53 protein-coding genes (2 of these 53 cut by a window edge) are annotated in these 57,671 nt (G+C 44.3%); 24 read left to right on the forward strand and 29 right to left on the reverse strand.

Annotated features, from left to right (window positions below; genetic code table 11):
- A protein-coding gene (locus R7M92_RS02150) for a TDT family transporter (protein WP_005373475.1) crosses the window boundary here: on the forward strand, positions 1 to 194 show its end. The gene continues 754 nt to the left of window position 1, outside the view; the window shows 194 of its 948 coding nt (coding positions 755-948); the start codon falls outside the window, past its left edge; its stop codon occupies positions 192 to 194.
- A gap of 44 nt (positions 195 to 238) precedes the next feature.
- On the opposite strand, the gene folE is transcribed toward R7M92_RS02150, so the two are convergent.
- Positions 239 to 892: a GTP cyclohydrolase I FolE gene (gene folE / locus R7M92_RS02155; protein ID WP_005373478.1), complete on the reverse strand. Its 654-nt coding sequence runs from the start codon at positions 890 to 892 to the stop codon at positions 239 to 241.
- Positions 893 to 1,179: 287 nt separating this feature from the next.
- Here folE and moeA point away from each other — a divergent pair, with 287 nt between their 5' ends.
- The 5 genes from moeA (at position 1,180) to R7M92_RS02180 (ending at position 6,929) form a co-directional block, all read left to right on the forward strand.
- The gene (gene moeA / locus R7M92_RS02160; protein ID WP_017635208.1) at positions 1,180 to 2,415 is read left to right on the forward strand and encodes a molybdopterin molybdotransferase MoeA; all 1,236 of its coding nucleotides are present in this window, start codon (positions 1,180 to 1,182) and stop codon (positions 2,413 to 2,415) included.
- 9 nt (positions 2,416 to 2,424) lie between these two features.
- Complete coding sequence (moeB, locus tag R7M92_RS02165) at positions 2,425 to 3,174, forward strand: molybdopterin-synthase adenylyltransferase MoeB (RefSeq protein ID WP_172563737.1); 750 nt, start codon at positions 2,425 to 2,427, stop codon at positions 3,172 to 3,174.
- A gap of 176 nt (positions 3,175 to 3,350) precedes the next feature.
- Complete coding sequence (locus R7M92_RS02170) at positions 3,351 to 5,456, forward strand: LruC domain-containing protein (protein WP_318116673.1); 2,106 nt, start codon at positions 3,351 to 3,353, stop codon at positions 5,454 to 5,456.
- A gap of 12 nt (positions 5,457 to 5,468) precedes the next feature.
- Complete coding sequence (locus R7M92_RS02175) at positions 5,469 to 5,969, forward strand: hypothetical protein (RefSeq protein ID WP_137282758.1); 501 nt, start codon at positions 5,469 to 5,471, stop codon at positions 5,967 to 5,969.
- Between the two features lie 129 nt (positions 5,970 to 6,098).
- Positions 6,099 to 6,929, forward strand: coding sequence for a sulfurtransferase (locus tag R7M92_RS02180; RefSeq protein ID WP_318132592.1), 831 nt, complete (start codon positions 6,099 to 6,101; stop codon positions 6,927 to 6,929).
- A gap of 165 nt (positions 6,930 to 7,094) precedes the next feature.
- Here the strand turns inward: R7M92_RS02180 and R7M92_RS02185 are convergent, their stop codons facing one another.
- Positions 7,095 to 8,096, reverse strand: a complete 1,002-nt coding sequence (locus tag R7M92_RS02185) for a sugar-binding transcriptional regulator (RefSeq protein ID WP_318132594.1) — start codon at positions 8,094 to 8,096, stop codon at positions 7,095 to 7,097.
- 466 nt (positions 8,097 to 8,562) lie between these two features.
- On the opposite strand from R7M92_RS02185, the gene tal reads away from it, so the two are divergent.
- Positions 8,563 to 9,513: a transaldolase gene (gene tal / locus R7M92_RS02190; protein ID WP_005373488.1), complete on the forward strand. Its 951-nt coding sequence runs from the start codon at positions 8,563 to 8,565 to the stop codon at positions 9,511 to 9,513.
- 125 nt (positions 9,514 to 9,638) lie between these two features.
- The gene (tkt, locus tag R7M92_RS02195; protein ID WP_042522667.1) at positions 9,639 to 11,630 is read left to right on the forward strand and encodes a transketolase; all 1,992 of its coding nucleotides are present in this window, start codon (positions 9,639 to 9,641) and stop codon (positions 11,628 to 11,630) included.
- Positions 11,631 to 11,771: 141 nt separating this feature from the next.
- On the opposite strand, the gene R7M92_RS02200 is transcribed toward tkt, so the two are convergent.
- The 3 genes from R7M92_RS02200 to aroG all read right to left on the reverse strand — a co-directional run bounded on the left by R7M92_RS02200 (position 11,772) and on the right by aroG (position 15,928).
- Positions 11,772 to 13,334: a methyl-accepting chemotaxis protein gene (locus R7M92_RS02200; RefSeq protein WP_005389027.1), complete on the reverse strand. Its 1,563-nt coding sequence runs from the start codon at positions 13,332 to 13,334 to the stop codon at positions 11,772 to 11,774.
- 209 nt (positions 13,335 to 13,543) lie between these two features.
- Positions 13,544 to 14,716 (reverse strand): MFS transporter, encoded by a 1,173-nt coding sequence (locus tag R7M92_RS02205; protein WP_021035943.1) that lies wholly within the window; start codon positions 14,714 to 14,716, stop codon positions 13,544 to 13,546.
- A 159-nt stretch (positions 14,717 to 14,875) separates the two neighbouring features.
- Positions 14,876 to 15,928: a 3-deoxy-7-phosphoheptulonate synthase AroG gene (gene aroG / locus R7M92_RS02210; protein ID WP_017635200.1), complete on the reverse strand. Its 1,053-nt coding sequence runs from the start codon at positions 15,926 to 15,928 to the stop codon at positions 14,876 to 14,878.
- Positions 15,929 to 16,387: 459 nt separating this feature from the next.
- Here aroG and R7M92_RS02215 point away from each other — a divergent pair, with 459 nt between their 5' ends.
- A complete protein-coding gene (locus R7M92_RS02215; protein WP_042522668.1) occupies positions 16,388 to 17,380 on the forward strand; it encodes an OmpA family protein in 993 nt (330 codons plus the stop codon).
- A gap of 88 nt (positions 17,381 to 17,468) precedes the next feature.
- Here the strand turns inward: R7M92_RS02215 and R7M92_RS02220 are convergent, their stop codons facing one another.
- On the reverse strand, positions 17,469 to 18,071 hold the full coding sequence (locus R7M92_RS02220; protein ID WP_005389034.1) for a beta-phosphoglucomutase family hydrolase: 603 nt from the start codon (positions 18,069 to 18,071) through the stop codon (positions 17,469 to 17,471).
- Between the two features lie 76 nt (positions 18,072 to 18,147).
- Here R7M92_RS02220 and arfB point away from each other — a divergent pair, with 76 nt between their 5' ends.
- Complete coding sequence (gene arfB, locus R7M92_RS02225; protein ID WP_005389036.1) at positions 18,148 to 18,561, forward strand: alternative ribosome rescue aminoacyl-tRNA hydrolase ArfB; 414 nt, start codon at positions 18,148 to 18,150, stop codon at positions 18,559 to 18,561.
- 100 nt (positions 18,562 to 18,661) lie between these two features.
- The gene (locus R7M92_RS02230) at positions 18,662 to 20,431 is read left to right on the forward strand and encodes a methyl-accepting chemotaxis protein (RefSeq protein ID WP_149192119.1); all 1,770 of its coding nucleotides are present in this window, start codon (positions 18,662 to 18,664) and stop codon (positions 20,429 to 20,431) included.
- An 89-nt stretch (positions 20,432 to 20,520) separates the two neighbouring features.
- On the opposite strand, the gene vmeZ is transcribed toward R7M92_RS02230, so the two are convergent.
- Together vmeZ and vmeY are read right to left on the reverse strand one after the other, a co-directional pair.
- Positions 20,521 to 23,673 carry a multidrug efflux RND transporter permease subunit VmeZ gene (vmeZ, locus tag R7M92_RS02235; protein ID WP_017635194.1) on the reverse strand — a complete coding sequence of 1,051 codons (3,153 nt, stop codon included), beginning with the start codon at positions 23,671 to 23,673 and terminating at the stop codon, positions 20,521 to 20,523.
- An 8-nt stretch (positions 23,674 to 23,681) separates the two neighbouring features.
- Positions 23,682 to 24,809 carry a multidrug efflux RND transporter periplasmic adaptor subunit VmeY gene (gene vmeY, locus R7M92_RS02240; RefSeq protein WP_017635193.1) on the reverse strand — a complete coding sequence of 376 codons (1,128 nt, stop codon included), beginning with the start codon at positions 24,807 to 24,809 and terminating at the stop codon, positions 23,682 to 23,684.
- A gap of 419 nt (positions 24,810 to 25,228) precedes the next feature.
- On the opposite strand from vmeY, the gene R7M92_RS02245 reads away from it, so the two are divergent.
- Positions 25,229 to 25,693, forward strand: coding sequence for a dCMP deaminase family protein (locus tag R7M92_RS02245; RefSeq protein WP_005373515.1), 465 nt, complete (start codon positions 25,229 to 25,231; stop codon positions 25,691 to 25,693).
- A gap of 82 nt (positions 25,694 to 25,775) precedes the next feature.
- Here R7M92_RS02245 and pepT read toward each other — a convergent pair whose 3' ends face one another.
- A complete protein-coding gene (pepT, locus tag R7M92_RS02250; RefSeq protein WP_318132597.1) occupies positions 25,776 to 27,005 on the reverse strand; it encodes a peptidase T in 1,230 nt (409 codons plus the stop codon).
- Between the two features lie 170 nt (positions 27,006 to 27,175).
- Positions 27,176 to 28,039, reverse strand: coding sequence for a DUF6279 family lipoprotein (locus R7M92_RS02255; RefSeq protein WP_005389049.1), 864 nt, complete (start codon positions 28,037 to 28,039; stop codon positions 27,176 to 27,178).
- A gap of 261 nt (positions 28,040 to 28,300) precedes the next feature.
- On the opposite strand from R7M92_RS02255, the gene R7M92_RS02260 reads away from it, so the two are divergent.
- Positions 28,301 to 28,474 (forward strand): hypothetical protein, encoded by a 174-nt coding sequence (locus tag R7M92_RS02260; protein WP_005373524.1) that lies wholly within the window; start codon positions 28,301 to 28,303, stop codon positions 28,472 to 28,474.
- A 90-nt stretch (positions 28,475 to 28,564) separates the two neighbouring features.
- Here the strand turns inward: R7M92_RS02260 and R7M92_RS02265 are convergent, their stop codons facing one another.
- Together R7M92_RS02265 and narQ are read right to left on the reverse strand one after the other, a co-directional pair.
- A complete protein-coding gene (locus R7M92_RS02265) occupies positions 28,565 to 29,179 on the reverse strand; it encodes a response regulator (RefSeq protein WP_031777156.1) in 615 nt (204 codons plus the stop codon).
- Between the two features lie 4 nt (positions 29,180 to 29,183).
- Positions 29,184 to 30,920, reverse strand: coding sequence for a nitrate/nitrite two-component system sensor histidine kinase NarQ (narQ, locus tag R7M92_RS02270; RefSeq protein WP_025767926.1), 1,737 nt, complete (start codon positions 30,918 to 30,920; stop codon positions 29,184 to 29,186).
- Positions 30,921 to 31,167: 247 nt separating this feature from the next.
- On the opposite strand from narQ, the gene napF reads away from it, so the two are divergent.
- The 6 genes from napF to R7M92_RS02300 all read left to right on the forward strand — a co-directional run bounded on the left by napF (position 31,168) and on the right by R7M92_RS02300 (position 35,782).
- On the forward strand, positions 31,168 to 31,653 hold the full coding sequence (gene napF / locus R7M92_RS02275) for a ferredoxin-type protein NapF (RefSeq protein WP_080276949.1): 486 nt from the start codon (positions 31,168 to 31,170) through the stop codon (positions 31,651 to 31,653).
- Between the two features lie 47 nt (positions 31,654 to 31,700).
- Positions 31,701 to 32,009 (forward strand): chaperone NapD, encoded by a 309-nt coding sequence (locus R7M92_RS02280; protein ID WP_005373535.1) that lies wholly within the window; start codon positions 31,701 to 31,703, stop codon positions 32,007 to 32,009.
- Positions 32,006 to 34,495, forward strand: a complete 2,490-nt coding sequence (gene napA / locus R7M92_RS02285) for a periplasmic nitrate reductase subunit alpha (protein WP_318132599.1) — start codon at positions 32,006 to 32,008, stop codon at positions 34,493 to 34,495. Before R7M92_RS02280 ends, napA begins: the two co-directional genes overlap by 4 nt.
- Before the next feature lie 78 nt (positions 34,496 to 34,573).
- The gene (locus tag R7M92_RS02290) at positions 34,574 to 35,029 is read left to right on the forward strand and encodes a nitrate reductase cytochrome c-type subunit (RefSeq protein WP_005389061.1); all 456 of its coding nucleotides are present in this window, start codon (positions 34,574 to 34,576) and stop codon (positions 35,027 to 35,029) included.
- A gap of 28 nt (positions 35,030 to 35,057) precedes the next feature.
- Entirely contained in the window at positions 35,058 to 35,636 is a 579-nt protein-coding gene (locus R7M92_RS02295; protein ID WP_005373542.1) for a NapC/NirT family cytochrome c, read from the forward strand.
- 11 nt (positions 35,637 to 35,647) lie between these two features.
- Entirely contained in the window at positions 35,648 to 35,782 is a 135-nt protein-coding gene (locus R7M92_RS02300) for a TIGR02808 family protein (protein ID WP_005373546.1), read from the forward strand.
- A gap of 173 nt (positions 35,783 to 35,955) precedes the next feature.
- Here R7M92_RS02300 and phaC read toward each other — a convergent pair whose 3' ends face one another.
- The 4 genes from phaC to R7M92_RS02320 form a co-directional block, all read right to left on the reverse strand.
- Complete coding sequence (gene phaC, locus R7M92_RS02305) at positions 35,956 to 37,731, reverse strand: class I poly(R)-hydroxyalkanoic acid synthase (RefSeq protein WP_132937182.1); 1,776 nt, start codon at positions 37,729 to 37,731, stop codon at positions 35,956 to 35,958.
- Between the two features lie 66 nt (positions 37,732 to 37,797).
- The gene (locus R7M92_RS02310; RefSeq protein WP_005373550.1) at positions 37,798 to 38,145 is read right to left on the reverse strand and encodes a phasin family protein; all 348 of its coding nucleotides are present in this window, start codon (positions 38,143 to 38,145) and stop codon (positions 37,798 to 37,800) included.
- A gap of 44 nt (positions 38,146 to 38,189) precedes the next feature.
- Entirely contained in the window at positions 38,190 to 39,398 is a 1,209-nt protein-coding gene (locus tag R7M92_RS02315) for an acetyl-CoA C-acetyltransferase (RefSeq protein ID WP_064354871.1), read from the reverse strand.
- A 12-nt stretch (positions 39,399 to 39,410) separates the two neighbouring features.
- A complete protein-coding gene (locus R7M92_RS02320; protein WP_005373555.1) occupies positions 39,411 to 40,151 on the reverse strand; it encodes an SDR family oxidoreductase in 741 nt (246 codons plus the stop codon).
- A gap of 739 nt (positions 40,152 to 40,890) precedes the next feature.
- On the opposite strand from R7M92_RS02320, the gene R7M92_RS02325 reads away from it, so the two are divergent.
- Both R7M92_RS02325 and R7M92_RS02330 read left to right on the forward strand, forming a co-directional pair.
- Positions 40,891 to 41,511: a LysE family translocator gene (locus tag R7M92_RS02325; protein ID WP_021035942.1), complete on the forward strand. Its 621-nt coding sequence runs from the start codon at positions 40,891 to 40,893 to the stop codon at positions 41,509 to 41,511.
- Positions 41,512 to 41,526: 15 nt separating this feature from the next.
- Positions 41,527 to 41,793 (forward strand): hypothetical protein, encoded by a 267-nt coding sequence (locus R7M92_RS02330; RefSeq protein ID WP_318132601.1) that lies wholly within the window; start codon positions 41,527 to 41,529, stop codon positions 41,791 to 41,793.
- 61 nt (positions 41,794 to 41,854) lie between these two features.
- Here R7M92_RS02330 and secF read toward each other — a convergent pair whose 3' ends face one another.
- The 4 genes from secF to R7M92_RS02350 all read right to left on the reverse strand — a co-directional run bounded on the left by secF (position 41,855) and on the right by R7M92_RS02350 (position 46,079).
- A complete protein-coding gene (gene secF, locus R7M92_RS02335) occupies positions 41,855 to 42,757 on the reverse strand; it encodes a protein translocase subunit SecF (protein ID WP_054577769.1) in 903 nt (300 codons plus the stop codon).
- 2 nt (positions 42,758 to 42,759) lie between these two features.
- Complete coding sequence (gene secD, locus R7M92_RS02340) at positions 42,760 to 44,598, reverse strand: protein translocase subunit SecD (protein ID WP_154204239.1); 1,839 nt, start codon at positions 44,596 to 44,598, stop codon at positions 42,760 to 42,762.
- Positions 44,599 to 44,762: 164 nt separating this feature from the next.
- Positions 44,763 to 45,242: a hypothetical protein gene (locus tag R7M92_RS02345; protein WP_318132603.1), complete on the reverse strand. Its 480-nt coding sequence runs from the start codon at positions 45,240 to 45,242 to the stop codon at positions 44,763 to 44,765.
- A gap of 168 nt (positions 45,243 to 45,410) precedes the next feature.
- Entirely contained in the window at positions 45,411 to 46,079 is a 669-nt protein-coding gene (locus tag R7M92_RS02350) for an SH3 domain-containing protein (RefSeq protein WP_318132604.1), read from the reverse strand.
- Positions 46,080 to 46,182: 103 nt separating this feature from the next.
- Between R7M92_RS02350 and R7M92_RS02355 the strand changes: the two genes are divergently transcribed.
- Positions 46,183 to 46,731 (forward strand): hypothetical protein, encoded by a 549-nt coding sequence (locus tag R7M92_RS02355; RefSeq protein ID WP_017635183.1) that lies wholly within the window; start codon positions 46,183 to 46,185, stop codon positions 46,729 to 46,731.
- 526 nt (positions 46,732 to 47,257) lie between these two features.
- On the opposite strand, the gene R7M92_RS02365 is transcribed toward R7M92_RS02355, so the two are convergent.
- Both R7M92_RS02365 and R7M92_RS02370 read right to left on the reverse strand, forming a co-directional pair.
- Complete coding sequence (locus tag R7M92_RS02365; protein ID WP_171346086.1) at positions 47,258 to 47,881, reverse strand: class I SAM-dependent methyltransferase; 624 nt, start codon at positions 47,879 to 47,881, stop codon at positions 47,258 to 47,260.
- A 5-nt stretch (positions 47,882 to 47,886) separates the two neighbouring features.
- On the reverse strand, positions 47,887 to 48,342 hold the full coding sequence (locus R7M92_RS02370) for an Lrp/AsnC family transcriptional regulator (RefSeq protein WP_005373581.1): 456 nt from the start codon (positions 48,340 to 48,342) through the stop codon (positions 47,887 to 47,889).
- Positions 48,343 to 48,490: 148 nt separating this feature from the next.
- Between R7M92_RS02370 and R7M92_RS02375 the strand changes: the two genes are divergently transcribed.
- Complete coding sequence (locus R7M92_RS02375; RefSeq protein WP_017635181.1) at positions 48,491 to 49,417, forward strand: DMT family transporter; 927 nt, start codon at positions 48,491 to 48,493, stop codon at positions 49,415 to 49,417.
- 94 nt (positions 49,418 to 49,511) lie between these two features.
- A complete protein-coding gene (locus R7M92_RS02380) occupies positions 49,512 to 50,174 on the forward strand; it encodes a flagellar brake protein (protein WP_054574593.1) in 663 nt (220 codons plus the stop codon).
- 2 nt (positions 50,175 to 50,176) lie between these two features.
- Here the strand turns inward: R7M92_RS02380 and R7M92_RS02385 are convergent, their stop codons facing one another.
- From R7M92_RS02385 to R7M92_RS02415, 7 genes are all read right to left on the reverse strand, one after another.
- Positions 50,177 to 51,214 (reverse strand): DUF2955 domain-containing protein, encoded by a 1,038-nt coding sequence (locus R7M92_RS02385; RefSeq protein WP_017635179.1) that lies wholly within the window; start codon positions 51,212 to 51,214, stop codon positions 50,177 to 50,179.
- A 12-nt stretch (positions 51,215 to 51,226) separates the two neighbouring features.
- A complete protein-coding gene (locus R7M92_RS02390; protein ID WP_005373588.1) occupies positions 51,227 to 52,285 on the reverse strand; it encodes an HlyD family secretion protein in 1,059 nt (352 codons plus the stop codon).
- Positions 52,286 to 52,320: 35 nt separating this feature from the next.
- The gene (slyA, locus tag R7M92_RS02395; protein ID WP_017635177.1) at positions 52,321 to 52,776 is read right to left on the reverse strand and encodes a transcriptional regulator SlyA; all 456 of its coding nucleotides are present in this window, start codon (positions 52,774 to 52,776) and stop codon (positions 52,321 to 52,323) included.
- A 295-nt stretch (positions 52,777 to 53,071) separates the two neighbouring features.
- Positions 53,072 to 55,648, reverse strand: a complete 2,577-nt coding sequence (gene luxQ, locus R7M92_RS02400) for a quorum-sensing autoinducer 2 sensor kinase/phosphatase LuxQ (RefSeq protein WP_262658243.1) — start codon at positions 55,646 to 55,648, stop codon at positions 53,072 to 53,074.
- Positions 55,648 to 56,745, reverse strand: a complete 1,098-nt coding sequence (locus R7M92_RS02405) for an autoinducer 2-binding periplasmic protein LuxP (RefSeq protein ID WP_130546375.1) — start codon at positions 56,743 to 56,745, stop codon at positions 55,648 to 55,650. Before R7M92_RS02405 ends, luxQ begins: the two co-directional genes overlap by 1 nt.
- Before the next feature lie 330 nt (positions 56,746 to 57,075).
- On the reverse strand, positions 57,076 to 57,393 hold the full coding sequence (locus R7M92_RS02410) for a GIY-YIG nuclease family protein (RefSeq protein WP_005373593.1): 318 nt from the start codon (positions 57,391 to 57,393) through the stop codon (positions 57,076 to 57,078).
- Positions 57,390 to 57,671, reverse strand: partial view of a YceH family protein gene (locus R7M92_RS02415; RefSeq protein ID WP_318132607.1) — the 3' portion only. It continues 369 nt past the right edge of the window; 282 of the gene's 651 nt are visible here — the last part of the coding sequence; its start codon lies off the right edge, out of view — the gene reads right to left on this strand; it ends in the stop codon at positions 57,390 to 57,392. Before R7M92_RS02415 ends, R7M92_RS02410 begins: the two co-directional genes overlap by 4 nt.

Raw genomic sequence — 57,671 nt, forward strand, 5'->3', positions numbered from 1 at the left:
CTTCCGTGATCAGCGCCATCGCAATGCATCGCTTAACCTCTTTTTTTGCCGAATCGCACCCTCACTGGCACTGGCTACACGACTTTGGTTTTCTAGAGCTCAGTATCGCGACTGTATTGGTTGTTTGGGTATCGGCAGGTTACGTCAAAATGTATTGGCCAGAAATCATGAAGTCATTTTCTAAACAAGCATAAAAAAGGATGGCGTTTGCCATCCTCTTAGAATAGTGCTTGGTTACCTAACGTAAACCGTGCAGAAACTCGGCACGCGTTGCTGGGTTGCTTTTGAAGATACCGCCCAATGCTGTTGTCGTGGTTTCGCTGGTTGCATCCATCACACCGCGAGATTTCACGCAGTAGTGTGTTGCGTCAATCGTCACTGCCACATCATCGGACTCAAGCAACGTTTGAAGTGCAACAAGAATTTGCTGAGTCATACGCTCTTGAACTTGTGGACGCTGGGCAAAGAAGCGAACGATACGGTTGATCTTTGATAGGCCAATGATCTTGCCACGTGGAATGTAAGCCACTGCAGCCTTGCCATCAATGGTCACAAGGTGGTGTTCACAAGTGCTGGTCACCGTGATGTCCTTCACGCGAACCATCTCGCTCACGTTCATCTTGTTCTCAATCACCGTGATTTTAGGAAAGTTGGAGTAATCCAGACCAGAGAAGATTTCGTCAACGTACATCTTAGCAATGCGGTGAGGGGTTTCTTCTAGGCTATCGTCAGTGAGGTCAAGTTGAAGCAGACCTAAGATCTCACGCATGTGGTGTTCGATCTTCTCTTTCTTCTCTTCACGACTTACGTTGTTTGGACGCATTGGCGTTTCCAAACCGCGTTGCTCTAGCGCTTCTTTTACTAACTTCGCTGACTCGCTAAGACCTGACATTCCACTTCCTCTTTTGTTTTACTTCAGCCTTCGTACAAACCCAATCAAAATTGCATTCATACTTTTCGCTTTGAGTTGCTCAGTTCGTGTCTTTACACCAAGTCACATCAGATGAAGGTACTGAGCTGATTTTCTTGAGCTCCGCAGGTTTTTTACCCCTTTTGGATGGCTGACAAGGATACTCGGATTTTTGAATAATTACACCCATATTTTATAGGTGGACATTCTTACTCAGTCCCCTTTTATGGTAAAGTTGCCACAAAACAAAAGAACACAGGATTTTCTCAATGGGCTGCTGCGACGCACCTGGCTTGATGCCAATTGAAGAAGCGATGGACAAAATGCTATCGCGAATCAAACCTATCCAAACAACGCTTTCTCTTCCACTTGCTGAAGCACTCGGTTTTGTACTGGCAGAAGACATCCTGTCTCCTATTCACGTACCGCCATTCGATAACTCAGCAATGGATGGCTACGCTATTCGCATTCAAGATCTTGAGTCATCTTCTGTATTGCCTCTGGCAGGTAAATCATTTGCAGGACAACCTTTTGAAGGTGAATGGCCTCAAGGTACCTGTGTTCGCATCATGACTGGCGCAAAAATCCCACAGGGTTGTGATGCCGTTATCATGCAAGAAAACACTGAAGTAACAGATGCTGGCATTCAGTTCAACCAAACCGACGTGAAGCCACAAAACAACATCCGCCCAACAGGTGACGACATCAAACAAGGTGACATCGTACTGGCAAAAGGCGCACGTTTAACACCTCGCGATATTCCGATGATTGCGTCTCTAGGTGTTAGCCACGTGACAGTAGTACGTAAACCAAAAGTTGCTTTCTTCTCTACAGGTGATGAACTTAAACCACTGGGCGAGCCGCTAGACGAAGGTCAGATCTACGACAGCAACCGTTACGGTATTAAACCGCTTATCGAGAACTTCGGTTGTGAAGCCGTTGATCTTGGCATCATTCCAGATTGCCCAGAGACTCTAAAAGCAACCTTTGAACAAGCGCAGACATTGGCAGATGTGGTTGTGACCTCAGGCGGTGTCAGTGTAGGCGAAGCGGATTACACCAAAGACATTCTTGAAGAACTTGGTGAAATCGGTTTCTGGAAGCTAGCAATCAAGCCGGGTAAACCTTTCGCATTTGGTAAGCTAAGTACAGCTTGGTTCTGTGGTCTGCCGGGTAACCCTGTTTCTGCAGTTCTTACTATGTACGTGCTTGTTCAACCAATGCTGGCAAAACTTGCAGGCCACACCGAATGGAAAGCACCCGAGTCTATTCCTGCAACAACCAAAACCGCCTTTAAGAAAGCGCCAGGTCGTACCGATTACCAACGTGGTATCTACACATTAGAAGATGGCAAGTTTGTGGTTGAAACAACGGGTAACCAAAGCTCTGGAGCATTCCGCTCAATGAGCCTAGCGAACTGTTTTGTTGTATTGGAACGTGAACGCGGCCGAGTTGAAGTGGGCGAAACGGTTCAGATTCAACTATTCAACTCAACCCTTTACTAGGAAGACGTTGTGGATATTCTTTCCGATCAGGAAATGCTGCGTTACAACCGCCAAATCATTCTTCGTCAGTTTGACTTTGAAGGGCAAGAAGCACTCAAACAAGCATCGGTATTAATGCTTGGTGCTGGCGGTTTAGGCTGCGCATCAAGCCAATATTTGGCAACGGCTGGTGTCGGTAAAATCACGCTGATTGATGATGATATCGTCGAGCTGTCTAACCTTCAGCGCCAAGTGCTACACCACGATGCGGATATTGGTCGTAAGAAGGTAGACTCGGCGGCCGATGCACTACGCGAACTTAACCCGCACATTATCGTAGATACCATCGCAAAACGTCTTGATGATACAACGTTAGAAAGCCTGATTAAGCAACACACTATTGTTGTCGATGCATCAGATAACGTCGATACGCGCAATCAACTTAACCGCCTATGTTTTGCCACCAAAACACCGCTAATTTCAGGCGCGGCCATTCGCATGGAAGGTCAAGTGAGTGTGTTTACTTATGATGACCCAGCGCAACCATGTTACCAGTGCTTAAGTGCCCTCTTCGGCAGCGGTGCGTTAAGTTGTGTCGAAGCCGGAGTCATGGCGCCTGTTGTAGGTATTGTTGGCGCGGTACAAGCGATGGAAGCGATCAAAGTGATTGCTGATTACGGTCAACCTAAGAAAGGTAAAATTCTGATTTTGGACGCGCTCAGTATGTCTTGGCGAGAAATGAATCTGATGAAAATGCCCACCTGCCCGGTTTGTAGTTAGCTCTAAACCTCTAATCATTCCCAAAAAGCCCAACTCGATGTTGGGCTTTTTTCTCATTTTGACAATCAGATTTAAAACCCTTCTTCTTACAAATATTAACTCCATAAAATTCAACAAGTTAAAAGTTGGCACATTCCTTTCATTGCATATATCACGAACCAATGAGAGGGCGAATTATGAAAAGGACATCACTACTACTTGGGTCTCTAATAGCGAGCGCTTACGCACAAGCGGCGGCATTTGATACGTGCCCAAGCCAAGCATACCTGTTCCAATCAACCCCGGTTCAAATCTATGGCGTCAATTTGGTTACAGGCTCTACGACTCTTTTAGAGGACGACACAGGTTTGGCTTCGGGCATCAACGGTGTAGGCTTTAACTTCACTGACCGTTATATCTACGGCTACGACACCACAAACAAAAAGATTGTTCGTCTTGGTCAAGACTTCCAAGCAGAGACACTTGATGTTTCGGGTCTTCCTACCGACCACACGTTTTACGTAGGTGACGTTTACAACCACGTCTACTACTTGTACCGCAAAGGCAAAGGACTTTTCTCCATTGACCTTTCTCCGCTCGATTCTGATCCAAATGCGACATTGAGCATCGTGAAAATCAGCTCAACAGCGACTGTGAACCTAACCGACTTTGCATTCCATCCAGGTGATGGCTCCCTTTACGGCATCGACAACAACTCTGGTGTGCTATATCAGTTCAACCCATCAAATGGTAGCGCAACTGCGATAGGTGACACAGGTGAGAAAGGCACATTTGGTGCTGGCTACTTCGATGTAAACGGCAACTACTACGTGTCACGTAACCAAGATGGCAAAATCTATCGCGTTGACCTTTCGGAAGGTAACGCAGCCAATATCGCAGCAGGTATCGTTCCTGCGGTTGAGTTTGTATCCAACGGTCCAAGCTCAAGCCAAAATGACGGTGCACGTTGTGCAAATGCTCCGGTGATTAACGAAGACGAGCCAATTGATTTTGGTGATGCTCCAGACAGCTACCACACCACGCTTGCGTCAAACGGTCCTCGCCACGAAGTGGACGGTGCAACTTGGCTTGGCTCTGTTGCTCCAGATGGTGATGCCGACGGACAGGCAAACGATAACTCTGTGGGCACAGCCGATGAAGATGGTGTTGGTTTTGTATCCGCACTTGATCCAGGCTTAAGCTCAATTGTGAATGTGACAGCTTCTACTTCTGGCTACCTATCAGCATGGTTTGACTGGAACCGCGATGGTGACTTTGATGATGAAGGTGAGCAAGTCTTTACCGACCAATTACTGTCTGCGGGTAATAATCCCCTACCGTTTGTAGTTTCAACCGCTGCAACGGAAGGGTCTAGCTGGAGCCGATTCCGCTTTAGCCAACAAACCGGATTAAACTACGATGGTGGTTCGACGTCTGGTGAGGTGGAAGATTACCCAATTACCATCACTGGTAATGGTTACTCAGTGGAGTATTTCCCGAGTGCAGAAGATTACGCCACCGTGGCTTACGAAGATAACTGGCCATACACCGCAGACTACGACATGAACGATGTGGTCGTGAAATTCCGCATCACTGAAACCAGTCTTGCTGGTCATGTTGAGAATATCCAGATTACAGGTGACCTAGCGGCCTACGGCGCAAGTTACAAAAATGGCTTCGCAATCCGACTACCGGGTGTATTGAGAAGCTCGATTGAAAACGGATTAACAACGCTATCCTTCAATGGTGTAGAACAAGCATCTAATGGTTTGGAAAGTATTTCTGATGAAGCAATTTTCATCATCAGTGAAGACTTAAGCACACACGCGGCTAGCAGCTGTAGCTACTTCCGTACCGAGTCTGGCTGTGATGATAACGTTTCACTCACCTTTACCTTGAATGTGTACTTCACCGAAGGCTCTGACCGTTCAGCCATTCAAGCCATGCCATACGACCCGTTCATCTTCGCAACGCCGGGGACTTACCATGGTGACGGGATTACCTTCCAACCAGGTCGTAAATGGGAGGTTCACTTAGCAGACCAAGCACCAACAGAACAGTTTGATGACCAAAACCTCTTCGGTGTCGGCGTCGATGCAAGTGACCCTGCACAAGGTGTGTACTTCAAAACAGCAAACAACTTACCTTGGGCACTGTTGATAGTAGAGGATTGGGATTGGCCGCTAGAGCGTGTAGACATGGTCGATGCATACCCTCAATTCCAAACTTGGGCTGAGTCTGGTGGCGAACTAAGCACAGATTGGCACACCACTCCAACACCTAACAAATGCTACATTCCATAGGGAGATAACATTATGAAAGCACTTATCACAATCATCATGGGATTAGCACTAACAGCTTGTGGCGGAGGCGGTGGCGGCGGAGGTGGTAACAGTACACCACCTCCACCAACCCAAACCACCGTGCCAGAGGAAGATACTACCCAGCAGGAAGAAACTACTGAAGAAGAGACAACGGTAACAGTGGAAGATGCAACCATGCAGGATCTAGTAGTACCAGATGGCTTTAGCTACAACCCAGTGACGGAAGGTACGCTCAATGTAGACATCAGTGGTTTCTCTTCACAACGAGCACACCTAAGCGTGTACAAAGAGTTTGTCGAGAACAGTTCAGGTAACTACGATGCAAAATACCCAAGCAAAGTCGCATCGGTTCCACTCAACAATGGTACAGCAAATGTCGACTTTAATGTTTCTGATAGCCAAGGTAGCCTACTTGTTGAAATTTGGTTCTATGACGGTAGTGACCCAATTCAGAAAGTGATTACTTCTGGAGACAACACTTGGACCATGTAACTGGGTAAATCGAAAGCTGTCTTTCAGAACAAATCTTCAATCTTTAACTTAAAAATCGCATCGTTCTTTTGAACATGCGATTTTTTTGTTGTAAAACAGTAAGATTATCCACCTAGCAAACTAAAGACAATGCAAGCACTGATTAGTACTGATGAACTCAATAGCCTTCTCGGCCAACCTAACGTCAAGCTCCTCGACGCTAGTATTGCGTTTCAAATCCCTTCTGAAGGTAAAAAGATTCAAGATAAGTGGATTCCAAATACTTTACGCTTTGATTACGACAATGACTTTTGCTTACCCGGCTCCTCCCTACCGCATATGATGCCAACAGAAGAAGGCTTCAACCAAAGTGCGCAACAACTCGGTTTGAACAACGAAGACTTGATTGTGGTTTATGACAACTCAGGCACTTTAGCGGCACCAAGAGCTTGGTGGATGTTCAAAGCCATGGGGCATGACAATGTCCGAGTCTTAAATGGCGGTCTTCCAGCTTGGATTGAAGCAGGACTCCCTGCCGAAAGTACCCTATCGCAACCAAGCGAAAGAGGTAACTTTGCGGGTAAGCTCAACCAAAATGCCTTTTTGAGTGCACAAGATGTTCTTGCTCATTCAACCAATAAAAGTGCCAACATCATCGATGCCAGAGCCAAAGCACGATTCCTTGGTGAAGTGCCTGAGCCACGAGAAGGTCTACGTAGTGGTCACATTCCAAATTCGGTTTGCTTACCGTTTCAAGAACTCTTGACCAACGGTCACATTAAACCAAACTCAGAGTTGCAACAGATATTTAGCGCACTAACGATAGATAGTGACAATTCGATTATTTTTAGTTGCGGTTCCGGTGTAACCGCATGCATTTTATTACTCGCGGCGTATCAAATTGGTCTAGACAATCTGTCGGTGTACGACGGTTCTTGGACCGAATGGGGTGCTGACCACTCTCTACCTATCGAGCGTTAAGACAAGTGTCTGTTTAACATAGTATCTTACGTTTATCTAAAGATGATGTGTTCCAATAAACTAAACGCAGCTTTTAAACCAAACTTGTCATTTCGAAATAGAAACTGGCTATGAGTGATTTGTCCCTCCTCATAGCCTGACTACATCAAAAGCCGACTATTTCCGTTAGCGTTCAGATGTCGCGTTGCCGTGCATTTGCTCATCTAAGTTGAGCACGGTTAATGCGTTGCTAACGCTCGTGGCGATCACGTCTATCGCTCCAGTTCTTAATGCTCCGAGTAGAGCGAGCGGCTTGCTGTTCTCTGCTGCGATCGCAATGACTTCCGAGATCGGCCGAAACTCTTCAATACCAAGTCCAATTACTCGGTCACTCATTACCGTGTTCGCTACATTACCGTGAATATCAAAGAAGTCATAACCTGCAAAATCCCCTACCACACCTTGTTGAAGTCTCGACTGAACCACTTCATCAGGCGTAAACCAACCTAAGTCGACCATGTAACTGTTTTCGCTCATGTCACCAATACCAACCAAAGCGACATCGGCTTTACGTGCTAGGTCGAGCGTTTGTTTCACGGTTGCATTTTGCATAAAGGCCAACTTCTGTTCTCTGTTTTCTGCGTAAGCCGGCGCATAAAGGGTTTCAGAGGTCCCCCCATATTTCTTCGCCAACTGACGACAAATATGGTCGGCGTTATACATACCGCCACGCGGATGAATACCACCAATGCCACACACAAATTTACAATCACGCGGCGTAATAACACCAATATGGTGAGCGACAGACGACACGTTGCGCCCTTGTCCGACCGTCACCACCATGCCGTTTTTGAGCGTGCTAGTGAGATAATTGGACACCAATCCCGCTACCTGTAGTCGTTGCGCTTCTTCATTCGGTTGATCAAGAGCAACAAGCGCGCGCTTAACGCCGAATCGCTCGATCAAACGTTGTTCGATCTTGGCGCTGAACACCGGATGGTATTTAACGGTAATTTCAACAATGCCTTCATCACGCGCCTGCTTGAGCATTCGCCCAACCTTTGCGCGTGATATGGCAAATTTTCTCGATATCTCTTCCTGAGTCGCACCGTCTTGATAATACGCGACGGAAATCTCTGTCAACAAATCCGTGTTTTCAATGGAAATATCTTGATTAGAACTGCTCATGGTTTCTCTCGCCCTTTAAGAGGATCGATATTGTATGCAATAAGTGAACATATGCTCATTGACTTAGCATATGTTCTTTATCAATTTAAACGCTACATTTGCTCATCGCAATAACATTTTCTCACTACAATTTTTTACCCTCTTGGACAACGCTCAAGCTTTGAACAATAAGGGCAAACGTTTATTTGGGTTAACCACTAAACACACAGTAAAAAAACGTTGATGAAGTTCACTATAAGTCCATTTCAGCGATTGACTTTCAGCATAGATAGGATAAATATGGACACATCATTTACTCAGCTATCGATCAAATGTTCATAGCATTTGTTCGGTAACGAAATTTTCCGTAGTTGGCTGAGCAGATGTCTCATTAAATGCGATGAGACGGTTAGCTAACTCGCTTGCAAATGCACAAGCTGTGATAACAAAAATCACGCTTAAGCCCATTTAAATAGGATGATCGATTATGAGCAACAAGTTAGAGCAACTTCGTAAACTAACGACTGTAGTAGCAGACACTGGCGAGATTGATGCAATTAAAAAGTATCAGCCAGAAGACGCAACAACTAACCCTTCTCTTATCCTTAAAGCCGCTCAAATCGCAGAGTACGCACCTCTAATCGATGCTTCAATCGAATACGCTAAAGCACAGAGCAACGACAAAGCTCAACAAGTTCAAGATACTTGTGACATGCTTGCAGTAAACATCGGTAAAGAAATCCTAAAAACTATCCCAGGTCGTATCTCTACAGAAGTAGACGCTCGTCTATCTTACGATATGGAAGGCAGCGTAGCGAAAGCTCGTCAACTAGTGAAAATGTACAACGATGCTGGCATCACTAACGACCGTATCCTTATCAAACTGGCTTCAACTTGGGAAGGCATTCGCGCAGCTGAGATCCTAGAAAAAGAAGGCATCAACTGTAACCTAACGCTTCTATTCTCGTTCGCTCAAGCACGTGCTTGTGCAGAAGCGGGTGTATTCCTAATCTCGCCATTCGTTGGTCGTATCATGGACTGGTACAAAGCGAAAGAAGGCCGTGACTTCGAAGCTCAAGAAGATCCAGGCGTACTATCTGTAACTAAGATCTACAACTACTACAAAGAATACGGCTACAAAACTGTAGTTATGGGCGCAAGCTTCCGTAATATCGGTGAGATCTTAGAACTAGCTGGTTGTGACCGTCTAACTATCGCTCCTGCTCTACTTGCAGAACTAGAAGCAGCTGAAGGTGAAGTAGTTGAGAAACTAGTTGATTCTAAAGGCGCAGCTGAGCGTCCAGCACCAATGACTCACGCTGAATTCCTATGGGAACATAACCAAGACCCAATGGCTGTTGAGAAGCTGGCTGAAGGTATCCGCAACTTCGCCGTTGACCAAGGCAAACTAGAAGCGATGATCGAAGCTAAGCTTTAATTGCTTACCAAAAGCGAGTAGCCCGTCTACTCGCTTTTACCATCAGCACTATTTTCAAAAAATTCTATTTGAACTTGTTTCGGCGAGTTCCCTCTATTTAAATCAAATATCGAGAAGTAATCACTATGGATCGTAAACATCTAGCAAATGCAATCCGTGCGCTAAGCATGGATGGTGTTCAACAAGCTAACTCTGGTCACCCAGGTGCACCTATGGGTATGGCTGACATCGCTGAAGTTCTTTGGCGCTCTCATCTAAACCACAACCCATCAAACCCTGAGTGGGCAGACCGCGACCGTTTCGTACTGTCTAACGGCCACGGCTCAATGCTGATTTACTCTCTACTGCACCTTGCAGGTTACGAGTTGTCTATCGACGATCTGAAAAACTTCCGTCAGCTTCACTCTAAAACTCCTGGTCACCCAGAGTACGGTTACGCGCCAGGTATCGAGACCACAACGGGTCCGCTAGGTCAAGGCATCACTAACGCGGTTGGTATGGCTCTAGCTGAAAAAGCGCTAGCAGCGCAATTCAACAAAGAAGGCCACGACATCGTTGACCACTTCACTTACGTGTTCATGGGCGACGGCTGTCTGATGGAAGGTATTTCGCACGAGGCATGTTCTCTTGCAGGTACTCTAGGTCTAGGCAAGCTGATTGCATTCTGGGATGACAACGGCATCTCTATCGACGGTCACGTTGAAGGTTGGTTCTCTGACGACACACCTAAGCGTTTCGAAGCTTACGGTTGGCACGTAATCCCTGCAGTCGATGGTCACGATGCTGACGCAATCAACGCAGCAATTGAAGCAGCGAAAGCGGATCCACGTCCTACACTTATCTGTACTAAGACTATCATCGGTTTTGGTTCACCAAACAAATCTGGTTCACACGATTGTCACGGTGCGCCACTAGGTGCAGAAGAAATCGCAGCAACACGCAAAGAACTAGGTTGGGAGCACGGTCCTTTTGAAATTCCGCAAGAAGTCTACGCAGAATGGTCAGCGAAAGAAACAGGCGCAGCTAAGGAAGCAGCGTGGAACGAGAAATTTGCAGCTTATGAAGCAGCGTACCCTGAGCTGGCAGCTGAATTTAAACGCCGCGTAAACGGTGAGCTTCCTGCACAGTGGGAAGAGAAAGCAAGCCAAATCATTGCTGATCTTCAAGCTAACCCAGCAAACATTGCATCACGTAAAGCGTCTCAAAATGCTCTAGAAGCATTTGGTGCTCTACTACCAGAGTTCATGGGTGGCTCTGCTGACCTAGCACCTTCTAACCTAACAATGTGGTCTGGTTCTAAGTCTCTAGAAGCAAGCGACTTCTCTGGTAACTACATCCACTACGGCGTGCGTGAATTCGGTATGACAGCGATCATGAACGGTATCGCGCTACACGGTGGTTTCGTTCCTTACGGCGCAACATTCCTAATGTTCATGGAGTACGCACGTAACGCAATGCGTATGGCTGCGCTGATGAAAATTCAGAACATCCAAGTGTACACGCATGACTCTATCGGTCTTGGCGAAGATGGTCCAACTCACCAACCAGTTGAGCAAATGGCATCGCTACGCCTAACACCAAACATGAGCACATGGCGTCCATGTGACCAAGTTGAGTCCGCTGTAGCTTGGAAACTAGCGATTGAACGTAAAGATGCACCGACAGCACTTATCTTCTCTCGTCAAAACCTTGCGCAACAAGAGCGCACAGCAGAACAAGTAGCAGACATCGCGAAAGGTGCTTACATTCTGAAAGATTGCGAAGGCAAGCCAGAGCTAATCCTTATCGCAACAGGTTCTGAAGTTGAACTAGCAGTAGAAGCAGCAGCACAGCTAACTGCTGAAGGTAAGAAAGTACGCGTTGTTTCAATGCCATCAACAGACGCATTCGACAAACAAGACGCCGCTTACCGTGAAGCTGTACTGCCATCAGACGTAACAGCACGTATCGCAATTGAAGCAGGTATTGCTGACTTCTGGTACAAGTACGTAGGCTTCGACGGTCGCATCATCGGTATGACTTCATTCGGTGAATCTGCACCAGCTGGCGAACTATTCAAAATGTTTGGTTTCACGACTGAAAACGTAGTGAACACAGCAAAAGAGCTACTCGCGTAATTGCAGTAAAAAGATAGTCAGTTTTCTCTATTGCGAATGTGAAAACTGAAAAGCCCCACCAGCAATGGCGGGGCTTTCTTTTATCTGGCTCCTATTCGCATAAACGCAGCCAGGACATAAACATCACAACTTTCGTTACGACTATTTGTCTTCAAATCGAAGTGCGAGCTGATAGAAATCTTGTACTTGGTCTTTCAACTGTCGGCTGTTTTGTTCAACTGAATGTGTTGCTGCCAAGTTTTGTTCTGCGGTCGAAGCGATAGAATGAATGTGCTGGTTTACATCACTAGATAGCTTTAACTGGTTATTCGCCGCTTCTGCTACATCAACCATCAGCCCACTCATGGTTTGCATCATCTGTTCAACTTCAGACAAACGCAACGCGCTTTGTTCTGCTACTTGAGAACAGGCATCGGTTTGCTCTTTGTTTGCCAGAATATCTTTCTGCCAACTTTGAATCGTTGCCAACATAGTGGAGATAGAAGCTTGGATTTGTTCAGTTGCATTGGATGTACGCCCAGAAAGCGCGCGGACCTCATCAGCTACAACAGCAAAACCACGACCTTGCTCCCCTGCCCTCGCTGCTTCAATCGCCGCGTTAAGTGCCAGTAAATTGGTTTGCTCTGCGATCCCACCAATCTCTTCCATCAAATGGTTCACCTTCTGCGCCTGATCACTCAGTTGATACGTCGTTTCCGTCGCTTTTTCAGCTTGAAGGCTTAATTGCGCTAGATTGGTGTGCGTTTGATCAATGGTCTCCTTCGCCATCAAGCATGACTTCAATGTATCATCAATCAACATATGGGCATCATTGGTACTCGAAGAAACCGAATTTGCCGACGACTCCACCTCTTGGGTAGCATCTCGCACACGATGAATATCGGTATTTTGCTGATTTAATGCAGCCGAGACTTCTGCCGTTGTTTGACTGAGCTCTTCGGCGCAATGCTGCAAAGGCAATGCGGAGTCAGTCATTCTTCCTAACACGGTTCGAATTCTTGCGGATAGCATTTTGATATGGAAATCGGCAATCGAAAATGCCGTGTTACCGGAATAGATCAAGCGACTTACGCTGTCATATTGCTTTTGTAACTTTTTAAGTTGCTGAGGTGTATCAATTAACTCTTGGCGGAATAACAGAGCTAGAACACTTGCAGGTAACGCACTTGCAAGCCAAGCCAACGGCCCTTCAACAGACAACGCATATGCGGTTGCAGGTGCGGTTAGTGCACCAAGTAGAATCGCATAGCGAATGGTTTCATTGATTTTCAACGACCAAGTTCGACCAGACTTCTCTGCAGCACGCATGCTTTTGTAGGCTTTTGTCGCAATATCAACCCACTCTCGCTTTGGTTTCACGCGCACTGATTGATACCCAACAACATGGTTGTCTTCGTAGATAGGGGTGACATAAGCATCAACCCAATAGTAACCGCCAGACTTAGTGGCATTCTTAACCATTCCACGCCAGGCTTTACCTTGTTTAAGGCGTGCCCACATGTCACCGAAAGCGGCTTTAGGCATATCATTATGACGAACTATATTATGGTTCTGACCGACAAGTTCTTCGTGAGTGTATTCAGCAACGCGGCAAAAGGCTTCATTACAATATGTAATAACGCCTTGTAAGTTCGTTGTTGAGACGAGTTCCTCAGACTCCCTCACGAGAGTTTCTTGAGCTTTATGAGAAATATTGGCTGACATAGACGAAACTTCTTTAGTTTTTATTGATTTTCGGCAAGATATATACAGGATTTTTATTTTTATTACAAAAAGTTAGATAAAAAGTCTTATCAAATCGACATTTTTATTGTGGGAATTCACATTATCGATAAAAACATAAAGAAGAGATTGTTGATTTGAGCTAATAAACAAACCCGACACGATCGGCCGGGTTATATATTAAGCCTCAATTAAGCGGTTTGTGATTCTGGCTTTTTATTCGTTTTTAACGCAAACATCGCGATAACGAGTAACACAAATGGAAGAACATACAAATTAAGATTCTGCCAACCTACGGTAGACTCAAGCCAACCAGATAGTAATGCGGTGATGGTGACACAACTGAACACGAAGAATTCATTAAACGCTTGAGCCTTGCTTCTGTTTTTCGCTTCATAACTTTGACTAAACAGCCCGGTTGCTGCGATAAACATAAAGTTCCACCCTATTCCTAACAGGATTAAAGCAAGACTAAAATGCCAGATAGACACTCCATGTATATTAATTCCAATACAAGCAACAAATAGCAATCCACCCGCCAAAATCATATTCTTAGCGCCAAACCGCTCTATCAGACGGCCCGTGACAAACGCAGGTGCAAACATACCCAACACGTGCCATTCGATCACTCCCGCCGCTTTATCAAAATCAAAGCCACAACCAATCATCGCTAAAGGAGTTGCTGTCATTAAAATGTTCATCACCGCGTACGCAACCATTGCCGCGATAACTGCCAGCATGAAATTAGGTCGACGAATAATCAGTCTCAGCTTATCCGCCTTAGCGTGTAGCGCCTGCGTGTGTGCAGGTGGAAAACGAATGGTTTGTAGCACAACCAACGCGGTTATATAAAGCACGACAAGCACAGCAAATGCACTAATGTATAAGCCATCATCTGACCACTGCTGCGAGTACACGGCCAGATTAGGCCCAAGGATCGCCGCTAACACCCCACCCGCCATAGATATCGAAATCGCCCTATGCCTTGCCGACTCTTCACACACTTCAATGGCAGCAAACCTGTATAGAGTACCGAAACCTATACCAACACCAAGCAAAAACGTAGACATGCAGAACAGATAGAAGTTTTGTTGACTTAATGCATACGTCGCTAGACTAGCACCCAAAATGCCAATGACATTACCAAGGCTAAAACCAAGGCGACGCCCTAACTTGCCCATAATTAGCGACGCAGGAATTGTCGCGGCCATCAGTCCCAAAAACTGCAGTGCAACTGGTAATGTGATAAAACTTGATGACGGCGCAAGTGTTTTGCCAATAAGGGCAATAACAGATATGAGTAAAATATTCCCTGTCATTAATAAGGCTTGGCAGAGGGATAGAAGCCATACATTACGATTCAATTCCAAATTCCTTTTGGTTACAGCGTATACAGATAACATATAGGAAAGCAGAAACAATAGAAAGATATGAGAGTAATTCTCAACAAAAAGAGCCAGAGGCATAGTACCTCTGGCTCTTCACTATTCACTTTTCGCTTTTAAAAAGTTTTTCTGTTGAGCTTACTTGTTGCGGCGCGCTTTTACTGCATCAGAAAGCTGACGAAGTACCGTTTCCGTATCTTCCCAACCAATACATGCATCAGTAATCGACTGACCATAAGTGGCTGCTTTGCCATCCACTAAGTCTTGGCGACCTTCAACTAAATGAGACTCGATCATCACACCAAAAATGGCTTCTTCGCCAGCAGAGATTTGCTCGGATACATCATCAGACACCAGCATTTGACGCTTGAACTGCTTCGAGCTGTTAGCATGGCTAAAATCAATCATCACTTTTTTCGGCAGACCTGCGGTGTCCAGCTCATCTTTAATTTGAGCTACATGTGCTGCACTGTAGTTTGGTTCTTTACCGCCACGTAGAATAATATGGCAGTCTGGATTACCAGCGGTTTCTACGATCGCGGAATGACCGTATTTTGTTACTGAAAGGAAGTGATGGGAAGCGCTTGCAGAACGAATCGCGTCGCTCGCTATTTTAATATTCCCATCTGTACCGTTTTTGAAACCTACAGGACAAGAAAGACCAGAAGCAAGCTCGCGGTGAACCTGAGATTCTGTCGTACGAGCACCGATAGCTCCCCAACTGATCAAATCCGCCACGTACTGAGGTGTAATCATATCTAAGAATTCACTTGCCGTCGGCAAGCCCATATCGGTTAGATCAAGAAGAAGTTTACGTCCGATACGTAGACCATCATTTAGCTTATAGGTGTCATTTAAGTAAGGGTCATTGATAAGGCCTTTCCAACCAACGGTCGTACGCGGCTTTTCAAAATAAACTCGCATAACAACCTCAAGCTGCTCGCCCAGTTCATCACGTAATACTTTTAGCTTTTTACCGTACTCAACCGCGGCAGCCGGATCGTGAATAGAACACGGGCCAACGATCACGAGTAATCGATCGTCTTTTCCTTCAAGAATATTGTGAATGGCGTTACGGCAATCAAAAGTGGTCGAAGAAGCGGTTTCAGTCGCTGGGAACTTCTCTAATACTGCAACAGGTGGCAATAACTCTTTTACTCTATTTATTCTTACATCATCAGTTTGAAACATTACTTCTACTTCCTGGTTTTATTTCCGACCCCATTTTTACCAACTGAACTCATTGCAACATTGTTCACAAAGCGAGCAGCATCAAGGGCTGTGGTCATTTTCTGTCTAGCGTTTAAGTAACTTATCGGCTTAGGCGTAGACTTGCAATCAGTTTTTGCAAATAAATGCAAATAAAAACCACCTGTTAACCACCGCGCACAATGTAAAGTAAAGTTTACGAAAAAAAGTTCAAAATAATCATCAATTTTCTTATGCACCAAAAAATCTTTACTACAATGTAAGAAATATCAGAAGTTTGTGAGGTATTTTTGGGTAGTAAATGTTGATCAAGTTCAAATATATTGTTGCTTGATATGAAATGATTAGAATATTAAACTAATTTCTTATAAACGCTGGTTTTTTCTAATTTTTTGATAAAACGAAGTAGAAGTTAATATGCAATCAATACAAGGAAACATTATGAACAAAGTAGCAATTGCAGTAGCAGCAGTGGTAGCTGGTAGTAGCGCGCTTTTAAACTCTGCTCAAGCTGAAATGTACATCGGGGGCAAAGTGGGCATGACTACACTTGACGACGCTTGCTATCTAAATAGCCCTTGTGATGATGAAGCGTTCGGTGCAGGACTACATATCGGTTATGACTTTACCGATATCATCGGGCTAGAGTACGGCGTAGACTTCTTAGGCGACTATGAAGGAAACTCTAGGTCAGGGGCTAATACGATTAATACGATTGACGGCAATCTAACGGCTTTAACACTTGCACCTAAATTCAACTGGCACTTAAACGACTCTTGGAATCTATTTGCTAAGATCGGTGGTGCTTACATGATGTCTGATGACGAAACAGACTTTGTCCCAACAGGTTCTTTGGGTGCTGAATACTCGATCGATAGAAACTGGAGTGTTCGCGCTGAATACCAACGCTACCAAGACATGTCTGACGACGTGTGGGACGACATGGATGCTAACTTCTTTGGTATCGGTGTTAACTACAAATTCGCAGCAGCTCCAGTTGTTGCAGCAGTTGTAACGGAAGAAGTGATCGAGCCAGATCCAGAACCAGTGATGATGAGCAAGGTGCACAAAGAAGAGTACGGTACAGGTACGTTTGAATTCGATAGTGCTAAGTTAACAGATTCCGTTTCTGAACGTCTGGACAACTTTGTTTCATTCTTGAACGAATATCCTCAAGCTCAAGTAGAGATTACTGGTTACACGGATAGCTCAGGCCCTGCGGCATACAACCAAAAACTGTCTGAGCGTCGTGCTCAATCTGTTGCTGATTACCTAACCGCAGCTGGCATTGGTTCAGATCGTTTGACAGTTAAAGGGATGGGTGAAGAAAACCCAGTTGCTGACAACAGCACTCGCGAAGGTCGTGAGAAAAACCGTCGCGTAGAAGTTGTGGTACCTTCATTTGAATACCAAGAGCTAGTTCAGCCAGAATAAGTATCTATGATTCATGATCGATGATGTGGTAAAAATTAATGGGGTGCATTTGCACCCCGTTTTGATCTCATATTAAGGGATATTGCCACTATGGTTTTGGGAAAAAGATCAACTCATTATCTTGCACCATAACGCAATCCATACCAGCTGCATGCGCCGCTCGCTTCCCCAGCTCAGTATCCTCGAACACAAGACACTGTGACACCTCCAAGTCGAGTTGTTTCGCGGCCACCAAAAAGGTATCTGGAAAGGGTTTATGGTTCTCTACATCACTCGCGGTTACTACAACATCCAACTTGTCTAATAAACCTGCATGGCTTAATAAGCGCATGGCACTTTCTCGTTGGCTGCCAGTCCCGACTGCAATTTTCTTATGGCCTAAATATTCCTCTAACACGATGTTCGTGCAAGGAATAACGTCACCATGAAGCTCCATAGCAGCGAATGTTTCCATTTTAAATGTCGCGACAGTTTTAGGATCTAACGAAAGCTCATGCACACGATTTAGTTCCTCAACAATTTTAAAGCTCGGCATCCCTCCCAAACTGTGAAACCATTCCTGGCAAAACGGAAAATCAAAACGCTCAGCAGTTGCTTGCCAAGCTGCCAAGTGGGCTGGCATGGTATCGATTAGAGTACCATCCATATCAAATATGAATCCCTCATAGGGTCTAAAATCAATCGTGCTCATGTCTTTTCTTCTATTTGTGCATCTGTAATGTTAATTTATCAGCTCTTTCAATCGTCCTTACCGGCATTTACTTATCATGCTCAAAATTTCGAACTCCGTCACAATTCAAGAGTGGGAAATTCAATTATCCCCAATTAGAGCTCAAGGAAATGGTGGCCAGAACGTTAACAAGGTAGCGTCCGCTATACACCTGCGCTTTGATATCCGGAATTCCAGCTTACCTGACTTTTACAAAGAGCGATTACTTGCACTTTCTGATAGTCGTATAAGTAAAGATGGCGTGATCATCATCAAAGCGCAACAATTTCGGACACAAGAACAAAATAAGGAAGACGCCCTAAATCGGCTTCAAGCATTGATAAAAGCTGCCGCTTTACAGGAGAAGAAGCGTATTAAAACGAAACCAACCCGCGCTTCTCAACGCCGACGACTTGATACAAAAAACAAGCACGGAGCGAAAAAACAGCAACGTAAAAAAGTGCTGTATTAGTGCATGTCGTTTTCTCGACATGTTAGTTGAACAACGTTTGCTAGCCCTTGGAAATCTCATTGGATTTCTCTTTTTAGTTACTTATTCAGGAAACAACAATATGACTATTAGGCAAAAACTCTACTTCCTCGGAGTTATCGCCATTTTAGGCATCGTGGCCCTTTTGGGTACGTCATCCCATTTTGAAAATAAGAGCAATGACCTTAATCACGCCATCAAACTCGTTGGTGATCTAGAAATACGCTTACTCAACTTACGCAGAAATGAAAAAGATTTCCTACTACGTAGTAATGACAAATATCTAAATAAGTTTGACGCCAATGTTGACAAGTTTATAGACACAGAAAAAGAGCTTGCGAACATACTCAAGAGTAATGAATTACCTTCCAGTCAACAATTTAAGCAAGACTTGCTCGCATACCAAAGGGGCTTTCAGAATCTGGTCAGCGCTTACCAACGATACGGGCTTGATTCAAAGAGTGGGCTTCTCGCTGGTTACGAACAAGCACTATTAGAAGCAAAACAACGTTCAGACCACCAGCAGTTATTGGCATTAGTCCGTTTTGACTCTGCGGTAAAAGCAGGACTATTCAATAGTGACTTGCTTGAGGGGCAATATGCTCCGGAGCTTATCAAAACAGGTAAGCAATTGGCGGCCCAAAAGCAGGTTGTTGGGGTTGCTTATGACAAAGGCCTACTCGGTGAAACTCGCGCATTATCCCATGCCGTAGAAGAGCAATTTGAAACCTTTTCCACAGCCCTTAGCTCTGCTGCCGCACAACGTTATGAACAAATGTCGACCATCAAGCAGGTCATTACAGCTCTGATCTTAGTCGTTATTTTCGCATTGATTTGGCAAATTTCACGTTCAATCAATACGCGAGTGAATAGCTTACTTGGCACCATTCGAAGTATCAGCGAAACGAACAACATGGGACTTCGATCTGATTTGAAAGGTCAAGACGAGCTATTTGATATCAGTCATCACCTCAATGACCTATTGGATAAGCTTGAGCATCTAATTAGTAGTACCCAAGAAAAATCGGCGCAACTCACTGCAAGTACCGATAATATGCATCGTGAGTTAGAAGGCGTTATGGAGCAATTCCACACGCAAACTGACCACACAGCATCAATGGCGACGGCAGTTCAGCAAATGGTTGCCACAATAGGTGAAATCTCTGAAAGCACATCAGTTGCGGTAGAAGGCGTACATCAGGCAGCGAATAATGCCGAACAAGGTCGAGGAGTTGTTGAGGCGACGGTAACCAACATCGGTCAACTAACCACGATTTTATCAAACAGCCAGCAGTCGATTGGCTCGCTGAATCAGCATGTAGATAAAATTGGTGGTGCCGTGAACATCATCCAAGAGATTGCAGAGCAAACCAACCTACTAGCTCTCAACGCAGCAATTGAAGCCGCGCGAGCAGGCGAACAAGGCCGCGGGTTTGCAGTTGTCGCCGATGAAGTACGCGCCCTAGCTAGCCGAACTCATCAATCCACTGAGGAAATCACGCGGGTCGTTGCAGATATTCAAACTCAAATGTCTACAGTTGTTGCTGATATTGATCAATGTAACGATCAAGGGCAACAAACACTTAATGCTTCTGAAAAACTGGATTCTAGCCTACAGCAGATCATCACTGACATGCATTCAATTCAAGGTAATTCGGAGCGCATAGCTTCAGCAATTGAAGAACAAGGTATCGTGATGAACCAAGTTAGCGGTTCAATCACCGAGCTAAACGCAATATCTGAGAATAACATGCAATCCGCTCAGGAATGCTTGCATGAAGTGAACTCTGTCTCTGCTCAAGCTCATGATATGGATGAAGCCGTTGCACAATTCAAAACTGCGCTAAAATAACCCTTTTCAAAATAGAAAGCCCGAGGCAATCATTGCTTCGGGCTTTTTTTCAATTGTCACTTCGTGCTTACTGCGCACTTCGGATGTGATTATTCATCATCAAGAGGAACCAGCTTGGTGTTGCCGCCATGAACTTTCTCACGCTGTCTTTGCACCAGAGCGTAGAAGCCTGGGATCAAGAATGTACCTGCTAGAAGCACACACAATAGACCACCAATCAGCGACACGCCGAGTGAGTTTTGACTCACGTGCCCCGCGCCAGCGGCAAAGATAAGCGGGAAGATACCCAGGATAAATGACCAAGATGTCATATTCACAGCGCGGAAACGTAAAGTGCCTCCTTTAACCGCTGCACTATCGATATCAGCATCTTTTTCTTCACGCTCTTGCTTGGCGAACTCCACAATCAAAATTGCGTTTTTCGCCGCCAAGGCTATGAGCAAGACAAGACCAATTTGGGCATACAAGTTAAGCGGCGTGCCAGTTAGATTCAACGCAAGGAAGGAACCTAACGTTGCTACTGGGACCACCAAAATAATAGCCAGTGGAATACTCCAACTCTCATACTGAGCCACCATAAACAAGTAAATGAATATCAAAGCCAGCGCAAACGCATAAATGGCTTGGTTGCCCGCAAGCACTTCCTGATAAGCCATTCCTGTCCATTCATACGTATACCCTTGTGGAAGAACTTCAGCAGCAACGCGTTCCATTGCGGCAATCGCATCACCACTAGAGTAACCCGGTGCTGGTTGGCCTTGAATGATAGCACTGCGGTACATGTTGTAACGCCACGCCACATCAGGCTCAAACACTTGCTCGTAGCTCACTAGCGTACTTAACGGAACCATATCACCGTTCGAAGAACGAACATGGAAACGCTCTAGATCTTCCATGCTGCTACGGTGCTGGCTATCAGCTTGCATGGTTACGCGGAAGTTCTTACCAAACATGGTGAAGTCATTCACATAAAGCGAACCTAAGTTGCCTTGCAAGGTTTGGAAAATAGACGACAGCGAAATACCTAATTGCTGCGCTTTCTCACGATCGATATCAACGTAGTAGTGCGGAACATTCGCGCGGAACGTGCTAAACGTGTAGGCAATTTCAGGCGCTTGGTTAGCCGCTTGGATCATTTCTCCCATGACCATCGACAAATCGGTACGACTTCGCCCTAGCGTGTCTTCAAGCACAAACTCAAAACCAGACGCAGCGCCCATACCAGGAACCGCCGGTGGTCCCATCGCAAAAACAACCGCTTGAGGTAGCTCTGTCGCCGCTCGACCGTTAATACGTGCCGCGATAGCATTAGCAGAGTGCTCTCCTTGCAGCGAGTTACGAGTATCCCAATCATGCAATTTGATAAATACAGAAGCACCGTTTGATGCTGCTGCGCCTGTCATAAACGAGTAACCGTTCGCAACCGTCACACCATCCACACCAGGTTCTTCACCGATCATTTTCATTAAATCATTGGTGACTTCTTCAGTACGTGATAAAGAGGCTGAATCTGGTAGCTGTACGTTAACCAGCAAAATGCCTTTATCTTCTTGAGGAACAAACGCTGTAGAGGTGGTTTTCGCAAAGAAAGTGACCGCTGCGATAGCAACTATAAAGAACGTCACGAGCAGTAAAGACTTCTTCACCAAGAAACCAGCGATCTGGCCATAACGCGTAGTGATGCGCTCTAAGCCTCGGTTGAAAGCCTGGAACCAGTTAGCGGTATTGCCCCCACCCTGCTTCAATACCAGAGAACAAAGTGCTGGAGACAGCGTCAATGCATTGATGGATGAAATCACAACCGAAATACAGATGGTCAAAGCGAACTGGCGATACATGATACCGGTGATACCTGGCAGCATGGCGACGGGTATGAATACCGCAAGTAGAACCAAGGTCGACGTGATGATTGGTCCCGTTACTTCTTTCATCGCTAGCAACGTCGCTTTACGCGGTGAAATAGTTGGGTCTTTCGCCATGGTAGTATCGACGTTTTCGATAACCAGAATCGCATCGTCCACCACGATACCAATCGCAAGGATCAAGCCAAACAAAGTAACCGTATTAATGGTGAAGCCCGTTGCCTGCATGATGGCAAACGTACCAATCAGAGAAACGGGGATCGCGACAACAGGAATCAACGTTGCACGCGCACTACCCAAGAACAAGTAAGTTACAGCGATCACCAATAGAATCGCTTCAATCAGTGTTTTTACTACCCCTTTGATCGATTCAGATACGAACACGGTTGTATCGTAGCTGGTCTCGTATTCCATTCCCTCTGGGAAGTTTTTGCTCAAGCCCTCAAGGAGCTCCATGACGGCCTGACCACTTTCTAACGCATTCGCATCCGATTGAAGAGACAACGCAACGATTGACGCGTCCTGGCCACGGAACTTACCGTTACCATCGTAGAACTTTTTGCCTAGTTCAACGCGAGCAACATCTTTCAGATAAACCGTAGAGCCATTGGGATTAGCTCGAAGGACTACGTTCTCAAACTCACTCACGCTTTCCAAGCGACCTTTGGTCACAAGGTTAAACTGAACTTCTTGCGGATTGTTGTATGGTGCTGCACCTACACGCCCTGCCGCAACTTGAACGTTCTGTTCAGCCAAAGCGGCGTATACGTCTGACGTGGTTAGCTTAAGGTTGGCCATTTTTTCAGGATCTAACCAAACACGCATTGCGTATTCGCCACCACCAATCACGTTAACTTCACTGATACCTTTCGCACGAGCCAACTGATCTTTTACATTCAAGTTAATGTAGTTAATCAAGAACTGATCATCGTATTTGCCATCAGGTGAATAGAAGTTAAGTACCATCAGCAAGTCAGGTGAACGCTTTTTCACCGTCACACCAACCATGCGAACTTCTTGAGGAAGTTTTGACTCAATCTGTGACACGCGGTTTTGCACGTTAACTTGCGCCATATCTGGATCGGTGCCAACATCGAACGTGACGTTTAGGCTGTAAGAGCCATCGTTCGCGCTCTTTGAAGACATGTATATCATATCCTCAACGCCGTTGACTGAGGTCTCTATGGGGTCCGCAATGGCCTGCTCGACAACTTCCGCACTCGCGCCAGTGTAGTAAGCCGAAACGCTTACTGATGGCGGGCTTATCTGTGGGTACTCAGCCACTGGCAAAATCGCCAGTGAGATCGCGCCGGCTAGCGTTAATATGATCGAAATAACCAGCGCGAATTTAGGTCTCTGAATAAAGAAACGACTTAACATAGTGCCCCCTACTGCTTATCTTCAGCAGGTGCTTGAAGGCGCACTTCTACACCATTACGCACACGTTGTAGGCCTTGTGTAATAACCGTATCTTCCTGATCGAGCCCTTCTCGAATGATAATGCCTTGTTCAACCTGAGGGCCAAGCTCGACGTTACGACGCTCTGCCACACTTCCCTCAGCCATCACCATCACAAAGTCACCTTCTAAGTCAGTCTGTACGGCACGTCGTGGGATAACAATAACGTCTTTCGTGTTCTTATCTCTCAAGTTCACTTTGATGTGTTGACCCGGAAGTAACTTCTGCTCTGGGTTTGGCACTAGCGCGCGCATAGCAATCGTACCCGTTTTGGTGTCAATACGATTACCTAAGAAATCAAGCTTACCAAGATGCTCAAAAAACTGTCCATTTTCCAGTTCAAGCTGAACTTCAACGCGGTTTGATTCAGCCGAGCCATCACCTTTTACTTGATCCATACCCATAGCTAAACGCTCACGCTCACTCACACTAAATGAGGTATGAACTGGATCTAAACTCACCAGAGTTGTCAGCACGCCAGATGATGGAGAAACCAGATCACCCGTACTCACTTTGGTATCACTAATACGTCCGCTAAAAGGTGCTCGGATTTGAGTATAGGAAAGGTTAACTTCAGCAAGTTTAAGTTGAGCATTTGCCGCTTCTAGCTCTGCTCTCGCACCAAGAAGTGCCGCAGTTAAAGCATCAAACTCAGATTGAGAGATACTACCGCGAGGCAACAAGTTTTTACCTCGAGTATGATCTAATTCGGCTTTTTTTAGCGCCGCTTTAGCTTGTGCAAGTGCGGCTTTAGCACTCGCGACTTGGGCTTCAAAAGAAGATGGCTCGATAGAGTAAAGGAGCTGCCCTTTTTCTACCATTTGCCCCTCTTCAAAGTGACGAGCTTTTAAGTAGCCAGAAATCTGCGCGGTAATATTGGTATCTTCTACTGCTTCAATGCGACCGATATAAGACTTGCTCGGTTGGTAGTCGATAACCGTGACATCCTGAGTCACTACGAGAGGCGCTTGACCTTTCGTTTGGGCATTATTAGCTTCCCCGCATCCAGCGAGGATTGCTGTAGCCGCCATTAGTGCGACAAGTGGTTTCTTTTGCATGTATTTACCGTCTTTATAGAACAGGATATTGTTGAATTCCTATCAACCTTACTCCTTGCTGCCACTGAAAACTTCACTGAAAAGCGCCCAAGGTGTTTCTAAATGTAAACATGAGAAACAAAAGGAAAATAAAGTAATTTAGTTAACAGTGGTATTCAATGAGCAATATACATACAACTCAATCATAACTATTTAATATACGCCTTAGGAGATCGCGAGTTTTAATTTGAGTTTGGAAACACTAACGGGAGTATTGTATTCGGGCGTAAAGTGAGATTCAGTGCTCAAGATAAGAACGTTTTATGGCTAAAAAGGTAAAAAGTGACGCCTTCATACTCAAGACCCCGATTTTGACTATTTTTTTAATATAAATGGGTTATCATTCAATTAATTCAACGCCTTCGACAGAGAGGATGACTATGATTTCTAAATGGGCGAAACGCTTTTACCAGATGGCAGAACTAGTGGCATCTTGGAGTAAGGACCCATCAACACAAGTCGGTGCCGTTATTACTAAACAGAATCGCATTGTATCTGTTGGATTTAATGGCTATCCGCATGGTGTTTCTGACAGTGTCGACACCGATGAGCGCGAGTTGAAATACCTTAAAACACTGCACGCGGAAGAGAACGCAATTTTGTTCTCAAAACGTGACTTAGACGGATGTGATATTTGGGTAACGCATTTTCCTTGCCCTAACTGCGCGGCAAAGATCATTCAAACAGGGATCTCACACGTACACTGCCCTGAGCAGTCTGAAGACTTTTTATCTCGCTGGGGAGATAAAATCCAAGTCAGTCAAGATATGTTCGATCAAGCGGGTGTGAAAGTCGACTGGTTACCACTAGAAGACATTGAAATTGAAGACAAAGACGTGCGCTAGTATTCCATCTTAATATTTAAATAGCCCAGGAAGATCTGGGCTATTTTGTTATTAAATCTGCAAGAGGTCTCGACGTAGTCTTTTAACTGTGTTTTTTCGCTGTAAGCTCAGCAATTTTGACGATAACGAGTACTGATTTTTCCATCATTTCAACAGAAATAAACTCATGAATTCCGTGGAAGTTAAAACCGCCGGTGAAGATATTCGGGCACGGCAAACTCATAAAAGATAAACGAGCACCATCTGTACCACCACGAATAGGTTTTATAATCGGTTCCACATCACACGCTTCCATCGCTTGCTTTGCCAGCTCAATGATATGAGGGTAAGGCTCAACCATTTCTCTCATATTGTAATAGCTGTCTTTTATTTTTAGCTCTACAGAACCATGGCGTAAACCCGTGTTCATTTCATCGACGAGTTTCTGCATAAAGGCTTTTCGATCCTCAAGTCTTTGACGGTCAAAGTCTCTAATAATGTAACCTAGCTCGCTTCGTGCAACGCCCATTTCTGCCGATTTTAGATGGAAGAACCCTTCGTAACCTTCGGTTGTTTCCGGAGTTTGATCTTGGGGCATTTGAACTTGAAATTTCGCAGCCAAGTTCATCGCATTGACCATTTTGCCTTTTGCAGTACCTGGATGAACGCTAACACCATGAAAAATTACATCAGCGTTTGCTGCATTAAAGTTTTCGTATTCCAACTCACCTTGCGGGCCACCATCTATAGTGTATGCCCATTTCGCGCCAAATTTTTTAACATTAAACAAATCTGCACCACGACCGATTTCTTCATCCGGAGTAAAACCGATACAAATGTCGCCGTGTGGAATGTCTGGGTTTTCCAGTAGCAGAGCTACCGCGGAAAGAATCTCTGCGATACCGGCTTTGTTATCCGCGCCAAGTAATGTAGTGCCATCGGTAGTAATAAGATTGTGGCCATGTAGGTGATGTAAATCGGGGTATTGCACGGGAGATAACACTTCATCCCCCAACCCTAATGCAATATCGCCACCTTGGTAATCTTCGATGAATTGCGGCTTTACGTTTTTGCCAGATGCATCCGGCGCGGTATCCATATGGGCAATGAAGCCGATAGGAGGAACCTCATAGTCAATATTGGCTGGCAGTTTAGCCATCAAATAGCCATTTTTATCCAAAGTCACGTCACTTAAACCAAGCTCGATCATCTCTTTTTTAAGTAACTCAGCAAACACAAGCTGACCAGGTGAACTTGGGCAAAGCGTCACATGTGGATTGGATTGGGTATCAAACGTGACGTATCGAAGAAATCTTTCAACTAAATGTTTCATATTTATTCTCATTGTTTTGTACGATGAGGCCTTATCACGCATTGATAAGCTGACGTTGCCTCATCAAACCTCACGCTATGTTACGCTCTTAGTTCAATAAGAATTTGCTTTGAATCATTTTTTGATAAGAAAGGCTTTTGCGCTTTGCTTTCGCTCATTGAAGCATGAATTTAATCTAAAAGTTCCTCTGCCAGTACTCGCCACTCTTTAACCTTTTCACGAAAATGACGCCATTGCTTATCGGTCATCGAACGAGAAACATCTAATGTCAGTTGATCAACCAATGCAAAGTTAGAGTCAATATTCAGAGAAAGCTGCTCACTATAATAACTCTCTGGCTCGAACAAGAGTCGCATAAATATATCTTGATAAGTCACAACATTAGATTTGTTGTCGAACAAGTATTCGAGCTCTTGATATACCGTGGCTCGATAATCTCTCCATAAAGGGCTGTTTAAAATAACTTGCTGAGAAAATCTTTGAGCTAATTGACGCTGATTTCCTGATAGATTCCCTAGCCATTCTTCCATCCACTCTTCAGTGTTATCCAGAATAATTTCACGCACTTCGTCTTCTGTCTTATCGGCATATTTTGCGTTTCGCTCTTGATAATGTTCTTGTACATTACTCAAAAACTCGCGTTCTTGCTCTTTCGTTAATTGCAAACTTAACGCAAAAAGATCTGGTGCTGCTTTGCTTACCACTCTATCGTAATGCGCTCGCATTCTATCTCGATTTTGTTGTAAGTAATTTAAGGTGATATCGCTCGCTTTTAATCTCTCAAGGTCTTTTAAATGTTCGATATATAATGGTAACTCCTCTTTCTTGTGCCAGTCTGCCAACAATAATAAGCGCTCTTCCACTAGGACTTCTTGTTCCCCTTGCAACGAGACATAGTCCTCTAAGTAATCGAGCACGAACCAATCGATATTGCTGTATAAAAACTTTTTCGCACAACCGGCAAGCAGAAATACGAAACAAAATAGAAGGCCATAACGAAGCGCCTTATTAGATACATCCTTTAATTTAGTCACTTATTCGTATTCCCTTTTCTGTTGATTAAGTTCTATACTCAACCTGTATCACTTAGTATTGCGGCAAACTTACACCAGTGTGACAAATATTGATTGCCACCTTAATAATATATAGAGTTTGAAATTAACTTTTTGATCACAGCTATCCGCAAAAAAGTGAGTTAGAGCGCAATTATCGGCTAAAAAACGTACCGAACGACGCTCCCTATAACGGCATATAATTTGCATGGATGTTTTTTGGATGGTTTATGGAGGCGAAGTATGGCAGCCGCTGAGCAACTTGATACCAGTGTAGAATATGAGATTCGATATTTTGAACAGGGGAAAATGCACTGCATGAGAGTCATTGCTGAAAGCAAAAAAGTGGCTTATCAGTACTATTTGGAGTGTGGTAAGCACAACAGTGACTTGTACTCTATTCGCCCAGACAAGTAAAAAAACCGCCTAACAGGCGGTTTTTTTATTCGTCAGAATCAATATAACTGTTTGATTTTATTTATTATTACAGATTCAAATCCAACAATGTTATTTGATGTCGCCAAAGCGCTCAAGATAAAGGACGGTTGCTGCAGTACGAGAAGGAACTTGAAGCTTTTTAAGTAAACTCTTCATATGTACTTTAACCGTAGACTCAGAGATAAAAAGACGATCGGCAATTTGCTTGTTGCGGAAACCTCTTGCCACCTCTCTTAAGATCTGCGATTCACGATCGGTCAGTGTATCAAACACGTCCTCTTGCTCTGAACGTTCACTCAAATACTTAGAAACTTCTTGGCTGTATGCCTTGTCCCCTTGGTGCGCTTGTTTTAGCAACTCAACCAACTCATCGGGCTCAGTGTCTTTCAATAAATAGCCATCGGCACCACTTCGAACTATTGCTTCGATATCTGCTGGGCTATCTGAAACGGTTAGAATGACAATTCTGGCTTCACAGCCATCTGCACGCAGTGCTTGCAAAGTATCAAGGCCAGACATGCCTTTCATATTAAGATCAAGAAGTACAAGATCCAGTTCCAGCTCATGCGCTTTCGCTACTGCATCCGCGCCATTACTTGCTTCTGCAATAACCTCAAACTCAGGCTCAAAGCTTAAAAGCTGGTGGATACCTCTTCGCATGAGTGGATGATCATCCACCAGCATTACTTTACACACTGTCACTGTTTACTTCCTTACTATGTTGGAATTCTAATTTTACGGTACAACCTTTGTTTATCGATGCTTCGATGTGAAGATCGGCATGCAGTCTAGCGGCCCGCTCTTGCATGATACTCATACCGTAATGATTTAATTTTTCGTCTTGATGTTCAAAGCCTATTCCATCGTCGCTAACGGTTACTGTGACTTTTCCATCATTATCGAGACATTGAATGTGAATATTATCTGCTTGCGCATGTTTGATAGCATTAATTGCCGCTTCTCTTATCAACTGTAGTAAATGAACCTGCTGATGTGCATCCAGTTCAGTTGATGAAAGTCTATTTTTTAGCGTAATGTCCGCAGCAGTTTGTTCACTGAGCGTTTCAACCATGTCTTGCAATGCTTGGCCAAAACTGCCCTCTTTAATCGTAAGACGAAACGTCGTCAGCAACTCGCGTAACTGCGTATAAGCCGCAGATAAGCCCGTATCTAGCTCAGCAATAACTTGATTAGCCTGCGCGATCGCCTTTTCGTCAGGTAAGTTCTTTACGCTTCTCTTTAACAAAGCGACCTGAATTTTTAAGTAAGAGAGTGCTTGAGCCAATGAATCATGCAACTCCCGAGCAATAGTGGCTCGCTCTTCCATCAGCAGAATTTGTTCTGCTTGGCGCTGCGCCCGATTGTAATACACGGCGCGTGATAAAATCTGCACGAAGTTGTCAATAAGAGCCTCGTTCGGACAAGGTAACCCTGCTTTCCAATATAAATAGCCCAAGTGCTCACCATCTAGCATCAGGGCTTTACCGTGGCAATCTTCATCACAATCTTGGCAGCATTCTTCTCCTTCCATCAATATCCAGCTCGGTTCTCCCAGCTGCTCGATTTCAAGTTTGACCGCTTTAATGCCCTCAAGACTGACAATATGCTGCAAAATCGCCTGAAAATTGTCTTGATTAATACGCGACGCCGTGAGTTCTTTTGACGAGTCATACAGCACTTCTAAAGACTGGTTGGCATGCTGCAATTTACGTGTTTTCTCATCAACCGCTTGCTCTAATCCTCGGTACAACTTACCAAGGTCTGTCGCCATCCGGTTAAAGGTTCGAGTCAGTATTCCCATTTCATTATCGCTAGATACATTGAGCGATATATTGAATGAGCGATTTTTAATTTGCTCGCTAGCAAAAACTAAGGCACGCAGAGGCCGAACAACTTCGAGGCGCACAAAATGAACGACAAACATACTGACACAAAGGATGCCACCCAACCCTAACCCGCCGATCCAGGCTAAGTTAATCAGTTTTTGCTCCGAAAAGCTTTGCAGCTTAAATACAAACTCATCGATTTGTTCAACAAAACCGGCCACTAGGAGTTGATATTCTGCCGGGTTGTCTCCTCTAAGCACCGCCTTGAGTTCATGCCATCTGATAATAAGACGGTAGTAATCGTGAGTGATGTCTTCAGGCACAGACCAATGCTGAAGCGCTTTCATTGAAGGTGAATATATCGAATGTTCAAATGCGTCAATATGTGAAGAATAGTCAACAGATTTAACCTGAATATCATTCGCCAGACGGTAGCTTTGCATTCGCATCGAGCCAGCAACATTGACGGCTTCAGCATCGTTCAAACTGGACGCTAACGTAAAAATCGCAAAACCAGTCGTAGCGACTGAGAGCAGCAAAATAAGAAGCATCGCGGACGCAATCGTGCGCGTCACTGACTTTTTCACATTTTTAAACAATCTGAGTTCCTCGCCCATTAACAATCCTATTTGTACGTGCAATGAACCCATTACCTTTCAACTTTATCAATATGTGATCACCTGCGACGGAATTTATTGATCCAAAACAATATTGCATACCATTTACCCCCTAAGAGGTATTTATACAAATATGTCAAAAACTACAATTTCGTTAGTTTAAATGACAGTTTATTAATGAAAATTGTGGACTATGCTTAGTTTGGGTTCCAAGTTTCGAGGTGACTAAGTGGTAGACCTTTCCAGAAGAAGACTCTTTGCAAGAAAAGCGCACCCCGACAACGCCGTACGTTTGCCTTGGTTAACTAAACCGCAACAGTTTACGGACGATTGCACTCGCTGCGGTAAATGCATTGAGGCCTGTGAAACAAAGATTATAACCAAAAGTGATGGCGGATTCCCCTCGGTCGACTTTTCCATCGATGAATGCACATTTTGCTATCAATGTGCAAACGCCTGTCCTGAGCCCCTTTTCTTGCCAGAAACAGAACAACCTTGGCAAGCAAAAGCAAGTATCAACGATAACTGCTTAGCAAAACAAAATGTCGAATGCCGAAGCTGTGGGGATATGTGCGACCCGATGGCAATTCAGTTCAAATTAGAACTGGGGAAAGTAGCACAACCCAATTTAGACCTTGATGAGTGTAACGGCTGCGGCGCCTGTGTTTCAGTGTGCCCGACTTCATCCATCAATGTGAGCAATATAACTGCCTAAGCCGAATGTCGTCGGCCAAAGGCAATAAAAATAAATGAGAGAGCTATATGTCACTAAATGAAGTGCATATTTCAAGTTTGGTAGTACATGTGCTGCCGGAACATTTGGACGAAATCAAACAAAAGATAGAAGCACACGAAAATGCGGAAATCTATGGTGACAGTCCTGAAGGCAAGATTATCGTCGTACTTGAAACTGAGAACCAAGGTTTCATCACAGACACTATCGATGCCATTAACAATTTACCGAACGTCTTAAGCACGGTATTGGTTTATCACCAAATCGAAACTGGGCTTGAAGAAACGGATGAAGAAGACACTGGAACACAACATTCCCAAATCGAGGGTGAAGTATGAAAATGACAAGACGTGCGTTTGTGAAAGCAAACGCGGCTGCATCAGCTGCTGCTGTCGCAGGTGTGACACTACCAGCATCTGCAGCCAACCTGATAGCAAGCTCTGATCAAACCAAAATCACATGGGACAAAGCACCTTGTCGTTTCTGTGGTACAGGCTGTTCTGTTCTTGTTGGCACTCAAAACGGCAAAGTGGTAGCAACACAGGGTGACCCAGAAGCACCAGTAAACAAAGGTCTGAACTGTATCAAAGGTTACTTCCTTTCTAAGATCATGTACGGTCAAGACCGTCTAACTCAACCGGTGCTACGAATGAAAGATGGCAAATTCCACAAAGATGGTGAATTTACACCTATCTCTTGGGATGACGCTTTCGACATCATGGCTGAGAAATGGAAAGCTTCCCTCGAGAAAAAAGGCCCAACAAGCGTAGGTATGTTTGGCTCAGGCCAATGGACAGTAATGGAAGGCTACGCTGCATCAAAGTTAATGAAAGCAGGCTTCCGATCAAACAACATTGATCCAAACGCTCGTCACTGTATGGCTTCTGCCGTTGTAGGTTTCATGCGCGCATTCGGTATCGATGAGCCAATGGGTTGTTACGATGACTTCGAGAACGCAGACGCTTTCGTTCTTTGGGGCTCAAACATGGCAGAGATGCACCCGGTTCTATGGACTCGCATTACTGACCGCCGCCTAAGCCACCCTCACGTTAAAGTGAACGTGCTTTCTACTTACTACCATCGTTCATTTGAGTTGGCAGACCACGGCTACATTTTCAATCCTCAGTCTGACCTTGCAATTGCTAACTTCATCGCAAACTACATCATCGAAAACGATGCAGTAAACTGGGACTTCGTGAACAAACACACGAACTTCACTCAAGCAGACACTGACATCGGCTACGGTCTACGTGACGATGATCCGCTACAAAAAGCAGCGAAGAACCCGAACTCTGGCAAACTCACTTCTATCTCATTCGAAGAGTACAAGAAATCAGTAGCGCCATACACAGTAGAGAAAGCATCTGAAATCTCTGGTGTTGAGAAAGAGAAGCTTATCGAGCTTGCGAAGCAATACGCGGATCCAAACACGAAAGTGATGTCTCTATGGACAATGGGCATGAACCAGCATACTCGTGGTGTATGGATGAATAACTTGGTTTACAACATCCACCTACTAACCGGTAAGATCTCGACTCCGGGGAACAGCCCATTCTCACTAACGGGCCAACCATCAGCATGTGGTACCGCTCGTGAGGTTGGTACGTTTGCTCACCGCCTACCAGCGGACATGGTGGTTGCTAACCCTAAACACCGTAAGATTGCAGAAGACATCTGGAAACTGCCAGAAGGTACGATTCCACCAAAACCTGGCTTCCACGCCGTATTGCAAGACCGTATGCTGAATGACGGCGTTCTGAACTGTTACTGGGTTCAATGTAACAACAACATGCAAGCCGGTCCAAACATCAACACAGAACGTCTTCCAGGTTACCGCAACCCAGAAAACTTCATCGTTGTGTCTGACCCATACCCGACAGCAACAGCACAAGCAGCAGACCTTATTCTTCCTACCGCAATGTGGATTGAAAAAGAAGGTGCTTACGGTAACGCAGAGCGTCGTACCCAAGCTTGGTACCAACAAGTGGGCACAGTCGGTCAAGCAAAATCGGACCTTTGGCAGCTAATGGAGTTCTCGAAACGCTTCAAAATGGAAGAAGTGTGGCCTGAAGAGCTTCTAGCGAAAGCGCCTCAATACCGTGGTAAAACAATGTACGACGTACTTTACCGCAATGGTAACGTCGACAAATTCCCTATCGAAGAAGCTCGTGAACTGAATGACGATGCTCACCACTTCGGTTTCTATGTTCAAAAAGGTCTATTTGAGGAATACGCAACATTTGGCCGTGGTCACGGTCATGATTTGGCTCCATACGACCGCTACCACCAAGTACGTGGTCTACGTTGGCCTGTTGTTGATGGTAAGGAAACACAGTGGCGCTTTAAAGAAGGTTCAGACCCATACGCGAAAGAAGGTTCTGGTTGGGACTTCTACGGCAATGCTGATGGCAAAGCGAAGATCATTTCCGCGCCATACGAAGCGCCACCAGAAGTACCGAACGATGAATTTGATATGTGGTTATGTACTGGTCGTGTTCTTGAGCATTGGCACACAGGCACCATGACTCGTCGTGTACCTGAATTATACAAAGCAGTACCAGACGCAGTGTGTTACATGCACCCAGAAGACGCAAAAGCACGCAATGTTCGTCGTGGTGAAGAAGTACTCATGGCAAACAAACGCGGTGAAGTACGCGTTCGTGTTGAAACTCGCGGTCGTAACCGTCCGCCAAAAGGCTTGGTATTCGTACCGTTCTTTGATGCACGTATTTTGATTAACAAGCTTATCCTAGATGCGACTGATCCACTGTCTAAACAGACAGACTTTAAGAAGTGCCCAGTCAAAATCACTAAGATTGCTTAACCTTCAGATACTGAATGCTACGGCCGTCATTATGGCGGCCTAATAAAGAATTTAAGCCATAAAGGCGGAGATGAAATGATGAAAAAATTACTTGTCGCAGTTTTATCTGTAGGTGCGTTAGTGACAGGCATTGCGCAAGCTGAGTTGGATAATCCAGGTGGTATTGGTGGTCTAGAATCTTTACGTGGAATGTCTCAATTGGAAGATACGCGTCCAGCAGACGAGTTCAAAGACTTCCCTAAAGATCAAATTGTTGAAGACAGCTATGTTTATCAACCACCGTTGATCCCACACAGCATTCGTCACTACGAAATTTCGTTAAATGCTAACAAGTGTCTTGCATGTCATAGCTGGAAAAATGCAAAAGAGTCAGGTGCGACTAAAATTAGCGTAACGCACTATGTAAACAGAGAAGATGCGGTACTGGCAGATATGTCTCCTCGTCGTTACTTCTGTTTGCAATGTCACGTTCCACAAACGGATGCAAAACCACTAGTGGAAAACGAGTTTAAGGCAGTCGATTCGCTTCAGTAATTGAAACGCGAGTACTAAGAGGTTACTTATGAAAATACTTAAAGCGTTTTGGAAGAGACTGTCGAGCCCGAGTAAAGCTGCCGCTGGTGTGGTTTTATTTCTAGGCTTCGCTGGTGGCCTTCTATTTTGGGGCGCATTCAACACAGGTATGGAAGCAACCAACACAGAAGAATTCTGTTCTGGCTGTCACGCGCCGATCGTTGCTGAAATTCAAGAAACAATTCACTACTCCAACCGATCTGGTGTTCGTGCGATTTGTTCAGACTGTCACGTTCCTCATGAATGGACGGATAAGATCGTTCGTAAAGTACAGGCATCTAAAGAGCTATTTGCACATTTCGTAACGAAGACGATCGATACGCCAGAGAAGTTCCAAGAGCGTCGTGGACACCTCGCAGAACGAGAGTGGGCACGTATGAAAAAGAATGATTCTCTTGAATGTCGTAACTGTCATGAGTTTGATTTCATGGATTACTCTCAGCAAGGATCACGTGCGGCAGAACAACACTCCACCGCTCTAGCTTCAGGCGAGAAAACATGTGTAGACTGTCACAAAGGTATTGCGCACAAACTACCCGACATGAGCGGTGTTGAAGGCTGGCACTAAGGAGACTTACCATGAGTACATTAGAATCTGTAATTTGGCATATCCTTGGCTACAGTGCTATGCCAGTGATTATTCTTTCCGGCTTTGTGGCGGTAGCAGCAATCTCTCTCTGGCTGCTGTCATTTGGTAAGGATAAAGAGGTGTAACGTAACGCATCTCTACTCGTCAACTAGCCTATTTGTTGACACTGAGCGCCGAGCAAATGCTCGGCGCTTTTTATTTATTGCTCAATGGTACTGCCAACAATAAATAAACAAGCAATCATACATAAAAAAAGCGACCATAAAGGCCGCTAAGATTTACTGCTATAGGGAGTTGTTTAAGATTCTTTTACTGGCAGAACCTGTTTGACGTATTGTCCTGGCGCTTCATCAATAACCGGATGGTTTTCTGAGCCAATAGGGAAAGGCTCAACTTGCTCTTTAGGGTTGAATTGGAGTAACCACTCGTTCCAGTGTGTCCACCACGATCCCTCTTTGTGTTCCGCGTTATTCAACCACTCATCAGCAGAGTCATCCAAATTATCGTTCAACCAATAACCATACTTATTTTTAGCTGGAGGGTTCACGATGCCCGCAATATGACCAGACTCACCGAGGACAAACGTTTTGTTACCACCCGTGTTCAGCGCACCACGGTAAGTTCCCTGCCATAACGCAATGTGGTCTTCTTTCGTTGACACAAAATAGCTAGGAATTTTGATCTTATTTAGATCAATCCATACTCCACCAATTTTGACGCCTTTATCTTGCACCAGCTTGTTCTCTAAATAGAGCTCACGAAGCAAGAAATTATGAGACGCGGCACTGACGTTGGTGCTATCGCTATTCCAGTACAACAAGTCGAAATCAACCGGACTGTTACCCTTCAAGTAATTGTCGACGTAGTAGTTCCAGTACAAGCTGTTTTCACGCAGTAAACTAAACGTCACGCTTAAGGAACGGCCGTCCATATACCCTTTTGCGTTATTTTGCGCTTCAATTGCACTAACAATGGCGTCATTGATATACGCGCCGACTTCACCTGGTTGAGAGAAGTCGAGCAACGTGGTGAAGAAAGTGGCAGACTTAATGCGCTTCTTCATACGTTTTGCAGCGTAGTACGCAACCGTGCTTGCTAAAACAGTACCACCAATACAATAACCAGCAGCATTGATTTGCTCTTGTCCTGTTATATCTTCAATTGCAGCGACGGCTTTCACTACGCCTTCTGTCACGTAGTCACCAAACTCTATGTGCGCTTGTGCCTTGCCTGGATTGCGCCAAGACATCATAAATACACTGTGCCCCTGCTCTAACAACCATCGAACCATTGAGTTCTTTGCCGTTAAATCAAGGATGTAGTATTTATTGATGAAAGGTGGGACGATGAGCAGCGGCGTCGCATTCACTTTCTCTGTTAGAGGTCGATATTGAATCAACTCAAACAATTCGTTTTGAAAAACCACATTGCCCTGTGTCGTCGCAACGTCATCTCCCACGCGGAATGCATTGTTATTCGTCATACGAATTTTTAAAATGTCTGCGCTCGACTCAACGTCTTCTTTCAACTGCTCTAAGCCTGCCAGTAAGTTTTGACCGTTTTGCTCAAGTGTCAGCTTCAAAAGCTCTGGGTTAGTGGCGATGAAGTTGGAAGGAGAAAGGGCGTTAATGGCTTGGCGAGAGAAAAAAATAATACGTTCTTTCGTCTTTTCATCTAAGCCTTCCAAAGACTCGATGGTGTCCAGATAGGTCTTACTAAATAAAAGGTAGGATTGTTTGATGAAGCTATACATGGCTTGATTTTGCCACGCTTCGTTTGAGAAACGCTTATCCCCTTTTTCAGCTTCGACGATTTGTGCTTGGTTCCCTGCCAATGCAACATTCTGCCAAATTTGCAGCTGCTTTTCCCACCACTGTGCTTGCAGCTTTAAAATCGCAGCAGGCTGATTCGCAGCTTGTTCTAACAGTTTGGCAGTATCCTCAAAGTTCACTTCTTGCATGGCCTTGTTTAAAGGAGAGTTCACGACTGCCTTGTTCACTTCGAAATCATGCCACCACTGATGATTGGTTTCCTGAAGCTTCACAAGATAGTCCGAAAAGAAGTGTTGAAACATAGTCTTACTCCTATATTCGGAAAAAACAACGCCGCCCAAATCTAGGGGCGGCGAGAATCGGACAAATTACGCTGGAGTAACAGTCTTTAGATTTTCCGAAGTCATTTTCTCAACGTCTTCTTTGAACTCTTTTGCAATAGCTTGAAGCTTGTTGCTGTCATCCATCATTTGTTGAGAAAGTTTAGTAAGTACGCTTAGTTGCTGACTGTTGAAAGCAGTCAATGACGTTACGTCTTTGATTTCTGTCGCTGCTTTCATCTGGTTTAGACCCACTTCACTGTATGTGCGAATGGCGTTCAATTGAAGCTCGGTCAACACTTCTACGTTTTTTGTCACTAGCTTGTTGAACTTCAAGTAAGGTTCTAGATTTTTTTCAGTTTGATCGCTAAATGTTTTGAAGAAATCTGTGTACATGGTTTGTCTCCTAGAGAAAGAATTAAAAATGTCCGTTTAAATAATTACTTAACTGTCTTTACAACCACAGCCGTGCCCATGCCGCCGCCCACACAAAGTGAAGCAACGCCATATTGACCATTTTGCTTATGAAGCTCGTGAACCAGCGTGACTAAGATTCGGTTGCCAGAAGCACCAAGCGGGTGTCCTAGCGCGATAGCACCACCGTTAAAGTTCGCTTTATCTTGAATCGCGTTAACTGGAACTTGGTTTGTTTCCGCCAACTGATGAATCACGCCAAGTGCTTGCGCTGCAAATGCTTCGTTTAACTCGTAAACGTCGATGTCGTGTACACTGAGTTCCGCTTTTGCGAGTGCTTTATTGACGGACTCAACAGGACCTAGGCCCATGATCTTCGGATCAAGACCCGATTGCGCATAGCTTACGATCTCAGAAAGCGGCGTTAATCCATGCGCTTTAACTGCGCTTTCAGACGCCACGATAATCGCACTCGCGCCATCGTTAATGCCTGATGCATTACCCGCAGTCACAGTGCCTTCGCGGTCAAAAGCAGGACGTAGCTTGCTTAAGGCTTCCATTGTCGCGTTCGCTTTTGGGTATTCATCCGTATCAAACATCACGGTTTCACGGCGTTGCTTTACTTCCACTGGCACAATTTCGTCTTGAAATTTGCCAGCTTCGATAGCGGCTACCGCTTTCTGTTGGCTAGACAGCGCGTATTCGTCTTGCTGCTGGCGAGTTAAGCCGATTTGTTTTGCTACGTTTTCTGCCGTCACACCCATGTGATATTGGTTGTAAACATCGGTTAAACCGTCCGCTACGAGCAGATCTTTTAGCTCCAGATTGCCCATTTTGTTGCCATCACGAATGCTGCTTGGTGCAGCAAACGGAATCTGCGACATGACTTCAACACCCGCTGCAACAACGATCTCAGCATCGCCACTACGGATATGGGACACGGCATCCATGACCGTTTTCATGCCACTACCGCAAACCATGTTTACGCCATATGCAGGAACAGATTCAGGAATCCCCGCAAACAGTGCCGCTTGGCGGCCAACACCCATTCCTTGACCTGCACCAACAACGTTGCCAACAATCACTTCGTCAACCTTGTCGCCAGGTAACTTTGCCGCTTCCAACGCGCCTTTAATCGCTACTGCTGCCAGATCGCCAGCAGAAGTATTTTTCAGGCTGCCACCAAAAGCACCAATTGGAGTACGCTTCGCCGCTACGATAAATACTTTTTCCATCATCTTCTCTCCTTAGTGCATGTATAGGCCGCCGTTCACCGACAAAGTCTCTCCGGTGATGTAGGCGCCTGCATCGCTGACCAAGAAGCTCACTGATGCTGCAATTTCTTCTGGTGTCGCAAGACGTTTCATTGGAATTTGGTTCGTGATGGATTCCAGCACTTCTGGCTTCATTTGCTCAACCATTGGCGTACCCGTGTAACCCGGAGCGATAACATTAACTGTCACACCCGAGCGAGCACCTTCGTATGCTAAGGCTTTAGAGAAACCGATCATCCCAGCTTTCGCCGCCGAGTAGTTTGCTTGACCAAACTGCCCTTTAAGACCATTGACTGAAGAGATATTGATGACACGACCACCGCCTTTTTCGCACATTGCAGCAAAGAGGGGTTGTGTAACGTTGAATAAACTATTGAGGTTGGTATTGATGACATCATTCCAAGCTTGCGCAGTCATCTTTTTAAACACGCCATCACGTGTGATTCCTGCGTTGTTGACAACAACATCAATGGTTCCTTCCTCCCCAAGCAATTGCGCCAATTTCTCTGCACACTCTGTCGTGTTTGTTACATCCAACTCAAAAAGGCGAACCTGATCTTTGGTAAACCCTTTGCTGTTGAACCACTCCAGCGCACATTCGTAGTTACCTGTGAAATATGTAGCAATTACACGGTAACCATCATTAACTAATTGAGAGGAAATAGCAGAACCAATTCCGCCTTTTGATCCAGTGATCAAAGCGACTTTCTTCATTGAAGACTCCATTCTTAACGGCATTTAAAAAGCAAACTTAATACACTGATGAAATAGTTCACCAACTGACGTGTTTATTTATTCTTTTGACAACCAATCCCGTGCTGCCTTTATTTTAAGTTAACCTAGAAATATTACATTTCAAATAAAAAACTCACCCAATTGCATAAGATTGATTTAGATCTCATTACCCGTGAAATGTTATAAAATGGTTAATTTTACATAAGTCATTGTTTTAAATCACACTTCCACAAAAGCCACACCAACAGAAATAGAAACATAATTATTAAATATCATGCACTTACATACAGAATGGTAGACGTTACATTATGTCATGATTTAAGATCTGAATTTTAAGCCTATATGATTACAACAAACTTGAGATTAGAATAATAATTCAATTATCAGTAAAAATAATTATCAAACATATCATTTAATTACTGCATTTAATGATAATTTAGTTATCAATTCGATTATTTTAATACAGTGATGATTAATACCGATAAAATATAATAAATTAAATATATTTAATCTAAAAATGATATAAGATCTTGTCTCATACTGGTGCAATACGCACTATTATGACGCATAGATTAAAATATAATTTCATTTTAAATTTATATATTCGAAGAACATCAACTAGCTACTAGTGAAAGTAATCGTTCGCTTTGTAGTAGCATCCTTTTCCACTTTGCACTATCTTTGTGGCTTCTCTTTAATCACTAAATCATCAACAGATATGAATCTTGCATTGCTCAGTATGTTCATCCCTACTTTCTTTTTTGTCTCAATCACGCCTGGTATGTGCATGACTCTCGCCCTAACGTTAGGTATGAGTATCGGTTATCGTCGCACGTTATGGATGATGATAGGAGAGCTTCTCGGTGTTGCGCTGGTGTCAGTCTCTGCGGTGTTAGGTATCGCTGCGATTATGCTCAATTATCCTTGGATGTTTATCGCGTTAAAGTTCATTGGTGGCGGTTATTTACTCTATCTTGGTGTTGAAATGTGGCGATCGCGAGGGAAACTTGCGATTAATGTCGACAACTTAGAAACACCAAAGAGTGACAATATCGCACTTATCATGCAAGGCTTCGTTACCGCAATCGCAAACCCAAAAGGCTGGGCATTTATGATTTCTCTTTTACCGCCTTTTATAGACCAAAACGCAGCGCTTGCACCGCAACTGATCATACTTGTCTCCATTATTTTACTGTTTGAGTTCATTTGCATGTCTCTGTACGCTACTGGTGGTAAAGGGTTGAAACACGTATTAGGTCAGTCTAAGAATGTACGTCTAATGAACCGTATCGCAGGCACTTTAATGATGGGAGTTGGTGTCTGGTTGCTACTAAGTTAAGGCAAACTGGAAACAATGAAAAATATTCTGAATAAAATCGCTAAAGTCATGGGTGAAGTATTGGACTTTCAAGCCCGAGTTTGGGTTGTGAACGTCTATAGCGGTGAGCATAAAGGCGAGTCTTATGTCGTTAATGAAGATGCTTTCTCTGTACCTCTTCAGTGGATGAAGAAGAAAGGCTACCAAGAGCCAATGTTGAATAAAGTCGAAGCAATGAAGCGCTCACAGATCTTAGAGTTCGATTTGGGACGAGTAAAACATCGTCTGATGCGCGTGAAATAAGCACAAAAAAAGCGCCACTCAAAATGAGTGGCGCAAGCACTTTTACCTTAAAAGAACGATGCTATGGCGCAGCGTCGATCTCAACAGGCAGATAATGTTTCGGCTCCAGTTTCAACCACTCTGGCAGCACGGTACCAATCGAAATCGATGACCATGTACCAGACAGAACACCAATAAACATCGCGGTTGAGAAACCAGCCAAAGGCGCTCCTCCCATAATCCATAATGCACCAACAGTGATCAATGTCGTACCAGATGTCACCATGGTGCGTGAAAACGTCGCGATAACAGCTTGATCATTGATGTCTTCTGTTTTCCAACTCTGTTTCGCAATCAACAGCTCACGGATTCGGTCTGCAATGATGATAGAGTCATTCAATGAGTAACCTAAAATTGCTAACACCGCTGCAAAAACGGTTAAGTTGAACTCCATTTGAGTAACTGCAAAAAAACCAAGCACTAAGATCACATCATGGGCCAAAGCAAACAGTGAACCACTGGCCAAACGCCACTCAAAACGGAAACACAAGTAACCGAGAATACTCAACACACAAATCAACAATGCTAAGCCACCTTGTTCAAACAAGTCTTGGCCAACTTGAGCGCCAACTATACTGTTGCTGACAACATCAACTTGGTGAGAGATTGGCTTCAACACCTCTTCTACACTTGGCAACGTTTGTCCATCTTCCGGCGCAGAGTAACGAATCACCCAACGGCCATCTTCACCAGAGCGTGTCACTGACGCAGATTCACCAAGCTTTGGTTGCAGAACGTCAAGCAGATCATGGTTAGTTAGCTGCTTATCTACCTTTACTTCTGTCACCATACCGCCAGTGAAGTCCAAACCTAGGTTCAACCCTTTAAAGCCTAGAGCGACGATCGCGATCACCGTTAAAATGATGGAAACTAGCGTAGTAAAGTAGCGAATTTTACGAATATTTTGTTTTAGCATTTCGACCATGATTAAACCCTCACATCACGACGGGCATCGCGGCCCCAAATTAAATTGATCATTGCTCTAGAGGCAAATACGCCTGTAAACATACTGGTTAACAAACCTAATCCGAGTGTTAAGGCAAAGCCTTGGATTGGGCCATTACCGATGGCGTACAAAATCACGGCGGTGATCATGGTAGTAATGTTGGCATCAAGGATGGTCGAGAATGCGCTGTCAAAGCCAAGATCAATCGCTTGAGCGAAGCTGCGGCCTTCACGCATTTTGTCCTTAATACGTTCAAAGATAATAACGTTGGTGTCTACTGCCATACCGACGGTTAACACTAAACCGGCAATACCCGGAAGCGTTAGAACCGCTCCTGGTAACAAGGCGATTAAGCCAAGCAAACAAAGCATGTTGGCACAAAGCGCCACGTTTGCTACCCAACCTAAGCGGCGGTACCAAAGTGCCATAAAGGTCAGTGTTAGTCCCATACCTAAAGCCAGTGCTGCAAAACCGTTTTCAATGTTTTCTGCACCCAGAGAAGCACCGATTGTTCGCTCTTCCACAATAGTAACCGGCGCGGTCAGTGACCCCGCGCGAAGCAATAGCGCCAACTGCTGCGCATCGTCCATGCTACCTGCCCCAGTAATACGGAACTGGCTACCAAGCTGAGATTGAATAGTCGCGACGCTGATAACGCGCTCACTACGCTCAGTTACACCGCGATCGTTTGTTTTGTATTCACGGTAAACGGTCGCCATTGGCTTGCCGATGTGAGTTGCTGAGAAGTCACTCATTTTCTTACCACCAGCGTGGTCAAGAGAAATATTGACTTCTGACATGCCCATTTTGTCGACACCAGCACGAGCGTTCACGATGTGCTCGCCCGTTAGAACTGGTCGTTTTGACAAAATCACAGTACGACCATCATTATCTTGAAGAACAAGATCTTGGCTGCTGTGTGCTTGGCTCGCATCTTTCACTTCATAAAACGCCAAGCTTGCTGTTGCACCAATAACGTTTTTCGCTTGAGCAGGATCTTGTACACCAGGGAGCTCAATTCGAATGCTCTCTTTACCTTGGCGTTGCACTAGTGCTTCTGTGATACCAAGTTCTTCAATACGACCACGCATGATCTTCAGGTTTTGTTGAAGAGTCGACGATTGAAATTCTTGGATATTTTGTTCACTCGGTTCAAGCACAAAGCCACGAGATGAACTTTTTGAAATCCAGCCCGGGTAATTTTGACGCAAGAACTTGTTCACTTCCGACAATGCTTGCTCGCTGTCACTGTTTACCGTAATTCGGTTGCCGCTTTCTGCTCGAACTTGCACACCACGAACACGTTGATCACGTAGGTTCGCTTTGATTTCATCAATCAATGCATCACGTTGTTCTTCAAACGCTTTATTCACATCAACATTCAACAAGAACTGAACGCCACCACGAAGGTCAAGACCGAGCTTAATTGGGCTAAAGCCCATCTCATTCAACCATTCTGGCGCAACCGATACGTATGAGAAAGTGATGCTGTCGTCTTTATTTAGCTCTTTGTTTAACAACGCACGAGCTTTACTTTGCGCATCTTCACCATCGAATACAATGGTTGTTTTGCCGTCTTTTTCGATGATTTTGTCGGCTGAAATATGGTTGGTTTTTAGCAGTTGATTCAGATGAACAACCGACATTTCACTGTTGTTTTGCTCCGAAAACGTCAACTGGATAGAAGGCTGTTCGCCAAACCAAGTTGGTATAGCACTTAGGGTTAAAATAATGACCGTCGTGATTAATACTACATATTTCCAAGCTGAGTAGTGATTCATCAGCTTTCTGTTCTTTTGCTGCTTTGGTGTTTTTTTCATGTAAACATCATCCCTTCACGATGAAGTGAAGCTTTTAATAACAAGGCTTAACACACGACAGATGCTCCCAGAATAAATTCAGGGTATGAAATGCTCAGAACGCTCACGTCCTGTCGAATACAATCGTCGTGTTAAGAGTGCACAATGGTGCAAATAAATGGTGTTTAGGCAGAAAACTGACTATTGAGTGCGACGTACATGGCATTGGTCTCTTTCCAACCAGAAATGCGATGATCGCTTGTGAAATGATAAAATGTGGACTGGTTGTGACGCCAGTTAATGTCCATCAAGCTGTATGCGTAACCCGCATCAGCGTAAAACGGAGTAGTGAGATCGCCGACAAAATCTACGTGCTCGTCATCAAGCCCTTCCCGTAAGTAAGACGTCCAGCGCTGAGAGTTAAACAAAGCAACGGAATCGAGACTTGCATGGCCTTCAGATACTGGAGATTGAGAGCTTTCTTCTGAAACTTCAGAAAAATCGACGGAAGAGTTTGGCGATACACTTACGGCTACAAAAGGTTGTAGCTTAGAAAAGTGCGGTACGTGAGCCTTGTGGTCGATTTGCGCAGCAGATACATGCACTGGTAGCAATACCATTGCACATAGCAGCAAAATCAACTTTCTAAGGTAAATCCAAGGCATAGGAACTCACTAAAAACACAAAGAGCCAAGTTAGGTCACTTGACTCGTTGATAGTATTCCTATTGATTATGGTTCACAACTAAAAAGTTATAAATCTCTGATTTCAGGTTTGCATCGTTATTGCATTTATCAAAACGTCTTTAGAGAACTAGTGTAATTGGTCGTGAGTTATTGATAAAAAATATCGCCCTTATCAACATCTAAGTAGATCTTGTTCTCTTGCTCCAAACCGCCACAATAGATGAAGTAAACGTTGCGCTTTTTGAACGTCACAGAACGAACCCAGCCCCCGAGCTCCTCAAAATCACTCGGATCACAGGTTTCATCGTCTAACAATTGCTGTGTTTTCTTACGGAAAATATCCAAGTGAACTTTTAAATCATCCGATTTCTGTAGGTATTCATCTAATATCTCTAAGCGCTCTTGCTCTTTAATAACTGGCTCTGCATCAGATAACCCTTCAGCATTCAACCATTCGGCTTTTTCTTCACCACCCTCTTCATAGACAAGATAGCCGGAGATTCGGTACCACCCATCTACTTTTTCTAACACCGATACTTTTTCTCCCTTATAGAGCGTATCGACAACTAAAGCATTAAGGTTAGGCTTGTTGTAAACATTGACACGACGCTCAATGACGTAGTACTCGGTAACTTCCGGGGGAACGGCTTCTAAATCCAGAATCGGTTTGGATGTTTCTTTTTGCAGTGACGATTGCTCGACTTGTGTAGCCTTTGGTGCTTCAGGTTCATCTTTCTGCATAAAGAAGAAATAGTATCCAGCCCCCGCTCCGCCGAGCAACAGCATGACAATCAATGCGACGAGAATTTTCTTCATGCCCTTTTCCTTTTCATTCTTTATTCTTATCCCACCAGCAGCACGCATGTCGTAGAAATTTGGGTATATACTCAAAAGAGCAGGTCAACTAACGCGAGCAATAATGATCAACAGACTCAATTGGATACTACTATTTCTTCTGTTCCCGATAACGGGGCACGCCAATATTCAATGTAACCCATCGTCGTGGAATGACAATCTTACCCAATTCAATCGTTTAGAGTCCAATTACAATCAGCATGTTGAGGTATTCAATACACTTTTGACCGAACATAAACAGCGTCAGTTATTGTCCGAAACCTTTTCACTGCATGAGCTCGTGCTACTTTGGCGTGCCAAGTCGAACCAAAATGTGTTCAAAGCGCAATTAAAAGCATCGATTCAATACAAAGAAGAGCTCACAACTAAAGCGAATCAGCTGCTTAAATTGAGCACACAATCCCAATGGTCAGCAAATGGGTGGGAGATACTGGCCCAGAAGTGCCGCGAGTCAAACAAAACAGCCAATCAAATAACTGCGGAATGGTATAACACCAACGCTTTGGAACTTGCTGAAGATTACAAGCGCCTCTCTTCACAATATCAAACTCTGTCACAAGTCTATGATAAAGAAGCTCGAGCGCTTCAATACGCTCAAGATGTTTCGAAGTAAAAACAGAGCCAGTTTTGAATAGACGATGTTTGTTTTTTACTCCAATATTGGACGTTATTCGTGCTTTTTATCTTTCCTTAGTCCTGAATGATATCAAATGTAAATAATGGGATTGTTCCCTTTGACAAACTTGACTAAACCATGACCAAGACAATCAATTTATAGAGACATACGTCACATTAATGCTTTACTTATGGACATTTTTTGGTTAGTTTAGCCATTAATAAAATTTAATAAAAAGTCACATTTGGCTGGAGATGATGCTACAAACATGGTTATCAATCGATTAAGTAACAGGGAATGTCCTAATGCTACCAAAGCCAAGTTTTTGTCAGTAGTTAGGCACGTAAAAGAGTTCGGTTCAATCAGTGATTTGGATCTTTGTAAAATCTTCGGAGAAACAATATGGAGTGATGGGAGGGAATACCATTCAGCCGCTTTCTCATTCAAGGTTGATAGATACACAGGTAACTGTGAAATCTCACAATACAAAAACCAATAAGGCTTAAGAATTTATAAGGCGGAGTCAGGAAACGGACTCCGCTTTTTTGATCATGGCAATCGTAAAGTCGTGCTCGGAGTACCCCTCAATCAATCGTGTATTCGGACACAGCAACCGACAATAGCGAAAGACACCTTCTTTATTGTGCGACGCTAACATTTTCATGCTGGGTAGTTTGGATGCATCCAACAAGTTAAACACACAACCTTTCTCTGTCGCTCGGTACATTTTATCAATCATTTCAATGGTATGATTTGGGTTGGTGGATTGATAGTTCAATGATCCGGAAGCAAAAACAAAGTCGCAACGAGGCAATACCAACGTTGAAAAGTCGCCACATATAAACTTACTTTGCGTACGAAAATCTCGTTTTCTGGCTTCAGAGATAAACTGTTTTTGCTGATCAATGCCAATATAGCTTTGAGGAAGCCCCCCCGTAAGTTCGATAAACGCTAACAAGTCTCCGTAGCCGCACCCAATATCTAAAATACTTGAACCGTCTAACGTTAACCCTCGGCACAACGCCTCAAAACGGCTGATCTGACTATACTTATCTGCCCATCCCAGAGTTCGGGCTCTGTCTTTACCAAACTGTCTATATCGCTTTCGATGATAGTGGGCAATCTTAAGTCTATCGAAAAATTTCATCTTTCTTATGCATAAATCGGCAAACTGCCATTTCCTTTCACTTGTCTAATCGCCAGGTGGGTATGAATATCTTTCACATTTTCTAATCGCTGTAACTTTCTAGTAAATGTTTCATAACCAGCGAGATCTTTACTGACCACCTCTAACAGGTAATCATAGGCCCCTGATACGACATGGCATGAGATCACTTCATCCATCTCAACAACGGCATGTTCAAACTCATCAATCGAAGAAGCTTGGTGGTTATTTAAACTCACTTCAACAAATACAGTCATCGCGATGCCTACAGTGTCTCTGGACACAATAGCTCGATAACCACTTATTACACCTTCCTGCTCCAAACGCTTAATGCGTCTTGCACAAGGTGATGCCGATAGCCCTACTTGGTCAGCAAGTTCTGCCGTTGTCAGAGTGGCATCCTTCTGCATTAGGTTGATAAGTTGCCTGTCAATTTTATCCATCTATTCTTCCATGCCTTTAATCACCAACAATTAACACTTATACGCAATTTATCACCAACATCAAGCCTAATTACGTCAAACTTTGCCTCCCTTTGGCAAGAGTTTTATTCAACAATTAACACATCATTTACAAATGGACATGTCGATAATGATCTTGGGATACGCAGCTATATTAACGACCTTACTGCTTTGGTCTGGTTTCTTTATTTCTTTAAAAGGGGGCGCAATTTCTGCCTTGCAGCCAGCCGATATCGCGTTAGTTCGCTTTCTAATCCCAAGTATAATTTTATTACCATTTGTGATTAAGCATAAACAGTCGCTGCGCGTAGTGCCTAAACGCTACCTGGTTGGTGTTGTGGTTGGAAGCGGCCTTCCCTATCTTCTGGTCGTCGGAACGGCTATGCATTTCGCTCCAGTGGCGCACGGCAGTGCATTAGTACCTGGCACTTTGCCATTGTTTGTTTCTGCTATCGCGGTACTTTGTTATCAACAGTCGCTGAGTGCTCACCGCTTAATCGGGCTTTCTACGGTGTTGTTAGGGATTTTCGTATTCCTTCTTTCTAATAGCGGCGCAGAGTACAACTGGTCTCAGTTGCAAGGGCATATCCTGTTTCTAACTGGCAGCATCATGTGGGCTGCTTTCACCATCAGCGCTCGTGTCGCTAATCTTAATGCACACGTCTGTGCAGGATTCGTTGCAATCGCGTCTTTGGCTCTACTCATCATCGCCGTTGGTTTCGGGTGGGTAGACAGTTATTTGGTGGTAACACCGTTCAGCCAGTGGCCATGGGAGGAGTTATTTGGCCACGCGATGCTACAAGGTGTTGGCGCAGGTTTAATCGCTTCTTTCACTTTCATTTATGCAATTAGGATCATCGGTGCCGAAGCCAGCGCTGCTTTTGGTTCATTAACTCCAGTCGTCGCGACACTTCTTGCCGTTCCAATTTTTGGTGAACAACCAGATTCTCTCACTTGGTTAGCGCTGATGTTGGTCACATGCGGCAGTATTGTGGCAAGCCAAATCTTTATGAAAGGTGGAATGAGCCAAACTTATCGCCCACCACTTCACAGATAGCGATGATTTTACAAAAACTTATGCCTTACTATCTTGAATAACAAAATGGCGTTTTGATAGCCTCAGCTTAACTAAAAATTAAAACGCCAATGTGATGCCAGCCACTCATACTAAAGATGAACTGCATAGGTTTCTCAAACCGGGAATGAAACTTTCTACTAATTTCGAATTTGGGCCTAAGGATCAATATACGTATTCCACCACTTATCTTGGGATGAAAGAAAATGCTTATTTGATTCTTGATATACCAATGCGTTTGCTTGAAGAGCAAGTGATGAGAAAACTCCCCAACGCCGATATCATAGTGCGTGGTGTATCAGATACGGAGTTAGGCCATGTCATTGCGTTTAAGTCCAGCGTGCTGACGACGACCGTTCGACCATCTCCCCTTTTATTTATCCGCATTCCAGGAACATTTGCAACCAAACCAGTTCGGGAACATGAGCGTTACAAGTTGCAAATGGACTGTAACGTTATTCATGCAGGGAATGTCTACTACGGTAGCCTTATCGATTTTTCTCTAGCAGGTGTTGGTATATCAACCTTGATTGAGCCCGAATTCAACGTGGGTGAGAGTGTTACCATCGAATGCCCGTTAAGCCACTATATCGGAGAAGAAAATCGATGTGTCATTGCCAACATTAAGAAATTGGTGAAGGGATGGGTAGTTGGAATTAAGTTTGCTAGTTCCATTGAGATGACTCACGAACTAAAAACAGAGTTACTGGAGCAATCCTTTCTAACCAGTAACGTCTGAACTTACTGCTCGCTAAAGCGCGTCGCCTCAAAGCTGTTGAGTATTCTGTGAACCGTATAGGTCACAAGCAGCGTCGCAACAATAGCAAACAAAATACTGCTCACGCGATACAGCGCACTGAACATTAAGTCACCATCCGGAGTAAGATATTGGCCGAACAAAATGCCTAATGTGGTTAAACCGCCAAATCCGGCTCCCGAACCGCTAGACTCTTTCACGTGCATATAACTGAACATCATTGCACCAATCCAAAGCAATGGGACGATAAACAATAAGGTATCCGACCAATCGTATAATACAAGTTGTCCGACGATACCAAAGGTCACCCCCATCAAGGTCCCCATTGCTCTTTTTCGCGCATACCCTAAAGCACCGTTCCAATGCATAGGAAACAATAAAAGTAAGGTTGTCGCCTGAGCAGACATAGAGTCACTGAGGTCAAATAGCTGGAATACAAGGAAAGACATTGTAGCGATACTCGCCCCCATAAGGGCTTCATGACGCATGCGATGACTCTGTTTAGGCTGCGACGGTTTCGCTGGTGGCTGACGAGGTTCCGCATCGGGAATCAAAAATGTCACCACATAAGCAACGATCACTGAAATAACATTCGCTTGCAGATTGCTAAATATTAGGTCATTTAAGTCAGTGGTTGGATAACTCGCAAAATGCAGCATGATGCTTAAGCTCAGTACGCTGTTCGCTCCAAATAAGAATAAGCTCCCTTTTGACATACAGGCGAATTTATACAGAAACAACCCGAATGCAATGATTGTCATCATGCCAGGGTGCCCACCAAATAACCCACCAAGAACACCAACTTCTAATCCACAAACAACCGCTGAAAAAATCAGTTGTCGTGCGGCATGTAGACTCATGACTGGCACCATTCCAAGTAACAGCATCGGGGTTACAGTAAAGAATACGCCATAGTTCCAACCAAATACTTTACATAAAGTGAAACCAATGGTCGCACCAGTTGCAATGCGCAAACACTGACGGAAGTCGTTTTCCGACATGGGGTGGTCCCATAACTTCATATCGCCTCCTCGTTAATAAATATAATGAAGAAGACTCAAGAATTGGATCTGGCACCTCGCTAACCAGCCAGATAATGCGTTTTCTGGCAACAACTGCACGGTTGCTCGTGCCCCTGCTGGAAATGCGCGCTGCTGAGGTTCATCGATAGCTAAATGTAAACGTAAGCGCTGCGCGTCTCTCACCCAACGGTTTGAGTCAGTTGGTGTTGCTAAGCGGCCATCCGCATCGAATTGACCCGAGCTGACCCCGGCATCCACACTCGTAATACGAGCTTCAAATACATCACCAGGTAAGCTATCAAAAGCCACTAACGCACGGCTGTTCTGATTAAAGTGTCGTAAACTCTTTTCACGAAAGTCGGCAATGATATCCACGTCATCGGAGACTAAAGCGACAAGAGGTGTACCAGCTGCTGCATAGGCCCCCGTCTCCAGCTGCAAGTTAGCGACAACGCCATCATGTTCCGCCGAGACTTGAGTGTAAGACAGATTAAGTTCCGCTTGTTTTAGCTGGTTTTGCGCCACGCGGATATTCACATTCGTCGCGCCTAAATCACCGCGGTTTACTTCCAACTCTTTTAAACGAGCACGTGCGGCCAGTAAGTTCGCTTTAGCTGCCGTTGCGCTGCTCTGTGCGTCATCGCGCTGTTGTTGCGAAGTACCATTACGGTGAAACAGGGTATTAAGACGTTTCGCTTCGCGAACTTTTTGTTCCGCCACGATTTTGCTCGCTTCAACGTCTGCTTTTGCCGCCGCAATAGAAGCATCAAGTTGTTCGTTGTTTTGAATCACACGCTCAAGGTTAAGTTGAGCCTTTTCTACGGCGAGCTGATAAGGCTGGGGATCAATCTGAAATAGTAGATCGCCTTGGCTTATTTCTTGGTTGTTGGCAACATAAAGATGTGTAATCTGCCCACTCACACGGGGGGCCACTTTAGTTACCACACGCGTTGCCATTGCCTGAGGCGTCAACGGCATGGCGAGATCTGCAACTAGAAAATAGGCAAAGACAAGGACAAACGCGACGCAAGAATATTTGATCCAACGTGCGAATTTTTGATCTGGAGTCATAGGCGTTTACTTCTCTTTTTATTCGGTTTTCTGACTTATTCGCTAAGTGAATCAAGCGCATTGTGAGCAATCTGATCAAGAATCAATGAAAGCTGCTGAAGTTCCTGGTCGTTGATGTCCGTTAGGAGCTTGCTTCGAACTTGAAGAATTCGAGCCTCCATTTGCTTTAGTAGGGTTTTCCCCTCTTCTGTGAGGCTAACAATACGTGCTCGCTTATCGTGTTCACAGCAATGGCGAACGATCAGAGATTGCTCTTCTAATAATTTTAATGTTCGCATCAACGACGCTAACTCGATCTCAAGCGCTTCAGCCAAATGCTTCTGACTGATGTTGTCACCCATTCGATAAAGCTTCCATAACGCAGTCCAACGCGGATACGTTAGGTTTAAAGGCTCTAACTCGCGATCTGCAACCATTTTCCACAAACGAGCAACACGAGATAATTTTTCAGCCAGAGAAAGGTCTCGCAAACTGTTGATGTCTTGAATCATAAGAACTACTCAATTACTTAGCGTGCTAAGTAATATAAAATAGTTAGCACGCTAAGTAAATATTTTTTTGTGATTGAAATCACATTGGGTGTGTCAGTGAAGGGGCAGAAATCTAAGTAACACAACACGATGTTTGAATTTGAAATGCAGCGATGTACACAACAAACGTCGAGACCAATAAAGTCTGATTTGTATAAGAGTAAAAGGGTCAGATACAAAAAAGCACAACCCACAGTCATGGTGTTGTGCTTTTCAGATAATGAATAATTGGGTTATCTCGTAGTGAGCCAATTATTCATGTTCGCTCGACTAAGAACCGCTGCTTAAAATCCACAAATGCTTCATGGAGCGCATTTTCTTTAATCGGCTTGAGAAGCACGTAATTCGCACCCGATTCCATAAAGGCGTCACTGGTTTCTTTCGCGGTGTCAGCAGTACACGCATAAATTGGCGTGCCTAGTTTTAGCTTTTGTCGGATCTCTTTGGTCGTTTCAATTCCACCAAGATGCGGAAGTTGGTTGTCCATCAGTATCAAATCGTAAGTATGATCTTTTAAGAATTCCATTGCTTCTAACCCATCTTTCGACCAATCAACCTGCATTTTGTACTTGTTACAAAACGCTTTTAGAATGAATGCGTTAGTATGGTTATCCTCTACCAACAACACTTTGAGACTCTCTGCAAATAGTTCACCTGGCTTAACTCGCAAACTCGAATCAAGAGGGGTGAGTACTCGCTCACGATCTTTCACTGGCATTGTAATGACAAAAGTCGTTCCTAAGCCTTTCTGACTGCGGACTTGAACATCACCTTCCAGCATGTCGACAAGGCTCTTCACAATGGTCAGCCCTAAGCCACTGCCACCGTATTCTCGAGTCGTTGTTGCTTCTTCTTGAACAAAAGGTTCGAACATTTGGTCGAGTTTGTCAGACTCGATGCCGATACCTGTATCCGTAATTTCCACGACCAGTACACTATTGTCAGCGCCATAGAACTGCTCAAGTTCCGCATGCAAGCGCACGCTACCCGAGGGCGTAAACTTTACTGAGTTACTGACTAGGTTGAATAAAATTTGGTTCAGACGAACTTGGTCAGTAAAGATTTCAACATTGGGATCTATTTTGTTTTCAATGACAAGGTTGACGCCTTTACTTTCACAAATAGGACGATAAATGTTTTCTAACGTTCGAATTGTATCAGTGAAAGAAAACGGGTGCTTTTGGATATTAAACTTACCCTGCTCAATCTTCGAAAAGTCCAAAATATCATTCAAAACAGCAAGTAAGTGCTCACCACTATGTCGAAGTACGTCAATTTGGTTATTCTGCTCTTCTGTTTCCACAGAGTCTTTTAGCAATTGAGCAACCCCTAAAATTCCATTGATTGGCGTTCGGATCTCATGGCTCATTTTAGCCAGAAAGTCGGCACGGGCTTGAGCAGATTTCTCTGCTTCTTTGCGCGCCAAGTTACTCTGTTTTTCCGCCTCAATTAGCGTGGTTATATCCTGACCTTGAACAATAATACCGCTAATATCTCCATCAACTCGAATCGGCGATAAGTTCCAGCGATATACTTTGTCTCCAATTGGCACATTAACGCCTGTCAACGTAGCTCCCTGAGCCGCCATGCGAAGGTGTGGCATCAACTTTTCTTTGAAACCTTTGAACACTGGGTGCATGGTTTCAATATCGTTTTCCATGACTAACTCTTTGCGTGCTGCCGGATTGATTTGGACAAGCACACCCGATTCAGACCACACCATAATAGGAGATAACGCAAAGTTAAACAGGTCGCGGAAAGAGCGCTTTTGTGCTTCAAGCTCTTCAAAAGTGTTTTCTAGTGTCGAACCAATATGATCGAATTCCTCAATATCTGACCCCTCAAAACGCTCAAATCCTTTTTCTTCACGAGCCGAGCGGGTATATGCCATCAGGGATCCTAACTCTTCAACTACTCGATTCTCGATCCATTCTTTAGTCATTAGCGCAATCATGACCATACCGATAACTGAGGCTAGCATTGCTAGCAGGTGTTGGATTTGCAATGTCACCACGCTCTGATTGTCTTGCACAGTAAGCAAGCACAAGTCAGTCTCGGCGGCATTTACCTCAATAGGGGTTTTGATGATCAATAATTGGTCAAGCTTGTGCTGGGACTCTCGTCGTTTGAGTACGTCAAATATTTGATAAGCCTCATCTCCTACTAATGAGCTTGCCAATGGTGTGTTGTTAGCGACCAACACAACATTGTCGACGTTGCCTTCATTTTTTAACCTTTCCATCAACCCAAAGTTATTATCTAAAACAACAACATTGTAAGAGTACCCCATCACTTCACCGGTTTTAGGTTGTAAAACGGGTACACGACGAAGTAAAAGATGACGAGTTCCCATCGGGGTCTGTGAGGGTAGATAATACCAGTTGTTGCTAAAGGTCACTTGACTGGCAAGTCGGCTAAGTATCAGGTTGTTGATGCCATAGAAATGCGCGTTGCCATCGTCCCAAATAATACCTTGATGATCGGTTAGGAAACGAAACTCTGGTGTATGGGAAGGATCACTCTGGTCAATACTCATGAAAAAGTAATTGAGTGCCTCTTCATCACGTTCTGTATAAAAATCCAATACAACATCACTTTTCGAATTGCTGTTGTGATGAATCTGAATCGCTGCAAAATGGCTATCAAAAATGTTCAGGATCAGGGCAGAGGTCTGCTGCTTGGTTCGGTCGACTTCCTGCCAAATAATCTGCTTCGAGAAGTAATAACTCTGGACAAAGATGCCTAGAATGATCGGAGCAAGTACGAGAATAATTATTTTGGTAATAAGCGTCGACAGTGAGCGACGCTTTCTTGTTTTTGATGTAGTTGTCATCAATTATCTGAGTATCTAAATGCACGTTTTCTTAATGCTTCAATTCTTTCTGGAGAGTCCGATTTGGTAACGACTTCAAAATCACCAGAGTAAACGGTGGGAACTGGCTTTCCTTCTAAATCCCACTTAATGGCCTCAGCCATTGCAATACCTGTATCATCGTTCATACGCATAACGGTAACGTCTAACTCCCCTTTAGAAAGCGCCTCTAACTCTGCTGAACCGCCGCCCCAACCATTGATCATGACATCATCACGACCTAACTCTTTAAGAGCGTCAACAGCACCTAATGCTACATCGGTAGAACACGCGTAAATGAAGTCAACGTCCGGATACTTCTCCAAACTGGCTTTTGTAGCTTCATACCCAGATTGCTTTGTTGCTTTGGTGTAGTAAGCAGATTGTAGTTCAAATTGATTATCGCGGTTCACTTGGTTGATAAAAGTGTTGCCTCTGATGTCACTAATGTAGCCCTCTGAGAAGTAGAGAACACTATAGTGGCTATGTTTAGGGAAACGCTTGCCAAACTCAACGGCCAATTCACGACTTCCTTCTGCGTGGTCGAAACCAACATAAAGAAACGGCTGATGATGTTCCCAATCCCTAACAGGTGTGGTGATATTTTGTAAAATTAACTTGGTTTTCTTTGAATCTAAGACATGCTCAACAAACTTACGATGTCTTGTGGTATCTAGAGTAAAGATCAAGTAATCGGAGTTGCTTTTCAGCGCCTCCATTAAAGACAAACTTTGCTGCTTTATATCTGCATTAGGACGAGTAAACACTTGATTTAGTTGATAGTCGATATCAAGCTTATCTAGGCGTTTTTCAAACGCATCGATGTTTCGAATCCAATAATCAGAGATCTGCTGCCCTGGATAAACAACAGAAATTTTCAGTGGACGCTTTTTGTCTTTTGCTACGGGTACAGGGGTTTCTCTTACCACTTCAGCCAACGCACTAGTTAACTGCTTCTGTTGTGGAAACTGGTCTAAAAACTCTTGATATGCCCAATACCCATTAAGAACTTGGGTGGCCTGCACATTCGGCGCAAAAGCGGCCATTGAAATCAGGGAGAATACTAACGCTTTTTTCATCTACTGCTCTTTTAGCTTTTTTATGAGCCTAATTCAGCTCTATTCATTACCTAGCCGAGTCATCCTATACTCTTGTAATCTACCTTTCTCTTAGTGCCTGTTTCAATAGTAAATTGGTTCTTGGTCTGAGTGGATGCAAATAAAGTACATTGAGTCGCTTCCTTTGTCTCGATGACGTAGAGACATTTCGCGCTTTTCATACTCAGGACCTTTAAACAGAACACCAGCCCATTATGCGTCAGTTTATTCCTACATGGTACTCCAAAAACAAAAAGAAACCGCCAATGTGACATAGGCGGTTTCCGTGTATCTTTGCGTAGCAAGGGCTTATCAGAGTGCCACTATCTCTAACATCATTTGTTGATGTTCGTCGACGACAATATTTGCTTTTGACATAACGAGCAGCTCTTTTTTCGCTTTAGTTAGTTGCTTAATATAGTACTCTGCTCGCATGGCAAGCGTCTTTGAGTCAAAATCCGATGACCATTCCAATACCAAAGGGCCTTTTCCCTTCAAAGCTTTCGCTCCTTTTCCGGTTTGGTGCTGATTGAATCTTCGTTCAACATCATTGGTAACACCACAATACAACGCGTTGCGGTTATTTCGTATCAGGTAGACACTCCAACGCTGCGTTGTATTTTCCATCATGAAAGCAGTGACTCAACCTTAGTTTTTAATTCATCCAGCTCTTCTTTCAGCTGAGCGACTTCGAGCTCTAGCTGACTTACTCGATCGGAGCTCGAGCTTGCAGCAGACACAGGCGCAGCAAGTTCGGACGCATCAACATCACCACAGAACAAATGCATATAACGCGACTCCCGCTTACCAGCCTCACGTGGCAATTTGACCACTAATGGTCCTTTCTCTTCACTTGCTAAATGCTCAAGGACCGTTTCCACTTCTTTTACATCATGAAATGTCGCGAG

Source organism: Vibrio sp. Vb2880, from assembly GCF_033337975.1.
Classification (GTDB): Bacteria; Pseudomonadota; Gammaproteobacteria; order Enterobacterales; family Vibrionaceae; genus Vibrio; species Vibrio alginolyticus.

Bases quoted from the DNA above. Each gene is read 5' to 3' on its own strand.
- folE (WP_005373478.1), bottom strand. From the start codon at position 892: ATGTCAGGTCTTAGCGAGTCAGCGAAGTTAGTAAAAGAAGCGCTAGAG.
- moeA (WP_017635208.1), top strand. From the start codon at position 1,180: ATGGGCTGCTGCGACGCACCTGGCTTGATGCCAATTGAAGAAGCGATG.
- R7M92_RS02170 (WP_318116673.1), top strand. From the start codon at position 3,351: ATGAAAAGGACATCACTACTACTTGGGTCTCTAATAGCGAGCGCTTAC.
- R7M92_RS02175 (WP_137282758.1), top strand. From the start codon at position 5,469: ATGAAAGCACTTATCACAATCATCATGGGATTAGCACTAACAGCTTGT.
- R7M92_RS02180 (WP_318132592.1), top strand. From the start codon at position 6,099: ATGCAAGCACTGATTAGTACTGATGAACTCAATAGCCTTCTCGGCCAA.
- R7M92_RS02185 (WP_318132594.1), bottom strand. From the start codon at position 8,096: ATGAGCAGTTCTAATCAAGATATTTCCATTGAAAACACGGATTTGTTG.
- tal (WP_005373488.1), top strand. From the start codon at position 8,563: ATGAGCAACAAGTTAGAGCAACTTCGTAAACTAACGACTGTAGTAGCA.
- tkt (WP_042522667.1), top strand. From the start codon at position 9,639: ATGGATCGTAAACATCTAGCAAATGCAATCCGTGCGCTAAGCATGGAT.
- R7M92_RS02200 (WP_005389027.1), bottom strand. From the start codon at position 13,334: ATGTCAGCCAATATTTCTCATAAAGCTCAAGAAACTCTCGTGAGGGAG.
- aroG (WP_017635200.1), bottom strand. From the start codon at position 15,928: ATGTTTCAAACTGATGATGTAAGAATAAATAGAGTAAAAGAGTTATTG.
- R7M92_RS02215 (WP_042522668.1), top strand. From the start codon at position 16,388: ATGAACAAAGTAGCAATTGCAGTAGCAGCAGTGGTAGCTGGTAGTAGC.
- R7M92_RS02220 (WP_005389034.1), bottom strand. From the start codon at position 18,071: ATGAGCACGATTGATTTTAGACCCTATGAGGGATTCATATTTGATATG.
- arfB (WP_005389036.1), top strand. From the start codon at position 18,148: ATGCTCAAAATTTCGAACTCCGTCACAATTCAAGAGTGGGAAATTCAA.
- R7M92_RS02230 (WP_149192119.1), top strand. From the start codon at position 18,662: ATGACTATTAGGCAAAAACTCTACTTCCTCGGAGTTATCGCCATTTTA.
- vmeZ (WP_017635194.1), bottom strand. From the start codon at position 23,673: ATGTTAAGTCGTTTCTTTATTCAGAGACCTAAATTCGCGCTGGTTATT.
- vmeY (WP_017635193.1), bottom strand. From the start codon at position 24,809: ATGCAAAAGAAACCACTTGTCGCACTAATGGCGGCTACAGCAATCCTC.
- R7M92_RS02245 (WP_005373515.1), top strand. From the start codon at position 25,229: ATGATTTCTAAATGGGCGAAACGCTTTTACCAGATGGCAGAACTAGTG.
- pepT (WP_318132597.1), bottom strand. From the start codon at position 27,005: ATGAAACATTTAGTTGAAAGATTTCTTCGATACGTCACGTTTGATACC.
- R7M92_RS02260 (WP_005373524.1), top strand. From the start codon at position 28,301: ATGGCAGCCGCTGAGCAACTTGATACCAGTGTAGAATATGAGATTCGA.
- R7M92_RS02265 (WP_031777156.1), bottom strand. From the start codon at position 29,179: ATGCTGGTGGATGATCATCCACTCATGCGAAGAGGTATCCACCAGCTT.
- R7M92_RS02280 (WP_005373535.1), top strand. From the start codon at position 31,701: ATGTCACTAAATGAAGTGCATATTTCAAGTTTGGTAGTACATGTGCTG.
- napA (WP_318132599.1), top strand. From the start codon at position 32,006: ATGAAAATGACAAGACGTGCGTTTGTGAAAGCAAACGCGGCTGCATCA.
- R7M92_RS02290 (WP_005389061.1), top strand. From the start codon at position 34,574: ATGAAAAAATTACTTGTCGCAGTTTTATCTGTAGGTGCGTTAGTGACA.
- R7M92_RS02295 (WP_005373542.1), top strand. From the start codon at position 35,058: ATGAAAATACTTAAAGCGTTTTGGAAGAGACTGTCGAGCCCGAGTAAA.
- R7M92_RS02300 (WP_005373546.1), top strand. From the start codon at position 35,648: ATGAGTACATTAGAATCTGTAATTTGGCATATCCTTGGCTACAGTGCT.
- phaC (WP_132937182.1), bottom strand. From the start codon at position 37,731: ATGTTTCAACACTTCTTTTCGGACTATCTTGTGAAGCTTCAGGAAACC.
- R7M92_RS02310 (WP_005373550.1), bottom strand. From the start codon at position 38,145: ATGTACACAGATTTCTTCAAAACATTTAGCGATCAAACTGAAAAAAAT.
- R7M92_RS02315 (WP_064354871.1), bottom strand. From the start codon at position 39,398: ATGGAAAAAGTATTTATCGTAGCGGCGAAGCGTACTCCAATTGGTGCT.
- R7M92_RS02320 (WP_005373555.1), bottom strand. From the start codon at position 40,151: ATGAAGAAAGTCGCTTTGATCACTGGATCAAAAGGCGGAATTGGTTCT.
- R7M92_RS02325 (WP_021035942.1), top strand. From the start codon at position 40,891: ATGAATCTTGCATTGCTCAGTATGTTCATCCCTACTTTCTTTTTTGTC.
- R7M92_RS02330 (WP_318132601.1), top strand. From the start codon at position 41,527: ATGAAAAATATTCTGAATAAAATCGCTAAAGTCATGGGTGAAGTATTG.
- secF (WP_054577769.1), bottom strand. From the start codon at position 42,757: ATGGTCGAAATGCTAAAACAAAATATTCGTAAAATTCGCTACTTTACT.
- secD (WP_154204239.1), bottom strand. From the start codon at position 44,598: ATGAAAAAAACACCAAAGCAGCAAAAGAACAGAAAGCTGATGAATCAC.
- R7M92_RS02345 (WP_318132603.1), bottom strand. From the start codon at position 45,242: ATGCCTTGGATTTACCTTAGAAAGTTGATTTTGCTGCTATGTGCAATG.
- R7M92_RS02350 (WP_318132604.1), bottom strand. From the start codon at position 46,079: ATGAAGAAAATTCTCGTCGCATTGATTGTCATGCTGTTGCTCGGCGGA.
- R7M92_RS02355 (WP_017635183.1), top strand. From the start codon at position 46,183: ATGATCAACAGACTCAATTGGATACTACTATTTCTTCTGTTCCCGATA.
- R7M92_RS02365 (WP_171346086.1), bottom strand. From the start codon at position 47,881: ATGAAATTTTTCGATAGACTTAAGATTGCCCACTATCATCGAAAGCGA.
- R7M92_RS02370 (WP_005373581.1), bottom strand. From the start codon at position 48,342: ATGGATAAAATTGACAGGCAACTTATCAACCTAATGCAGAAGGATGCC.
- R7M92_RS02375 (WP_017635181.1), top strand. From the start codon at position 48,491: ATGATCTTGGGATACGCAGCTATATTAACGACCTTACTGCTTTGGTCT.
- R7M92_RS02380 (WP_054574593.1), top strand. From the start codon at position 49,512: ATGCCAGCCACTCATACTAAAGATGAACTGCATAGGTTTCTCAAACCG.
- R7M92_RS02385 (WP_017635179.1), bottom strand. From the start codon at position 51,214: ATGAAGTTATGGGACCACCCCATGTCGGAAAACGACTTCCGTCAGTGT.
- R7M92_RS02390 (WP_005373588.1), bottom strand. From the start codon at position 52,285: ATGACTCCAGATCAAAAATTCGCACGTTGGATCAAATATTCTTGCGTC.
- slyA (WP_017635177.1), bottom strand. From the start codon at position 52,776: ATGATTCAAGACATCAACAGTTTGCGAGACCTTTCTCTGGCTGAAAAA.
- luxQ (WP_262658243.1), bottom strand. From the start codon at position 55,648: ATGACAACTACATCAAAAACAAGAAAGCGTCGCTCACTGTCGACGCTT.
- R7M92_RS02405 (WP_130546375.1), bottom strand. From the start codon at position 56,745: ATGAAAAAAGCGTTAGTATTCTCCCTGATTTCAATGGCCGCTTTTGCG.
- R7M92_RS02410 (WP_005373593.1), bottom strand. From the start codon at position 57,393: ATGATGGAAAATACAACGCAGCGTTGGAGTGTCTACCTGATACGAAAT.